This window comes from Sphingobacterium nematocida (genome assembly GCF_900168125.1).
Taxonomy (GTDB): Bacteria; Bacteroidota; Bacteroidia; order Sphingobacteriales; family Sphingobacteriaceae; genus Sphingobacterium; species Sphingobacterium nematocida.
This window is the reverse complement of sequence record NZ_FUZF01000017.1, coordinates 1-57,671: the sequence shown is the minus strand read 5'-3', so window position 1 is coordinate 57,671 and position 57,671 is coordinate 1. Positions and strand designations below refer to the sequence as shown.

Annotated in this window: 45 protein-coding genes and 1 pseudogene (1 of these 46 running past the window's edge); 23 read left to right on the top strand and 23 right to left on the bottom strand. The window is 40.3% G+C overall.

The genetic code is table 11. From position 1 onward, the window contains the following. The 4 genes in view from B5X76_RS16570 to pxpB are tightly spaced (each overlapping or abutting the next) and all read right to left on the bottom strand, a layout consistent with a single transcriptional unit that may run on beyond the window. Nucleotides 1-1,113: the 5' portion of an NRAMP family divalent metal transporter gene (locus tag B5X76_RS16570; protein ID WP_079644828.1), read on the bottom strand. Its footprint begins 60 nt before the window's first position; the window shows 1,113 of its 1,173 coding nt (coding positions 1-1,113); the start codon lies at nucleotides 1,111-1,113; its stop codon lies beyond the left edge, outside the window. Further along, nucleotides 1,110-1,868 (bottom strand): LamB/YcsF family protein, encoded by a 759-nt coding sequence (locus B5X76_RS16565; RefSeq protein WP_079644826.1) that lies wholly within the window; start codon nucleotides 1,866-1,868, stop codon nucleotides 1,110-1,112. Before B5X76_RS16565 ends, B5X76_RS16570 begins: the two co-directional genes overlap by 4 nt. Beyond that, the gene (locus B5X76_RS16560; protein WP_079644824.1) at nucleotides 1,858-2,817 is read right to left on the bottom strand and encodes a 5-oxoprolinase subunit C family protein; all 960 of its coding nucleotides are present in this window, start codon (nucleotides 2,815-2,817) and stop codon (nucleotides 1,858-1,860) included. Before B5X76_RS16560 ends, B5X76_RS16565 begins: the two co-directional genes overlap by 11 nt. Further along, complete coding sequence (gene pxpB / locus B5X76_RS16555; RefSeq protein WP_079644823.1) at nucleotides 2,807-3,493, bottom strand: 5-oxoprolinase subunit PxpB; 687 nt, start codon at nucleotides 3,491-3,493, stop codon at nucleotides 2,807-2,809. The genes B5X76_RS16560 and pxpB overlap by 11 nt, the downstream gene beginning before the upstream one ends. A gap of 1,026 nt (nucleotides 3,494-4,519) precedes the next feature. Here pxpB and B5X76_RS16550 point away from each other — a divergent pair. From B5X76_RS16550 to B5X76_RS16535, 4 genes are read left to right on the top strand one after another with little or no spacing between them, the layout of a single operon-like run. Beyond that, complete coding sequence (locus B5X76_RS16550) at nucleotides 4,520-5,065, top strand: sigma-70 family RNA polymerase sigma factor (protein WP_079644927.1); 546 nt, start codon at nucleotides 4,520-4,522, stop codon at nucleotides 5,063-5,065. A gap of 32 nt (nucleotides 5,066-5,097) precedes the next feature. Further along, entirely contained in the window at nucleotides 5,098-6,120 is a 1,023-nt protein-coding gene (locus B5X76_RS16545; protein ID WP_079644822.1) for a FecR family protein, read from the top strand. Nucleotides 6,121-6,142: 22 nt separating this feature from the next. Further along, nucleotides 6,143-9,493 carry a SusC/RagA family TonB-linked outer membrane protein gene (locus B5X76_RS16540; RefSeq protein ID WP_079644820.1) on the top strand — a complete coding sequence of 1,117 codons (3,351 nt, stop codon included), beginning with the start codon at nucleotides 6,143-6,145 and terminating at the stop codon, nucleotides 9,491-9,493. Nucleotides 9,494-9,513: 20 nt separating this feature from the next. Further along, a complete protein-coding gene (locus B5X76_RS16535; protein WP_079644925.1) occupies nucleotides 9,514-11,022 on the top strand; it encodes a SusD/RagB family nutrient-binding outer membrane lipoprotein in 1,509 nt (502 codons plus the stop codon). A gap of 106 nt (nucleotides 11,023-11,128) precedes the next feature. Here the strand turns inward: B5X76_RS16535 and B5X76_RS16530 are convergent, their stop codons facing one another. The 3 genes from B5X76_RS16530 to B5X76_RS21760 all read right to left on the bottom strand — a co-directional run bounded on the left by B5X76_RS16530 (nucleotide 11,129) and on the right by B5X76_RS21760 (nucleotide 12,839). Next, a complete protein-coding gene (locus B5X76_RS16530; protein ID WP_139375363.1) occupies nucleotides 11,129-11,962 on the bottom strand; it encodes a hypothetical protein in 834 nt (277 codons plus the stop codon). 309 nt (nucleotides 11,963-12,271) lie between these two features. Continuing rightward, a complete protein-coding gene (locus B5X76_RS16525) occupies nucleotides 12,272-12,565 on the bottom strand; it encodes a hypothetical protein (RefSeq protein ID WP_079644817.1) in 294 nt (97 codons plus the stop codon). Next, entirely contained in the window at nucleotides 12,540-12,839 is a 300-nt protein-coding gene (locus B5X76_RS21760) for a hypothetical protein (protein WP_139375362.1), read from the bottom strand. Before B5X76_RS21760 ends, B5X76_RS16525 begins: the two co-directional genes overlap by 26 nt. A 102-nt stretch (nucleotides 12,840-12,941) precedes the next feature. On the opposite strand from B5X76_RS21760, the gene B5X76_RS22050 reads away from it, so the two are divergent. From B5X76_RS22050 to B5X76_RS16515, 4 genes are all read left to right on the top strand, one after another. Then, the gene (locus B5X76_RS22050) at nucleotides 12,942-13,274 is read left to right on the top strand and encodes a hypothetical protein (protein WP_176141116.1); all 333 of its coding nucleotides are present in this window, start codon (nucleotides 12,942-12,944) and stop codon (nucleotides 13,272-13,274) included. Then, entirely contained in the window at nucleotides 13,198-14,172 is a 975-nt protein-coding gene (locus B5X76_RS16520) for a helix-turn-helix transcriptional regulator (RefSeq protein ID WP_176141115.1), read from the top strand. The genes B5X76_RS22050 and B5X76_RS16520 overlap by 77 nt, the downstream gene beginning before the upstream one ends. Nucleotides 14,173-14,279: 107 nt before the next feature. Further along, nucleotides 14,280-14,480, top strand: coding sequence for a hypothetical protein (locus B5X76_RS21755; RefSeq protein WP_139375361.1), 201 nt, complete (start codon nucleotides 14,280-14,282; stop codon nucleotides 14,478-14,480). 199 nt (nucleotides 14,481-14,679) lie between these two features. Then, the gene (locus B5X76_RS16515; RefSeq protein ID WP_079644814.1) at nucleotides 14,680-14,916 is read left to right on the top strand and encodes a hypothetical protein; all 237 of its coding nucleotides are present in this window, start codon (nucleotides 14,680-14,682) and stop codon (nucleotides 14,914-14,916) included. Between the two features lie 70 nt (nucleotides 14,917-14,986). Here B5X76_RS16515 and B5X76_RS16510 read toward each other — a convergent pair whose 3' ends face one another. From B5X76_RS16510 to B5X76_RS16500, 3 genes are read right to left on the bottom strand one after another with little or no spacing between them, the layout of a single operon-like run. Further along, a complete protein-coding gene (locus B5X76_RS16510) occupies nucleotides 14,987-16,246 on the bottom strand; it encodes a TlpA family protein disulfide reductase (protein WP_079644812.1) in 1,260 nt (419 codons plus the stop codon). A gap of 27 nt (nucleotides 16,247-16,273) precedes the next feature. After that, nucleotides 16,274-17,629: a RagB/SusD family nutrient uptake outer membrane protein gene (locus tag B5X76_RS16505; RefSeq protein ID WP_079644810.1), complete on the bottom strand. Its 1,356-nt coding sequence runs from the start codon at nucleotides 17,627-17,629 to the stop codon at nucleotides 16,274-16,276. Nucleotides 17,630-17,640: 11 nt separating this feature from the next. After that, nucleotides 17,641-21,186: a SusC/RagA family TonB-linked outer membrane protein gene (locus tag B5X76_RS16500; protein ID WP_176141114.1), complete on the bottom strand. Its 3,546-nt coding sequence runs from the start codon at nucleotides 21,184-21,186 to the stop codon at nucleotides 17,641-17,643. A gap of 631 nt (nucleotides 21,187-21,817) precedes the next feature. On the opposite strand from B5X76_RS16500, the gene B5X76_RS16490 reads away from it, so the two are divergent. Continuing rightward, nucleotides 21,818-22,327 carry a helix-turn-helix domain-containing protein gene (locus tag B5X76_RS16490; RefSeq protein ID WP_079644804.1) on the top strand — a complete coding sequence of 170 codons (510 nt, stop codon included), beginning with the start codon at nucleotides 21,818-21,820 and terminating at the stop codon, nucleotides 22,325-22,327. 413 nt (nucleotides 22,328-22,740) lie between these two features. Next, on the top strand, nucleotides 22,741-23,574 hold the full coding sequence (locus tag B5X76_RS16485) for a DUF1835 domain-containing protein (protein ID WP_079644803.1): 834 nt from the start codon (nucleotides 22,741-22,743) through the stop codon (nucleotides 23,572-23,574). Nucleotides 23,575-23,611: 37 nt separating this feature from the next. Here the strand turns inward: B5X76_RS16485 and B5X76_RS16480 are convergent, their stop codons facing one another. Continuing rightward, nucleotides 23,612-24,142, bottom strand: a complete 531-nt coding sequence (locus B5X76_RS16480; RefSeq protein ID WP_079644801.1) for an STM3941 family protein — start codon at nucleotides 24,140-24,142, stop codon at nucleotides 23,612-23,614. Between the two features lie 709 nt (nucleotides 24,143-24,851). Between B5X76_RS16480 and B5X76_RS16470 the strand changes: the two genes are divergently transcribed. From B5X76_RS16470 to B5X76_RS16440, 7 genes are all read left to right on the top strand, one after another. After that, the gene (locus B5X76_RS16470) at nucleotides 24,852-25,472 is read left to right on the top strand and encodes a hypothetical protein (RefSeq protein ID WP_079644797.1); all 621 of its coding nucleotides are present in this window, start codon (nucleotides 24,852-24,854) and stop codon (nucleotides 25,470-25,472) included. Between the two features lie 249 nt (nucleotides 25,473-25,721). Continuing rightward, complete coding sequence (locus B5X76_RS16465) at nucleotides 25,722-26,261, top strand: RNA polymerase sigma factor (protein WP_176141113.1); 540 nt, start codon at nucleotides 25,722-25,724, stop codon at nucleotides 26,259-26,261. A gap of 61 nt (nucleotides 26,262-26,322) precedes the next feature. Continuing rightward, nucleotides 26,323-27,417, top strand: a complete 1,095-nt coding sequence (locus tag B5X76_RS16460) for a FecR family protein (RefSeq protein ID WP_079644793.1) — start codon at nucleotides 26,323-26,325, stop codon at nucleotides 27,415-27,417. Nucleotides 27,418-27,597: 180 nt separating this feature from the next. Beyond that, a complete protein-coding gene (locus tag B5X76_RS16455) occupies nucleotides 27,598-30,885 on the top strand; it encodes a TonB-dependent receptor (protein WP_176141112.1) in 3,288 nt (1,095 codons plus the stop codon). A 16-nt stretch (nucleotides 30,886-30,901) separates the two neighbouring features. Further along, on the top strand, nucleotides 30,902-32,482 hold the full coding sequence (locus B5X76_RS16450; RefSeq protein ID WP_079644790.1) for a RagB/SusD family nutrient uptake outer membrane protein: 1,581 nt from the start codon (nucleotides 30,902-30,904) through the stop codon (nucleotides 32,480-32,482). 2 nt (nucleotides 32,483-32,484) lie between these two features. Then, entirely contained in the window at nucleotides 32,485-33,942 is a 1,458-nt protein-coding gene (locus tag B5X76_RS16445; RefSeq protein WP_245801074.1) for a sulfatase family protein, read from the top strand. A gap of 2 nt (nucleotides 33,943-33,944) precedes the next feature. Continuing rightward, nucleotides 33,945-35,435 carry an arylsulfatase gene (locus tag B5X76_RS16440; protein ID WP_079644788.1) on the top strand — a complete coding sequence of 497 codons (1,491 nt, stop codon included), beginning with the start codon at nucleotides 33,945-33,947 and terminating at the stop codon, nucleotides 35,433-35,435. Between the two features lie 177 nt (nucleotides 35,436-35,612). Here B5X76_RS16440 and B5X76_RS22290 read toward each other — a convergent pair. Further along, nucleotides 35,613-36,863, bottom strand: a pseudogene (locus B5X76_RS22290) (sialate O-acetylesterase). Nucleotides 36,864-38,021: 1,158 nt separating this feature from the next. Between B5X76_RS22290 and B5X76_RS16420 the strand changes: the two are divergent. Further along, nucleotides 38,022-38,372, top strand: a complete 351-nt coding sequence (locus B5X76_RS16420) for a DUF6799 domain-containing protein (RefSeq protein WP_079644780.1) — start codon at nucleotides 38,022-38,024, stop codon at nucleotides 38,370-38,372. 220 nt (nucleotides 38,373-38,592) lie between these two features. Here the strand turns inward: B5X76_RS16420 and B5X76_RS16415 are convergent, their stop codons facing one another. The 4 genes from B5X76_RS16415 to B5X76_RS16400 form a co-directional block, all read right to left on the bottom strand. After that, nucleotides 38,593-39,813 carry a hypothetical protein gene (locus B5X76_RS16415; protein ID WP_079644778.1) on the bottom strand — a complete coding sequence of 407 codons (1,221 nt, stop codon included), beginning with the start codon at nucleotides 39,811-39,813 and terminating at the stop codon, nucleotides 38,593-38,595. 32 nt (nucleotides 39,814-39,845) lie between these two features. Then, nucleotides 39,846-42,269 (bottom strand): TonB-dependent receptor, encoded by a 2,424-nt coding sequence (locus B5X76_RS16410; RefSeq protein WP_079644776.1) that lies wholly within the window; start codon nucleotides 42,267-42,269, stop codon nucleotides 39,846-39,848. A 267-nt stretch (nucleotides 42,270-42,536) separates the two neighbouring features. Then, nucleotides 42,537-43,037 (bottom strand): MepB family protein, encoded by a 501-nt coding sequence (locus tag B5X76_RS16405; protein WP_079644774.1) that lies wholly within the window; start codon nucleotides 43,035-43,037, stop codon nucleotides 42,537-42,539. A 215-nt stretch (nucleotides 43,038-43,252) separates the two neighbouring features. Continuing rightward, nucleotides 43,253-43,750 (bottom strand): GNAT family N-acetyltransferase, encoded by a 498-nt coding sequence (locus tag B5X76_RS16400; RefSeq protein ID WP_079644772.1) that lies wholly within the window; start codon nucleotides 43,748-43,750, stop codon nucleotides 43,253-43,255. A 153-nt stretch (nucleotides 43,751-43,903) separates the two neighbouring features. Here B5X76_RS16400 and B5X76_RS16395 point away from each other — a divergent pair, with 153 nt between their 5' ends. Further along, nucleotides 43,904-44,872: an AraC family transcriptional regulator gene (locus tag B5X76_RS16395; protein ID WP_079644770.1), complete on the top strand. Its 969-nt coding sequence runs from the start codon at nucleotides 43,904-43,906 to the stop codon at nucleotides 44,870-44,872. 79 nt (nucleotides 44,873-44,951) lie between these two features. On the opposite strand, the gene B5X76_RS16390 is transcribed toward B5X76_RS16395, so the two are convergent. Continuing rightward, nucleotides 44,952-45,938, bottom strand: coding sequence for an LLM class oxidoreductase (locus tag B5X76_RS16390; RefSeq protein WP_079644768.1), 987 nt, complete (start codon nucleotides 45,936-45,938; stop codon nucleotides 44,952-44,954). A 77-nt stretch (nucleotides 45,939-46,015) separates the two neighbouring features. Beyond that, nucleotides 46,016-46,315 carry an ArsR/SmtB family transcription factor gene (locus B5X76_RS16385; protein ID WP_079644766.1) on the bottom strand — a complete coding sequence of 100 codons (300 nt, stop codon included), beginning with the start codon at nucleotides 46,313-46,315 and terminating at the stop codon, nucleotides 46,016-46,018. Between the two features lie 132 nt (nucleotides 46,316-46,447). Between B5X76_RS16385 and B5X76_RS16380 the strand changes: the two genes are divergently transcribed. Then, nucleotides 46,448-47,479: a leucine-rich repeat domain-containing protein gene (locus B5X76_RS16380; protein WP_079644764.1), complete on the top strand. Its 1,032-nt coding sequence runs from the start codon at nucleotides 46,448-46,450 to the stop codon at nucleotides 47,477-47,479. A 158-nt stretch (nucleotides 47,480-47,637) separates the two neighbouring features. On the opposite strand, the gene B5X76_RS16375 is transcribed toward B5X76_RS16380, so the two are convergent. Genes B5X76_RS16375 through B5X76_RS16360 form a run of 4 tightly spaced genes read right to left on the bottom strand, consistent with a single transcriptional unit; the run spans nucleotide 47,638 to nucleotide 54,716 of the window. Further along, nucleotides 47,638-48,909 carry a glucose-1-phosphate adenylyltransferase gene (locus tag B5X76_RS16375; protein WP_079644762.1) on the bottom strand — a complete coding sequence of 424 codons (1,272 nt, stop codon included), beginning with the start codon at nucleotides 48,907-48,909 and terminating at the stop codon, nucleotides 47,638-47,640. A 1-nt stretch (nucleotide 48,910) separates the two neighbouring features. Beyond that, entirely contained in the window at nucleotides 48,911-50,323 is a 1,413-nt protein-coding gene (locus tag B5X76_RS16370) for a glycogen synthase (RefSeq protein WP_079644760.1), read from the bottom strand. Between the two features lie 22 nt (nucleotides 50,324-50,345). Then, nucleotides 50,346-52,256: a 1,4-alpha-glucan branching protein GlgB gene (gene glgB / locus B5X76_RS16365; RefSeq protein WP_079644758.1), complete on the bottom strand. Its 1,911-nt coding sequence runs from the start codon at nucleotides 52,254-52,256 to the stop codon at nucleotides 50,346-50,348. A 6-nt stretch (nucleotides 52,257-52,262) separates the two neighbouring features. Then, nucleotides 52,263-54,716, bottom strand: coding sequence for a glycoside hydrolase family 31 protein (locus B5X76_RS16360; RefSeq protein WP_079644756.1), 2,454 nt, complete (start codon nucleotides 54,714-54,716; stop codon nucleotides 52,263-52,265). Nucleotides 54,717-55,263: 547 nt separating this feature from the next. Here B5X76_RS16360 and B5X76_RS16355 point away from each other — a divergent pair. Beyond that, a complete protein-coding gene (locus tag B5X76_RS16355; RefSeq protein WP_217699677.1) occupies nucleotides 55,264-55,734 on the top strand; it encodes a hypothetical protein in 471 nt (156 codons plus the stop codon). Nucleotides 55,735-55,738: 4 nt separating this feature from the next. After that, entirely contained in the window at nucleotides 55,739-56,338 is a 600-nt protein-coding gene (locus B5X76_RS16350; RefSeq protein ID WP_079644754.1) for a hypothetical protein, read from the top strand. 38 nt (nucleotides 56,339-56,376) lie between these two features. Here the strand turns inward: B5X76_RS16350 and B5X76_RS16345 are convergent, their stop codons facing one another. Next, the gene (locus tag B5X76_RS16345; protein ID WP_079644753.1) at nucleotides 56,377-56,907 is read right to left on the bottom strand and encodes a YdeI/OmpD-associated family protein; all 531 of its coding nucleotides are present in this window, start codon (nucleotides 56,905-56,907) and stop codon (nucleotides 56,377-56,379) included. A 513-nt stretch (nucleotides 56,908-57,420) separates the two neighbouring features. Here B5X76_RS16345 and tnpA point away from each other — a divergent pair. After that, nucleotides 57,421-57,671 (top strand): IS66 family insertion sequence element accessory protein TnpA (tnpA, locus tag B5X76_RS16340; RefSeq protein ID WP_079644751.1); only part of this gene is annotated, 251 nt, incomplete at its 3' end.

Sequence of the window (57,671 nt, the reverse complement as noted above, 5' to 3'; positions counted from 1 at the left end):
TCCAATTACCGTCAGCGCAAGTGGTTGCTTATAGGTTCCGACGATCGCCGGCTTATAAGCCGCAATAAGCATCACCGAGAGCGAAATAGGCAATATGATCCCATTCACAGCCCCAGCAATGATTAGCAGACTGACAGGTTTGCCCAGTGCAACAAATACAATGGTCGAGATCAGAATGAATCCGATAATAATCCAATTTTCATTTTTAGCAATCTTCGCGCTGAATGATTTGATGAATGACACAGAGGTATACGCAGATCCGATAATGGAAGTCACGGCAGCAGCAAACATCACCAAGCCAAATAGGCGATAGCCAAAGTCTCCAGCTGCCAGTTGGAATACCGAAGCAGTAGGATTACTATCATCAATTGATAAACCACGAGCTATGATACCCAAAGAAGCCAAAAACAAGCAGATTCGCACCAAAGAAGCAGCAGAGATTCCCATCACAGCGCTTCTGCTCACTTCGGGTAGCGCCTCTTGCCCCTTTACACCGGCATCAATCAACCGATGACCACCGGCAAAGGTTATATAGCCACCTACGGTACCTCCAACCAAGGTAATAATAGCGACAAAGTCGATCTCCAAGGGCATTACCGTTCTGAGCGCTGCCTCTGCTACCGGAGGGGCAGCAATAACCGTGATATATATAATAGCAAGAATCATAATGCCCGCCATCACTTGGGTAAAACGGTCCATTGCCTTTCCGATCTGCCGGTTTACAAATACCGCAATCGCCATAAATGCCGACAATACAGCGCCGGTAGTAACCGGTATACCGAACAATGCCTCCAAGCCTAAACCAGCTCCTGCGACATTCCCGATATTGAAGGCCAATCCCCCGAGGATAATCAACAGCGAGAGAAGTCCCCCTAACCCTGGTAAGAGCCTATTCGCAATATCCTGGGCGCGCATTTCAGAAACCGCTATAACGCGCCAAATATTTAACTGCACGCCAATATCTATCAGGATAGATACCAATATGACAAAACCAAAACTAGCACCCAACGATTTCGTAAAAACCGTAGTCTGTGTCAAAAAACCTGGGCCAATAGCTGATGTCGCCATTAGCAATGCTGCTCCAATGAGCGCAGAAGTGTTCTTTTGTCTCATCGGATTTCTATTCCTTCAGCCTTTAATTTTTCATTTATTTCCTTAGCGAAGAAGATCGCATCCGCATTGTCTCCATGCAAACAGATCGTATCCGCCTGGATACCGACTTCGGTACCCTGTAACGATTGTACTTTTCCAGTCTTCACCATGCCAATCACCTGTTCAACAGCCTGTTTATGATCCCGAATCACCGCATCTACATTCGATCGCGGAGTCAATGTGCCATCCTCCTGGTAAGTTCGATCTGCGAAGACCTCGCTGTACACCGTCAGCCCTTTATCCCTCCCCGCCTTGATCGACTCGGTACCTGATAACCCAAATAAAATCAAGCTAGAGTCCACATCATAGATCGCCTGTGCAATAGCTTCCGCCAACTCTCGCTTGCGTGCAGCCATGTTATAGAGTGCGCCATGCGGTTTGACATGCTTTATGGATGTCCCTAGTGCCTTCGCACAGGCTCCAAGCGCACCAATCTGATAAACCATCAATCCATATATCTCCCGTGCCGTAGTCTGTATCTCCCGTCGTCCAAACCCCTGCAGATCCTGAAACCCTGGATGTGCACCAATATGTATAGGATATCTGGTTGCCAATTGTATGGTATCCATCATGGTAGAAGGATCTCCTGCGTGAAAACCACAGGCAATATTCACGGAAGACACATACGGCAATATCGCCTTATCATTCCCCATTGTCCAGGGGCCAAAACTTTCGCCCATGTCACAGTTTAGATCTACGGTATATTTACTGGTCATACTTAAATGCTATAGCTCTTTTTAATTGATTTAATCGTTTATTCTGATCGGCCAGCAGTTCGTACGCCTCGGCCAATGTAATCAAGTCAAATTCGATTTGATCCAACGGAGCCATCTGTGCCAACAACGGTCGGTCTATTGCGGCCACCTGACCTATAACAGGATAGCCTCCAGTAGTGGGGTGGTCGGCCATCAGTACGATTGCATTTCCCTGAGGCGGCACCTGAATCGTACCAAAAGTCACCGCAGAAGAAAGTAACTCCTCCTGATCCTTGATATGCAGCGGACTGGATTCCAACCTGTATCCCATTCGATCCGATGCTTGACTTATCGTAAAAGGATTAGACAGAAAATCCAAAAGAGCACTGTGATCAAAGCGTTCGAACTGAGGTCCCGCCATTACCCGGATAGTCCGATTAGAAAGATCCGTATATAATGACAGATCCATAGACCACCGGACTTCAGATTGTCTTCCCACATAAGGACTACAAAACCCAATCTGATCTTGCTTTTTCAAGGCACGCCCCTTCCATCCACCTATCCTCCCTTTGATATAGGTAGATTTACTACCCAATACCTCAGGCACCTGTAGTCCACGATAAAAACAGATATAACTGCGACAGCCCGATTTAGGCTTTCCAAAAGAAAGAACTCCTCCCTCTGGTATGAATATAGGTTTCCACATCGCTACAGGCACACCCTCCACGGTTGGAGACAGATCGGCACCCGTGATACAGATCAGCTGTCCCCGCTCAAAATAAAGCGTAGGCCCCAGGCTGGTACATTCCATTCCTGCTTCTCCCTCCCGATTGCCCAACAGGATATTCCCCAGCTGAAGCGCCAAAGTATCCATCGCACCACAAACCGCCATTCCGTATCGCTGGAACCCAAACCTTCCAAAATCCTGTATGCTGGTCAGCAAACCTGCTTTAACCACCCTAATGCCCATAGTGATACTCCTTCAAATGATCAAATTCCTCCTTATCAATCGGCACAAAACGTACCCGATCCCCGGCCTCTAGAAAGGATGGTTTGTCGCGATCCCTATCAAATAATTGTAGCGGTGTGTGTCCGATTATCTGCCAGCCTCCGGGAGTCTCTATAGGATATACCCCCGTCTGCTCGCCCGCTATCCCCACCGCCCCCGCTTCGATCTTCAATCGAGGTACTTGTTTACGTGCAGTCGCGATCCGACTATCCATGCCTCCCAAATAAGGAAATCCGGGTACAAAACCCATCATATATACCAGATATTCTCTTTTGCTATGTATTTGGATTACCTCAGCTTCGCTCAGTCCATTTTGCTGAGCCACATATGACAAATCAGGGCCATTATAGTAGACAGGGATTTCCTTCTCCGAAATAGGGAACGACTCTAGATCAGGTGTACTTTCTAACAGGTTTTGTAAAGTTTCGAACAACTCTTCATACCCCACAATCAAGGGATCATAGTAAATCGTGATCGTTGTATAGGCAGAAACATATTCCAGGATACCTGGCTTACTGTAGGTGTCGAGCGCAGCAGCAACCCTCCGGACCTGCGCATTAACCGCTTCCGAAATATTGTCACCAAAAGACAGCACAATAGCCAAATCTCCCAATGGATAATGTTTCACAATTACCATAATTCACACGTTATAATCTACACAAAGATAATCAAATAATAAAGCTAATCATGTATTGATCAAGTACAAAATAATCGACTCCTAACCCAAATCCAGGCCATAAGCTAAGTCTGAAAAAAGCATAACATAAAGTATTACTTTATATACATTTAAACATTATATAAAAAACACAAACACACTGATTAATAATACAATTTTACTTTAACGAAATATCAAAAATAGGGTTATTACAAAATTCGCAATGCTAAAAACAGAGGATTTCCTTTCATTTTCTACGGTTCAAAGCCGCTCTCGCTATCTCTCCTTTATAATTAATCTAGGCCACTTCCTCGCACAGCATTCACCTCACCTAAGCGTATTGTATATCCCGTTGGACAGCGGACAGCTGCTGGCGTTGGCAAGAGATCATAGCAACTCCCTACCAAGGTAATGTCCCAACTATCTGGCTGCGGTCATTTCCAAAAGTAAATGTTATCGTCTTTTCGCCGTGCCCCGATTATCTTCGTCAAGCTCCTAGCATCGGTTTATCGAGAACAGTAGTGAGCTCGCAAGCTCGGTTTATAAACTATGTTGTCATCGCGAGGCTACGACCGCCGAAGGCAGATGTGTAGCAAACCGATCTATAAGCTATATATCGTAAAGCCATTTTTAAGATTACTTCGTCTCCACCTACTGGCTGGATCCTCGCAAAGACGAATTACACCTATCGCGTAATCTAGCTATGGTAATCTGTCATACAACATCACTCTATTTAACATAATTAAATTTATTAACACAACACAACTCCTTTTCCCTCTTTTGATGGACACATGACTGAAAGAGATATGGGTAGCGAAAGATACTATGGTAGAAATGTGAGTTGAGCCTTTTCTATTCAGTTGAAATAAAATAAAATTTTAACCTTTTAACTTTTAATTACTAACTTAACATACCAATTCACACAAACTTCATATAAACTTAACAGGTGTGCGTCATCTAAAAACAGCTTTAATGGCTAATTTCGGCAAACATTCGATGTCTAAAAACATGAGTGAACACGACGCTATAACACCAGTTGCTTTTCAAGAACTATTTCTGGTCTGGAACAGGAAGATCTATCATTACGCCCTATCCAAAACCGCATCAACTTATATTGCAGAAGAAACCGTACAACGGGTATTTATAAAGCTGTGGAACAATCTCTATCACAAAAAGCTTGATATCAAAATTGAAACCCAGCTTTTTTGTATCGCCAAAAGTGTACTGCTGGACATTGTCAAAGAAGAACGCCGTCGGCGTACGCATACCCTTGAATCCGATTTACCGATCAGTTACGACCATACTCCATTAGAGGTATATCGGGTCAAAGAACTCGAACAACACTTAGAGCATGTTATCAATCGGATGCCTAAAGCAAGAAGAACAATATTCCGGATGAGTCGTTTTGAAAACCTGAGCTACAAAGAGATTGCGCAGCAACTCTCCATTTCGCCCAAGACGGTAGAAAACCATATTTCTCTTGCTCTTCAAACCCTAAGACGAGCTTTCTATCACTTTCTTACCCTACTCATTATTATTTTTATTTTCTTTTAGGGGTATTTGCTTTTTGCGTCGTATTCATTACGATGAAAATAACCAAACTACTCGTAGATCGCTATTTAAAGGGGGAATGTACCACTGCCGAAGCTTCAGCTATCGAAAGTCTGTTGGAGCAGGATCCCACAGCACTCGACGATTTTTTCCCCGAAGAGGAATGGGAAAATAGTCCGATAGACAACTCCTACGAAGGTCAAGATGATGCCTATGAACGCTTAGCACGACAGATTCGTCCAAAGGCCGGAATTCCGATGTTATATATTCGTGTAGCGGCCAGTATGGCAGCTATATTCCTAATTGTCTTCGGTATCTACAAATACCAATATACGCCAGCTACGCCTCAGTCTGAACCTACATTATTAACCGTCCAAAATAATCCAGAGTTATCGACGGCCAATCTTTACTATATCAACTCAGGCTATGAAAACATGGTCCTCACGGCTAGCGATGGCACCACAATCACCCTGTATCCGCAGTCAGAAGTTCGCTATGCCGAAGACTTCAATCTACTCTCTGAACGAACAATACACCTAAAGGGTCGTGCCAAATTTGAAGTCGCCAAAGACAAAACCAAGCCTTTCCGCGTCCTATCCAAGGGCATTGTAACCACTGCATTAGGCACTATATTTATTGTAGATGAATTCACCTCCGCCGAAACCCGTGTTCAGTTGCTCGAGGGTGTAATCCAGGTAACGTCCAAACGCAAAGTAGATTCCAGTGCTGTCGTAAAAACTTTTAAACCGATGGAAGAAGTCACTATCAATCATCAGCAGGGTCAGATCATTCAAGAGAAAAAAATAAACAATTCTAAAGAAAATCGTGAAGCCTATTTTGTTCGGCAATCACATCGTCTACAATTTAAGAATCTTGCGTTACAAGATGTCGTCAGCATATTGAATCAAAACTATGGCATAGACCTACAATACCCTACCCAGAGTCTCGATGGCAAGTATTACAGTGGTACATTTCGAGAATCTAATGACGTATACCAAGATATTATCAAAGAAATAAACTACTTACACCATACTAACATTACGTACACCAAAAAGTAATAAACATTAAAAACAACTAAATATGAACAAGTATTTACCAAACAAGAAGCAACTACTTACCCTGCTTCACCTCCAGTTAAAAAGCCCTGGTCTCCATTGGAAACTCCGATTAGGCCTATTGGGAATGGTCAGTGTCTGCAGTCACGTGACGATGGCCCAATCGACAGCAACTGTCAGCGGTGTGGTCCGCGATAGCAAAGGCGCAAGTTTGGCTTCGGTTACCGTAACCATAGAAAACCCCTCCACCTCATTCCGTCAAGCTACCACCACCAAAGAAGACGGTACATTTAGCTTTGACCGTATCCCTGAGGGACAGGGGTACAATATCAAGCTCAATTCGCTAGGTTTCAAACCCAAAACATTGAGCAATTATAACATTAGTGCCAAAGATAAAGTTGCCATTTCCATCACACTTGATCAAGAAGCAGAAGATCTTGAAGAGGTAGTGGTTACTGCTCTTGGTATCAAACGAGACAAAAAAGCATTAGGTTATACCGTTGCCGAGTTAAAGGGAGACGAACTAACCCAAGGTAAAGAAAGCAACGTTGCCAATGCATTATCCGGAAAAGTAGCAGGTGTACAGGTAAGCCGCGCGGCATCGGGAGCAGGAGGATCAGCCAAAGTGGTCATTCGTGGCAATAACTCATTGATCGGCAATAGCCAGCCCTTATACGTGGTTGATGGGGTACCTATTGACAATCAGAACAATTCTGCCCCGAGTCAATCCGGAGGAACCGACTATGGCGATGGTATCGGCAATATCAATCCTGACGATATCGAGAGTATGTCTGTGTTAAAAGGACCCAACGCAGCTGCATTATACGGCCAGCGCGGTAGCAATGGTGTAATACTAATCACAACAAAATCAGGAAAAGCAGGTAAGACTTCTTTTCAGTTCAACAGCGATTACGCTATTGGAAATGCATTGGTTCTTCCAGATTTTCAAAACGAATATGGTCAGGGGCTCAATGGTACATTTACCCATTTTCGAAAAGACGACGGTACCATCGTGCCGATGAGCCAGGCAATAGCCAATAATTTTGCAGGTACGCCCAAGATGTCGGCCGGACGTGACCGCACCACTCGAGCGAGCTGGGGAGCACGTATGGAAGGCCAAACTTACGAAGACATGTATGGCAATATTCTACAGCTCAACCCAGAACCGGACACCTACCAAACATTTTTTCAGACCGAAAAACAACGGGTCAACAACCTCAGTGTAGATGGCGGCAATGAAAAACTAAATTACCGTTTCTCTTTTGCCAACACCAATGTAGATGGCTATATACCGACCAATACCTTGAATCGCAACAATTTTGGTCTACGTACCCAAGGTAAGATTACAGATAAATTTCATATCGACATCAAAGCCAACTACATTATGCAACAAGCTGAAAATAGACCCACACTATCGGATGCATCCGATAACCCGGCGTATCTATTTATCAGTCAACCCCGTAGTTTAGGAAACAACATCGCATCGCAGTACAAATGGACGGCCAATGAGGTAACCCGTCAACTTGGGTTTTCAGGCATATACGAAGGCTTAGAAAAAACCTACGCGACCAACAGCTCTACAGCCAATCCTTTTTGGACGATCAACGAAAACCACAACGAAGACCGCAGAGACCGTATTATCGGTATGCTCCGTCTCAGTTACGATTTCTATCCTTGGCTTAAACTTTCTGCTACTGGAGGTACCGACTTCTATACCGATCAGCGTTTTCGCTACCGTCCGATTAACACCTATCAAAGTTTGAATAAGAAGGGTGATATGCGCGAAGAAGTATTACGCTCGCGCGAAGACAATTACGATATCTTGGCGAGCTCAAATTTCTCGGCCACAGATGATATCAAGTTAAGCTTTAACCTCGGAGCCAGTCATCAAAGTCGCTATTTCCGTATGACGGGCAATACGGGTAATCAATTTGTCGTACCCGACCTATTCGTTATAAACAACACCACTACAAATTCCTATTTATTTGATCTGGTCGAGTCTCAGATCAACTCCGCATACCTTTCGGGCCAATTTGGCTTCCGAGACTACTGGTTTGTTGACTTCTCGGCGCGCAATGACTGGTCTTCAACATTATCCAAAGACAACAATTCTTTTTTCTACCCATCGGTGAGCAGTAGTTTAGTTCTTACTGATGCCTTTAAGTGGCGTTCGTCTGTTTTATCTTACGCCAAGATCCGTGGATCGTGGGCACAGGCCGGCAGCTCAGGAAATCCCTACCAGTTGACAGGCGCCTACTCCCTTAATCAATTCACACACGGTGGTATCCCTATGGCCTCCTATACCGAGATTATACCAGATCCAAATCTTAAAAATGAGCTTACGACCTCTATCGAAGCCGGTTTAGACCTACGTATGCTGCAGAACAGATTGTCATTCTCCTTTACTTACTATCAAGCACGTACCAAAAACCAAATTTTGGATGTGCCGATTTCACCTTCCAGTTTATATATTAAAAACCGTATAAATGCAGGTGAAATATCCAATAAGGGTTTTGAGTTTGTCATTAGTGGTACACCTATCAAAACAGCTGATTTTGAATGGACAAGCCAGTTCAACTTTAATCGCAACCGCAATAAAGTAGAGTCGCTGTATCCAGGTGTAGATGTATTCCTATTGGGGACCGATAGAGGTATCAATGTGGTTGCTGAGGTTGGCAAGCCCTTTGGCCAGCTAAAAGGCACTCAGTTTGCCTGGATCAAAGACGATCAGGGCAATCGTCTAATCGATCCAAACACAGGATTACCATTGCGTACCACAGGACGGGTAGAAACAGACCTAGGCAATGCACAACCGGATTGGATCGGCGGATTTGGCAATACATTCAACTATAAAGGGATCAGTCTATATGCCCTTGTAGATATCCGTCAAGGTGGGATTATCTTCTCCCAATCAAACCGCGAACAGATAATATATGGTACCAGCAAAAAGACTCTTGAAGGGCGGGATGGCACATACGTAGCTGACGGAATGGTAGCAGTAGCCGACGGAAACGGACAATGGAGCAGTACCGGAGTTAAGAATAGCAAACAGGTTACGGCGCAGGATTACTGGAATATGGTAGCTAGCGACAAAGAAGTAATGGTTTCTGAAGAGATGATCAATGATATGAGTTATATCGCTATGCGTGAGATTGCGCTATCCTATAGCCTCCCAAAGAAATGGATGCCACATCATGTAGTACGCAATATCAAAGTCGGATTTTACGGTCGTAACCTCTTCTATTTCCAACGCAAGACAGATGGCTTCTCGCCCGAATCTGCTGCATTTAATGTACATAACTCATCTATCGGTATCGAGTCAACCTCACTACCTATGATGCGTAATTTCGGTATTAATCTTAACATCGGTCTATAATCCATAAAATGATAATCAAAATGAAAACACATATCATCAAAAATATTCTTTTTTTCGGTATAGGCTCCTCCATCATCCTGAGCAACAGTTCCTGTACCAAAGATTTCGAGCGTATTAATACGCCACCTACCTCGGTCACTACCGTGGATCCAGCGTTGTTATTGTCCCGTATCCTCCGCGATGGCACCTTCCAAGAGTCGGGCGAACTTCCAAACAACAAGTTTGGATCTTGGGTACAGCATTGGGCCGGCGGTCCCGTAGTCCCTGTATCGCGTTACTTTGAAGGACCAGAAAACCTGATATGGAGCCAGCACTTCCAATTGCTGCGCAACATTATCCAGATCAAGCAAGAGCTCAAAGGCTTAGAAAATGATCCGGCAGGTCGCAGCAAGCTAGCTATTGCCGAGATATACGAAGTTTACCTCTACCAACGCCTTACCGATCTTTTCGGTGACGTTCCGTTCTCCGAGGTTACACAAAACAGTAGTGCGATAAACCGTACACCAAAATTTGACAAGCAAGAAGATATCTATCCCGCATTAGTGCAACGGTTGGATCAATCATTAGCCAAGTTAACGGCTGCTGACGCCAGCTACGGTACAGCAGACTTTTTCTATGGAGGCAATATCGATAAGTGGAAAAAATTTGGTAATTCACTTAAACTACGTATTGGTATGCGCATGAGATACGCCAACGCAGGCCTAGCTCAAGAAACTGTAGTCTCTGCCCTATCATCCAGTTACGGGTTGCTGTCGAGCAATGCCGATAATGCCGCAGTAGCTACTTTCAACAACGCGCAGGCCGAAAATCAAAACCCGATTTTACGACAGTTTACGACTGGTAGTGCCGATCTCCGCTATTTAGCTAATACCCTGGTCGACAAGCTCAAGGCCTACGACGACGCTCGTCTTCCTATATTAGCCCACCCCGTTACTGTTGGTGGAACCACCACCTATCAGGGCATCGGTGTCGCTCTTACAGATAATCAGCTCTCACAGCTGATCCGTGCAAACTACTCTACAGCCAATCGAAATACTTGGTTTAGTCTGACCTTTGCTCCCATTCCAAGCTATGCGCTGACCTATTCAGACATCTGCTTTTACAAAGCTGAAGCAGCACTCTTGGGCTGGGGCGCGACCAATAGTCAGGCCCATGGTTTATTTGTTGATGGGGTGAAGGCAGCCTTTGCATTGCCTCCTTACAACCTTACGACACTATCTACTGCCTATGAGCAAAATACATTGAGCTTCACCAATCTCAATGATACGCAAAAGATGGAAAAGATAGGCACACAAAAGTGGATACATTTATTTGGGCGCAATATGGAGGCATTTGCAGAATGGCGTAGAACAGGTTATCCTCAACTTACCCCTGGACCGAATCCTGGATCTACCAATGGGCAAATCCCGAGACGCGGCATCTACTCCAGCGAAGAAGCCGAGTTGAACCAAACAAATTACAAAGAAGCCGTAAGTCGTATGAGCAACGGCGACTCATTCCTATCCAAAGTATGGTGGGATAAAAGATAAAAGACAGTATAACTATAACAAAGCGCTTCCGAAATGTGGAAGCGCTTTAAAAGTACTAGATCCATCTATCCTAAAATTAGACTAAATGGATCTATTTTTTTTACTCTTATTTCAAAGTAATTCTCTTAGCCAAAGTCTTTAATGCCCCTTTATATGAATCTAAACTACCCATAAACGGTTTTCGAGTATCGGAGAATAGCTGTCTTCCATTAGAGTCATAGATCGACAGTTGTACTTTTGTATCATATGAAGTAGTCGTGTAAGAATTATTGGAATTCACTACTGTTCCTTTAGTTTTATTATCCTTATTTTTATCGTTATAGGTTCCAACAGAAGACCCGAAACTGGAAGTTCCTTTATTTTCTATATCATACATACCAAAAACAACATACCCCACCCCGAGTAATTTTGCCAACTCCGCGGGGGTATGGTTAGCTATATCAACCATAGCAATTCCGGCCTTCGCTAATAATGAATTGGTAGTCCGCAGATCCTGTATCTGGAACGAAAAAGGTCTTGAGGCCAAGGCCTCTACACAGGATTGTTGGATTTCACGACGCATTCCATCTGTAGTAAGCGACTGATCGTTACTTACGATCTCAAATGGTACGACAGCTAGTAAATTATTTGTTGAGATACTCGCATTGTTAACGGAAGATGCGGTCATTACCCCCTCTCCACTGGCAGCAACATTATTGAAGACTTCTTCTCTACCATTGGCAAATTGTATTTTGCTTATACCCTGTTTCTTTAATTCATATTGCACTTCCTCACCAGGGTAGGAAAACTTCACAATATCATCCCCGACAGAGATTACCTTTCCCTTTTTTTGACTTCCGTCCAAAAGATAGATTACATCTTGTTTTTCTTGTGCAAATGAGGGTGATATCACAACAAAAACCAACATTAGACAAGTCACTATTTTAAATAAAGTTTTCATTTTCGTTATCTTGTTTTATTAAATCTATTAACCGCATATTTCGTATACCTAGACTTGCAGTCACTGTCGAATCCAATAATTATACAAATAATCACAAAAAATTGTTTTCGTAAGAATCTGTAAAACTGCATTTCTATGTTAAAAATCTTGCCATTTCTTTGTTTTTTTTAAACGGTTAAACCATCGTATGCATACAAACTATTTCGTGATATCAACAGCTAAACTAGGCACATATCCTAAAAAATATAAAGTAATGGAAAAACATGGAACGGAATGGAACTAAACGGAACAGCCCGTTCCAACGATAGGTTATAAAAAGCCATTTTGTTCCTGAATATTGCAGTCGGCTTCGGTAAGTGATGTGCTTCGCTTGCAGATTGCATCGGGACATAGTATCCCCTGCCTATCCCCTTGTTCGACTGGGCTTCGACAACCCTTCGAGTCGGCTTCGACTCCCAGTCGAACAACAGTCGAAGCCGACTCGAACAGCACCCGAACACCTCCCGAAGCTGTCCCGAACCAGTCCCGAAGCAGTCCCGAAGCAGTGTCGAAGCAGTGTCGAATAACAGCCGAAGAACTATCGAATAACAGTCGAACAAGCATTTTCCCATAGCGATGGTAAGAAAACACCAAGGAGAAAACAGTGGAGTCTATGATGGAAATCGCACAGTCCATGGATAAGTCCGACTTCTCCACGCTCGACAAATCCGCGGAGATAAGCTACCAGTCCATTGAGTTTGCGCGCGACCCTGTGCGCAAATAACACACGTCCAGGGCGCTTCGTCTCCTCCAGTGCACGTAATAGGCCAAAACGGAGGTACATTTTCGTGTACCTCGGCACTTTTGCTCCTTCAAACCCATTATAATCGAAAGACACAGTTTTTAATTTTGAACGAACAAATTACACATATAAAAATCAAACCGAGTGCCACGATCTCATCCACATCAGAACAAATACCCATAAATAAACAAAACTCATATGAAGCAGAATTTTAACAATCCAGAATTTGCCAACACGCAGGCCAATGTACTGAACCTACTGCCTGCCGTGAGGCTGCTCGGACCCAATCGCATACGCACCGCTATAGACGGATGGATACTGGACACCCAATTCATCCCTATTCCGCCGGCGTTCATCCCTAAAAAGCACCTTTTCATCCCACAATTAGTCGCCAAAAGCTCCCTAAATTATATTCGTATCTGGGATGAGGTATTTCCTTATTCCAACAACAGTTATGATACGAAGCCTCATTGTCCAGCCCCAGCGCTACTACCCCCATGCCCGCGAGAGTCGCGAACTACCGCGAGGTAGCAGCTATCGTATGGCCTATGGCGAGGCCAAGAGCTGGTATATCGATGACAGCTGGTGCTGTATCCAATGGTACAAGAGCAAGTACATCCTGCCCTACTGCATTGAGGTCGAGGCCAAGGAGCCCCTGTACCTACCGGTATCGATCAGGCATCCCGATATACACTGGCAGTATATGCTACAGGGCGGTTACGGCATTGATGAAGTAGCAGATCAAGGACTCCTGCTGCCCGAGGACTATCAGCATCAGGTCTATGCCGCTTGTGGAGACTTCTTGAGCTATGTCCCCCCAGGTCGCCACCTTATCGTGGGGTACAATATCGTGACCGACTGGCTCGACAAACATCGTGATACCCAGATACCCTCGGCAACGGATATGTCCCAGATCCTGCTACCAAATCGCCTATACCGTAGTACGCCAGCGCCCATCACGCCCGAGATGCTTACCGAGCTCTATTACATATTAGAGCAGCCCAATATAAAAGGCATCCAACAGGATACCAATATCTATGGGGCTGTGGGGCGCTTGCAGAGCGCCCACGATCGACAAAAAGCAGGCATGAACCCAGCTCCGCGAGGTATAGAAGAAACAATAAAAGCGGTACGTCAATATATCAATGGCTTAGTGGACAATGAGAAGGAAATCCCTTCAATAGCTCGAATCGCCGATCTATACCATATCGACAAAGATCATTTGAGTAAAATGCATAAAAAGTTCTATCAGCAGCAAAGCCTACAAGGATACATTAACGACAAAAGACTAGAACGTGCCGCCCTACTCCTCCGAGCTGGTATACCCGTTGTGACAGTGACTTACCGACTACGCTATCATGACATCCCAGCGTTTAGCAATGCGTTTCTAAAAAAATACGGCCTACGTCCCAGCGAGTACCCTATATGAATGTACATCTGCCCTGCACACGGATTTTTACAACCTATTTTCCGGACTCTTACAACAATCACCCTCCACATCGTCTCTATCTTTGCTAAAGACAATAACAGAAAAAAATGACAGCAGTAGCGACATATCATCCATCAGGTACAGCACAAGCAGGCAGACACAGCGCCTTGCGGATAGCCTCCGTAGCTATAGGCCATCCCTCATGGGGGCAGACCTACCCTATGCCGTGCTTAGGTGGTAGAAATCGAAGCTTTTGCTACCGGCCACTATTCAAACGGATACGGCGTAGATTCGCGGTATACCCGTGAGGCGGTAAGACATTAACGAGATGACCAATAAGGAGTCCTGACGTCATCTTTGGCAAAGTCCTCGGGAGAGGCAAAGAAAGGGCCTATGACTGATCCGAAAAATTGGACGCAATGAGATCGGTTATAACTGTGAGATCTTAAGTTAACAGCCAGTGGATACGGAGCAATTCATAAATTTAAGTAACGTAATTTCAATATTATGGCACTAAAATGGTTTCACTATACAGGTTCTGATCCAGCTAGCCCGAGCGATTACACGCTCTATGGATCATCTGCACCTTCGGATTGTTCGACTCCGCGTCAGCAACTTTGCGCAATCCAGGCAGAAGAAGATAGCAATTCAGAACCTGTTCTCGATACTGCTATTGCATTAGAAATGGTGCAGGCATTGCAGAATCAGACGAATACCGCGAACGTGTTTTTAAAACGACGTTAAGCGGTTTGGCATCTTGTCAAATCAAATAAAATTAAAGGGTATGGTGATGAGCCATACCCTTCTGCTGTTATCAATCCACCTCTTCAATTAAAAGAACTTCTATTTCCCTTTCTTCAACATCACCTCTTATACCATAGACGGCCAATTGCTTATTCAGATCATCCAAAGTTTCGTAGGTACCGAGACGTATTTTTATATCCTTATTTACCTCATCCACCGCAGGTGGGAACTTGTTTACGTAATCCAGAAAACTAACTAGCACCGTAGTCCCCATATATGTCATTTTACCCCCAGCGTCTTTTTCAATGTAATTCACTACAGGACAGTTTTTTAACACTAAACAGGGCATCCGTTTCGTACTTTTATAAGCCCTTACACCGTAGAGATTTACAAAATCGTTCAAGATAATACGGGCCTGTATAGAATCAGGGCGATTTTTTTTATCATAACGTTCATAAGAAACTGCATTGTCCAAAAGCCATACATCACTAGGTTGTTCCGAAAAATTCTCATACTTGGTGGAATCTTTTACCTTCCAAATCACGCGATCAAATCTTGGGACATAACTTTCTTTAATTTTAGCTTTAGATGCTAAGCTTAACAGTGCTCCATACATACTGGCATTATATAGCGAACTCTTATACAATCCCGTCAACGTATCCTGATCGAATTGCCACGGTTGATAATCAACCCCCTCTTGATATCCCGAAAATATCACCCCGGCAGTCAGTCCTATATTTCCGTCACCTAGTTTTGCCAACATCTCGCCCTTTCCAAAGTCATCTTTAAGCGGCAGTGTAATCTGCCCTTGACGATGGAGTTTGAGTATATTCTCTTTATTAACGAACCCATCTTTGGTGATAGCCTGTACCTTTCCTTTATATAATAGTACGGAATGAGGAATCGTTAAGTGAGGAAATAAGTCTTTTAGATAATCGTCACTATGTATAACCGGAAGATTGACATTATGCTCCTTAAGGTAACCGTTCTTTTTAAAAAAATCGATCATCGTTCGCTTATCCTGTACTGTAACCACCAGCACCTTAAATTTGCCTTCAAGCTCTTTTTCCAGTTCCTGCAGATGTGGCATGATCTGTATACAGGTACCACAGGTTGTGGCAAAAAAATCCAGCAACACAACTTTGTCTTCCAATGCATTCCAGTCTATCTTACTTTCACTGCCACGTATGAGCTTCACCGATTTTGGGGGTACAAAAGTATCACCAACCTGCAAAGCTTTAGACAGATCTACAGCACTACTCTTCTGTGCATAGGCTAAAAAGCAGCACATACTATAAACCCAGATTATAAAAATTTTAAAATACTTCATTTTCTATCATTTATTATTAAGATTCAATTATCGTTTATTTTGCGCTAAGCTACTTAGCTCCAGCACCGTTTCGGATATCCGGTAAGCGTATCGGAGGTCATTCGGAGGAAGTGTATATATTTTGTCTGCAACGATGCGCTTTAAGGTAGTTTGAAAACTAGTATCAGTGTTCAATCGCTTTAAATCAGTCCATCGTCTGCCGCGAAATACCAATTCTTTACGCCTTTCGTCCAGTATAAGCCGTAGTAACTTATTACCATCAGACTCTGATACCGGCACATATGCCACATTTTTATCCCATCTGGATTTAAGAAGCGTATTAATAGCGTCTCGTGCTTCAGCTAATTTACCTAAGCGACTGGCGGTCTCCGCCTTAATCAGGTATAACTCACTGGTCGTAATCCCGAAAAATAAGGTATTGCTCTGATCGTAGCTTCCCTTATAATATTGAGAATTTACAGGGTTGTTATTGGATTTAAAAAACGCCTTCTTACGTAAATCGTCATTGGCGTATGCTCGATACAACAAGGTATCTATTAATGCCGTAGTGGCGGCCATGGGGGTTGCTACTGTAGCCAGAGCAGGAAATAAGACCTCCGTATTGAATCGGGGAATTGGAAAATTGGACGAGACGGAAAGCGTGTTAAAATTCAAGAGATCCGGCCTTAAGACCAGACACGAATCTGCATAACGATATCCCTGTTCGTAATTTCCCATATCCAGATAAACGCGGGCAAGTGCTGCATAGGCTGAAGCTTTGTGCGGTCTTCCCTTTGCGATTTCTACGATGGGGAGATTGGCGATGGCTATATTTAAATCGGCAATTATCTGATCATAGCTTTCCTTTAGCGACGCACGTTTTGACGTTTCGTCCACATCCGGTGTCAACCTTAAGGGGATACCAAGCTCCTTTGATGCTTTATCGGACTCGTAAGCGGGGCAGTGTACACCCAGCAATTGATGAAAAGCAAATGCACGATAAAAGTGTGCACCTCCTAGGATGCGCCTGAACTCATCCGATGTCTTGTCCTGCAACTGCTGATTCAGGACATCCAGTACCTGATTAGCGATGTACACCACTTTGTACGGACGCTGCCATTGTATAGCATCTGTATAAGGTTCGTCTGCCCATACATAAGCCATACGTTGCTCATAGTTGGACACTGCTTCCCATCGCTGCACAGTAAGGTAGTAATCATCTGCCCCGATCTCTCCCAATACGGGATAACCTGTATTCATGGTGGCATAGTCATTGAGCAACAGATCAGCATCCATCAGTGTCTTGGGCACCACCAGTTTTATATCAGGCTTCTTATCTAAAAATTCAGCACACGAACTGCATAGCAGAACGATAAATATATGGAGTATGTTTACGTATCTCATATCAATTGTTATTAGAAGTTAAAACTAAGACCAAAGGACGTCATCAACGGGTCTGGATACCATTTGCCAAACTCTGGGTCGATACCATGCTTATTGGCTTTCCAGATGGTTCCTAAATTCTGCAAGTAAGCGTATACACGCAGATCCTTCATTCCATAGCGGGCCATTTGCGGAACCCGAAGGTTCATCTGTATATCGCGTAATTTAATATGGCCTGCATTCTCGACCAATGCAGACGAACTTCTGTAAAAATCGCTTCCCATACTATTATTTGGATAGGTAAAAGCCGGAACCACGGTCGTCAGCTCATCCCCTGGCATCTGCCAGCGGTACTGGTAATCCCTATGTCCAAATTTGAGATCCAAAAATTCGGAATTAATAAATGAAGATCTTATCATTTTATGTCCTAATTGATAGGAAATATTCCATGAAAGTTCCAACAATTTGTAACGCACACTATTGCGCCAAGACCCGAAATAAACGGGTATCTGCGAACCGTGATTTACCAAAGTTTCAACCTTGCCACCCGTAATGGCCGAATAGTTTTTTGAAACTTCGCCATTCAGGTATCCCATAGGGGTTCCCTCCTCCGGATCAAGCCCAGCCCAACTATAGCTTAGCAAGCTGAAAAGGTTCATTCCTTCGATAGGTGTTTGAAGAACAGATAAGGGTTTGCTCACATTGTTGCGTGCTATATTATTCGCTAAAAATGCCTTTGTCACCATGGTCTTTGATGTAGAAAAAACTAGATTCGAGTTCCACAGCCAATTACTATTGGACACTGGCTTCGCATGGAGCGATACATCCCATCCTCTGGTATCCAGATTTGCCGTATTGATCCGCATAGAGAGAAAACCTGTCGTGGGGTCGATGCGCCCCGCAGCAATTAAATCTGTGGGTGTTTTCCGATAGTATTCAACACTCCCACTCAGCACATTATTCTTTATTCCGAAATCTAGTCCTAGATTAAGATTACCTACGCGTTCCCATCTCAGCTGTGGATTGGGCGGGGTACTCATTTCTGCATAGTTCTCACCCGTGATCGTATTCGGCCGTGGCGAAAGGTAAATAATCGGATAAGCGGACACTCCAGTATTTACATTTCCGTTATATCCGTAGGTGATTCTCAATTTTAACAATGAAAAAAGGTTTTCATCGATAAAAGATTCTTTGGACAATACCCATGCACCACCTACAGACCAAAAAGGTTGCCCCTTGTCATTGGTCTTGACACCAAATAAATTGGAAGCATCTTTACGAGCGGAGCCACTGATAATATATCGCTTATTGTGTGTATAAGCACCATTAATATAATAAGACACAAAACGATTGTGTAAATCCTGATAAAAATTATTGTCAGGGAGTTTATCTGTTCCGAAGAGACCATTCAAGACCGGGACCGTTTTGCCGTGTGCCATAGACTGGAAAGAACCTGTCTCGGGATCAAACCCTTCATATTGTACCGTACGGAAATCTTTCTCCATAGCACGAATGTCAAAACCTCCAAATAAACTTAGGTCATGTATGTCCCATTGCCTTTCAAAGGTGGAAGTTAGCCTGCTATGGTGCACGCGACTATTCCAGAGACGCTCTCCATAGTAATCTCCCTTTGGTATGTTCCAGGTTACTTCCTCCAGATTCCAACTGGCGAAGTCATTCAATCTACTCCGCTGTACATTACTCGCTATGCCGTACCAGTCCTCTATAGGGTTGAGATTGCGCTGATACGCATACAGTCCCGTAATACTCAAGCCAAAGGGTAAAATATACGTCGCCGAAAAATTCGCCATCATGTCCCTATTGAGCTGCGTTTGTCTTGTCTGATGAATCTCCTCGAGTGGTATATAATCCCAGCTCATCAAACGACCAGCTGCCACGGTATCCCTAAATGCATGGCTAAACCCAGGCATATCGACCGTTATAGGCCTGCCCTCTGGATCTGCGAACTGCATGTAAGGCCAGTTGGAAACACCATTTGCTAGCCCATTGTATGCTGCTGACCTGAAGCTAGAGTTTTTCTTGGACTCTGTATACGTAATCCCAAAATTGATCGACAACCTATCGGTGGCCTTTATCTGTGTATTGGACTGTAGGTTCCACCTGTTGTACCTAGAGTTAACCAACTCTTCTAGGTTTTTGTCAAAACCAATTCCTATAGATGTATTTACCTTATCCCCACCCGCATTCAGTCGAAGGCTATATTGTTGATTTACACTTTCGCGATAGATATACTTTAAAAAATCATCCCGTATGTCGAGACCTCTCAACTGATCGAGCTGTGCATCGAGCTCCCCTTTTGTAATAATATGTTTGCGCTCTTGGTCCATCATCTTGATAATAGGTTCGGGATTACTCGCCCAGTCATCTAGATCCCAATCGAATCTTCCTGCGTTAAAGAGTTCCTGTATCAAATCTATGTAATCCGTCGTACGCATCTGTGGCATGTAATAGAGATCAGGTTTTTGTTTTATGCTGATGTTGCTATTTACCGATAGATTGGCTCTCTCATTAAACTTTGCTCGCTTTGTTGTAATCACAATCACACCATTACCGGCACGGGCTCCCCATATGGATGCCGCGGCTGCGTCTTTTAGCACAGTCACATTCTCAATATCATTCGGATTAATATTATTAAAAGTACCATAGCCGAGATCCCCAAATCTATTTTCGTAGGGAATACCATCTATTACTACCAATGGCCATGCTTCAGACATCAATGTACTCTGACCTCTGATATTCATATTGAGAAGGTCTCCCCTATTGTTGGGCCTATATTTTATAGTAGCCAGCCCCGGCACCACATCTTCTAACCGGCTTAAAAAGTCCGTAGACACCTTTCTGTTAAATAATGCAGAGTCTATAAACTCAAAGCTCCCCGTAGCTCTTTCTTTCGGTATCTTCTGGTATCCTGTAGATACCACTTCCACCTCTTCGATAAGCTTTTCATTAGCTTGTAGCGCGATATTCAGTAATGTAGACGTATTCTCATAGGCAACCCGTTGCTCTTTGTATCCGATGTGTTTTATAATTAATACTCCAGTAGGCTTATCTACGCTGATCGTAAACCTCCCCTCCTTATCCGTGCGCGCATGGCTCTTATCTACAGAAACCGAAGCCCCTTCTATCGGCTTACCGTCTTGAAGAGATGAAACCACACCTCTTAGTGCATTCTGGCTTAGGCCTTTGGTCCCGAGTTGACCACCGAAGTCAATTCGGGACAAATCTCGGGAACCTTGAGCCACCGCTTGCGCGTACGCAAGCGAACTAAACAACACACAGAAAATCATTAATAAAGTCGTAGGCTTAAATCTTTGGGTTAACATGGCCTTTGGATGCACAGCCGTTAAGAATTTTGAATCAGGCGACGTATAAAATCTCAAACTGTCTGATCCCGATTTATCGGGAGAGTTTTTGAGATTTAGACGACTGGTTCTAAATTTAGGCGAGTGTTCAACGCCTTGATTTTTTGTATCCTTTTTCATCAAGTAAAAAGGAGAAGCCTCTCGCGGCTCGAGCGAGAAAGACATACCTCTCCCACCCCTAAAAATTTCTCTCATTTTTAAGTTCATTAGATGTGACCTAATGAGGGCGGGTCAAAGCGTTTTTTCTATCAACAACCTACACGTACCTAATCCTCGATCAGGCCACACTGTTTTAAATAAAAAATTAACTGAATGAAATCGAGGAAATGCCTTTGCGGTTTACAATTGGGATTATTAGGTTATCTAATTGGCACATACAACGATCTAAGTCATAAATAATAACTTTTAAATCCTTTGGAATTAAGGAGGGCGTTTAATCTTTCTTTTGCTTTTTTTCTTTATCATAACTCACTTTCATTTGGGTATCAAAGCGAGTCTCCTAGAGAAAAACAGGGACAGTCCTGTGTTCCATGGCCGATTCCAGAAAATTTTGAGCCCAGAGCAGCACATGAAACAGCAAGACCCGTCCCTGAAAATGTAAAAATATACATTTTTTTAAAAAGTTCTGGGTTTACCTTGCCGTCTTCATCCCTGGGCTCAATCATGGAATCTGAAGACTCTTATATATAACTTGGACTACATTATCCTACCTTCCTGTTTTACATATCATTAAATAATTGATTTCCATCACAAATATAAACAAACAATTTCAAAATGAATAATATTTTATACAAAATGTCACCATTTAAGTTTTTCCATTTGTATTATGGAATTAACAATAGAAGTTTTACAACCGAATATTATAGAAATCCGAGATGCAACAGGATTAAGTCAAGAGAGTTTCGCTCTACTTTGTGAATTTTCAAGGGCTACTTTAACCAACATCGAGAATGGTAAATTTCTTCCTTCAACTACTACGTTAAATAAAATATCAAGTTTCACCACCATTGGTCTAGAGAAAATAACAAAAAGAGACTTTATCCCACCTATTAACTTACGAGAGAAACTACAAAAGAAATACTCCAACGACCCAACAAAATCGGTATTGTTGGAACATGCGCCATCTGTCCCTTATATAATTAAATACAGATTACTTAAAACTACTTTTCTAGACTCTTTTCGGGAAAGATTAGAGATCTTAACATATATTAAGACCAAGTATGGATGGGAAGTAAATCCTAACACATTAACTACTAACTTAAAAAGGTTAAATAACGAATTGATAATAAAACCAAATCCTAAGCACGATAAAGGGTATGTATATAAAAAGTTATAAGTTTGCTAAAGTCCTAGAAATAGGAACAAAAGACTATGACCATATATAAGCAAATATTGCCTCCCTTCGTAATATTAAGAAAATGTCATTAGAGTTATTAGCAACTGAACTCAATATGTCATTAGAAGAATTACAAGAGATTGAGCTAGGAAAGTGACAGATATTTCGTTAAGTAAGCTAACTAAAATTGCTAATTATTTTAATTGTCCATTGCAGCAACTATTAGACTTACAAACTGTCAGATTAAATTTTAACTACTTCAACTAAAGAATCGCATCAAATCTCCGATAAAGATATTTGTTACTGGAATTGTTTTCCTCTCTCTTAAGGCATTAGAGTTGTCCTAAAACGGGGAAATCCACAAAACGGGGAACGATTCAAACGAAGTAAATCAAACAAGAGAAAGAAGAATAATGAAAAAAGACATCCATATTGTATTTGGTTTTATCGGAAGGGCTATATTATCTGGGAGTAATTATATAGATACTGAAAAAGATGAAATCCTATGTTTTGCCGATCCGCTAAATATTGGTCCTCTCTGTGATCTCAATCGGCCCCTCCATCTAACCCAAAGAAAGAAATGGCTGGACAAAGTAATAGGCCCTTTCTACCTGGATGACAACGTACATTTTATAGATGATAGCATCAATAGCTTAAAGAAGTTGATAAAATCAATAGATAGCTATAATAGTATATACCTATGGCTTGGAAATGTAGATAATGAAAAGCTTACCGCCGCATGGCTACTGTATCATCTACAACTGTCCGACATACCTGTTTTTAAAGTAAATTTTGATCGAATCGTATATAAAAATAAGACTGGAAATATGGTCAAAGGTTCTAGTTTGAGTATGATCGACCAGGCTGTTATATCTAAAATCGACTGGCCTATTGAGCTTATGAGTGAAGAAGCCAGGCGGGATATGGTTTTATTGTGGGAACAAATACGTGATGACGGATATGTGATCCATACATTGGACAAAGATGGCAAACTCATAAACTCGGAAGAATCCTATTTTGACAACTATTTATTAGACGAGTGTTCTAGAGAACCCGTGCGCTCTTCATGGATAGTGGCCCATGTACTTTGTAAAATTTGGGATGATCATGGAGTGAACTGTACTATCGGGGATGGATTTCTTTTTCACAGATTGAACCAGCTAGGTAAAGAGGGTTTGATCGAAATAACCGAAAGAAATGATGAACCAAATAGGGCCAATAATATATTTACGGTCCGAAAGGTATAATAGCTAAGAAGTATGAGGGTGAAACATGAGGGAAGTGTTAAAGTAGTTTATCTGATATTTTCTTATTCTTCTTGTACCCTTCTCTTATCCAGTTTTCCAGTTCATCGAAACTACACTCTAATAAACCAGCTGATATTGAAATTGGCGTACCAAAAGAGCCAGCATTAACTTTTAACCACCAAGATTTTAGCTTCCCAAAACGGGACAAATATTCTTCAGGATTTTTCACATCAATGAGTAAAAAACGTGTAGCATTAATTTTGCCTGTTCTAATACTGGTAATATCGTCCCATTCAATCAATCCTACACTAACTAAACTAGAATTGTCTAATAAACCTTTGCTATCTATTGAAACTCCTTCACCTTTGAAGAAAATTTGAATTAATGCGACCGTAAAGACAAAAGAAAGGACAAGAGTTAATGCCCCAATGGCCATAGCTAATCGAGGACTTTTAAAAAAATTCGATACTTCCTCCGGATGTAGCAATGTAAATACCCCTAGGAAACATAAAAAAAATGTTGTCAAAAAATATAATACTATCTTCTTCTTCGATAAACTTATTTTCATATCATTTCATTAAACCAAAGTTGTGAACTGTAGTCCTCCTCTGCTAGTCCTGCTTTATAAACAGGACTATAAAAATACAGAAAACTCTCTTGTGTCTTTTATTCTTTCTAATCATTTCCCCGTGCTAGTCCTGCTTTGTAAGTCGGACTAAAAAATCGGCGATAGGGAGTAGTATCTACTTCACATCTTTCCAAAGATATCACGCTTTCAAATCCAGCTAGGGATGCCATAGAAACTTTAACCCTTAGCAGGACTTGAATTCATAGATGGCTCTTTTTCTCTGTCTCTAAACCAAATAAAAAAGTAACATATACAAAGCATCGCTATTAGAGCTACGGAAAGCACTAATAATCGGTCGTTAATATATACTTTGCTTCTAAAAAAAGGGAAAAGTAACGGTATAAGGCCTGATAAAGAAGAGAATAGCTTGGGCTGCAATTGCCAAAACCCAAAGATGACATATCCTATTATAAAAAAGAATAGGCCGAATATTAGAAAAGCTATTTGGGATAGCAGCAAATATATCGTATCAGTACCAATGAATACATACCAAATCGGAAAGAGAATTATCCAAAAAATAACACACTGGGTTATAAATAGTTTCAATGCTGCTATAAACATACTAATACCTGTTTGTTGTTAATGCCTATCAGTAACAAAGGTAACCTCAAGAAATTTTAATTATATTAGTTACATAATTATAGCATTTATGAAAAATATCTTTCTCCTTCTAATTGTATTTACCTCGACACATGCATTTGCCCAAACGGTAAATGAAAGCTGGTCAAGGAAATTTACACCTGTTAAAGTAAGTCAGAGCAGAGACAGTTCCTTAAAGGTAGTTATGATTAAGAACGACAACCAAGAACGGCAGCCTGCCTGCTTTATTAATGGTATGTTTATAAAAAATATAGGGCTTATTAAACCTGAACAAATAGAAAGTATCAACGTAGTAAAGAGAGATACCTTAATCGGATCGCAAAAATACTTGGGCCAAATTTATATAACGACGAAGGGTGACTATACACCTAAATTTATATCGCTAGCAGAACTGAAATATAAATATACAAGCTTTAAAGAAATACCTGTGGTATTTACTATAGACGCAGATGTAATAAATTCTGATGAAGAGAGCTATCTTGTTGATGAAAACAATTTGTTAACGATAATTGTCGACACACTGAAAACCAATAAAGATACAGTAAAGATAGGGCTGATAAAATTATTGACAAAAACAAAAAAGAATATAGATAGCAGAAATAATATTATGATCCGGGGCGAAGATATTGAACTAGGGAGCGCGGGCTTTTTAATGGAAACTTCGAAATGAATGATTTTTGAACGGTTGATCCAAAGAATCTTCGTTAATAATAAACGCTTCGGTTTGTACTAGTTCTATATGCATATTCAAGTCTCCTTCAAGATAATTGAGATCTAATAGTGAATCAAATATATTGTACGTACCATGATAAAAGAATCATCCTTTTGCAAATCTAGAACAACACAGTATTAATGATAATTTATGTATGTTTGCTATGTATACCGATTAAAATCAAAAAGCAAACAAAATCTGCGTCTAATGAAGAATCATGATGTTTTGGACTTCTCAACACTCTATAAGGAGCATTGGGAACGTTTATTTAAACAAATCATCCGTATCCTCCCTGATGAAGAGGATGCTTGTGATGTCGTTCAACAGACCTTCGTCGATTTATGGGAAATACGAGACAAAATTCATGAAATTAAATCGGTACAGTCGTTTTTGTTTATCATGGCGCGAAACATTGCATTCAAACGATTGAAACGATCGCTCCGAGACGAGGCTTATTTTGACCATTACCTGAATAGAAAAAGTGAATTGACAGAGGTGGTAGATGAATGGCTATTTTATAAAGAGATGAACTCGATGCTCAATCATGAGATAGAACAACTACCGTCTAAAATGAAAGAAATGTTTGTGCTAAGTAGGTTGGAAGGTCTTAGTTACGTAGAAATTGCCGAACGACTGGGTAAATCTGATAAAACGGTAAAGAAGCAGATTAGTAATGCTATAAAAATTCTAAAACTAAAATTAGGTCTCAAATACTCCCTCCCTTTTTTAGCTATTCTGCTATTTTAATTTTTTTCTACTACCAAATGGTTTTTAGATGCTCTTATTAATATAGCACAATTAGAACCTTATGAGTAAAAGAGATAAAATCAGAAAAATCCTTGAAGACTATTCTAATGATAGACTTACGGAAAGTGAGCAGAGAAAAATTGAACATCTGATCATCAAACATGCTGATAAATCTGGTTGGAAATGGCGCGATGAGGCTCATAGGCTGCAACTGGAAGAGCGAATCATAGATGGTATCGAACAGCAAATAGGCGGCTCAAAATCAAAAAAGATACGCTGGTCATTTTACATCGGTAGTGCAGCTGCAATTCTCTTACTTTCCTTTGCCTCATTGTGGATGTACAAAGCTGGATCTACGGAGGAGAACATGATCATACTGGCAAAAGCCAAGGACTTACCTTCCGAACAGATACTCATTAAAGAGTCTAACGGTTCGTCTTTTGAACTAGCGACTGAAATAACGGAGTTGGATTTGCGAACCAAAGCGCAGCGCAACATACAACAATCAAAAGAGAATGTCGTAACCAGCATACAAATACCACAACAAAAGCAATTGAATCTGACACTGATAGATGGAACTAAGGTGTGGCTAAATGCCGGTGCACGATTAGAGTTTTCTTCGAAATTCGACAAGCAGCCAACCAGGGTTGTAAAACTAGAGGGAGAAGCTTTTTTTGATGTAGTATCTAACAGTAAGCAACCTTTTGTGGTGGAGGTTTACAATTCGAACATCTTGGTCACTGGCACTCAGTTTAACCTCAGATCTTATGAAAAAGAAGCTTTAGTAGAAACTGCACTTGTAGAAGGACAAATCGCATTCAATGCTAACAATAGATCCCACAAATTGCTACCGGGGCGAAAGATAAGCGCACAGTTAAACAAAAATACGATCGAGGAAGTAGATTTTGATATTGCCAGTGAGACATCTTGGAAAGAAGGGTATTTTACATTCAACCAAACGGATCTGTATGATGTAATGACACAGGTATCTAAGTGGTACAATATCACCGTAAAAGCCAATAGGTATATTAATAAAGTTAAAATCGGGGGTACTTTCCCGAGAGATCTTCCACTTACTGAGTTGCTAAAAGACCTGTCTATGCTGAGCGGGGTAGAATTTAAAACTGAAGGAAAGGAGGTGATTTTAATAAGATAAACCAATTATCAATTATGGAAAAATCAGGAATGCTACCAACATTCCTGATCGCATGCCAGTAATAGCATGGGTCTAAACATAAGCTATTTCGATCTTAAATTTTTAAACCTAAAACAAATGTATAAAAATTATATTGCAAATGAGGGCGCCATAACCCGTCCTCTCTTTAAAGTGTTTATTATGCTTAAATTCATAATAGTGCTCCTTATCTTGTGCAGTACGCAGCTTAACGCCAATATAAAAGCACAAAATATTAACCTGAACATGAAGTCTGCTTATTTAAAGGAAGCTATAACAATAATCGGCAAACAGAGTGGCTATCATTTTCTTTATCTCGAAGATGATCTAAAAGTAATAGGCAAAGTCTCCATAAAACTGAAGAACTCTGATATAAAAACTGCACTGTATGAAGTATTGCTGAAAAATGGACTGGAATACTCAGTTTCAGGAAATAGAATATTGATAGAGAAAAGCAAGCATTCAAAAAGCCGCATGTCCAACACTAAAGATATCATAGAACAACAGAAGAAGGTTCAAGGAAAAGTAATGGATAAAAATGGACAGCCTTTGGCTGGGGTTACGATACGCTCCTCGAGCGGTGAATCTACCTCTAGCAACGGTCTGGGAGAGTTTTCCATTTCATGTCGTAAAGCGGACAAATTGACACTAGAATTCTTGGGATATGAGAACTATTCGCTCGTAGTAGGTGATGGAAATAACTACCAAGTTACCATGGTGGAAACTATCGATCAACTAGACGAGGTGGTCGTCGTAGGATATGGGACTCAAAAGCGATCCAGTCTTTCTGGGGCAATCACTGAAGTAAAAGGAGAAGAGCTAACCCGAAGACCGGTGTCCAGTGTACAACAGGCACTACAAGGTCAGACCAGTGGGCTCACGGTATTGGATATCGGTGGTGCACCTGGAAAAAATAATCCTACAATGCGGGTCCGTGGTGTAACTACTATTGGTAACAATAACCCACTGGTAATCGTAGACGGAATTGAACAATCAATGAACTATCTAAATCCGAACGATATAGAAACGATTTCTTTACTGAAAGATGCAGCTTCTACTGCGATATATGGTTCAAGAGCTGCTAATGGTGTATTGCTAGTAACGACCAAAAGAGCGAAAGATAGCGGCAAGATTGATTTTCAGTACGACGGTTTCTATGCATTGCAAAGCGCTATAAATAAGCCTGAACATATGGATGTGCGCAAATACATGGAAATGCAAAATCAAGCATATATAAACGTAGGATCTAAAGCTAAATATACTACTGAGGATATAGACAACTATGTAAATACTACCGATAGACTAAAATATCCCCTACCTAACACTTGGTTTGACACTATGTTTAAGTCCGCTCCTCAGATAAACAACAACATAGCTGTGAGTGGTGGTAATGAGCAATTGAGAGGTAGATTTAGTTTTAGGCAACAAGATCAACAAGGAATCATAAAAAATATGGATGCTCAATTGTACGATTTTCGGACTAATATAGATTTTAACATACTCGAGAACATTAAGCTATCTTCTGACCTCAACTATAGATATTCTAAAAATCGTGGACCAGCAGATCAATTTAATGTATTTAACATCATGCTACACGCCTCGCAATGGACGGTACCTCAATATCCCGACGGCACCTATGGTGTGAGTCCGCAAGGCAGAAGCCCCATGGTAGAGAATGAACTAGGAGGCTACAATAGGCAAGCAGAAGATTTTATCTTGGGTAACTTTAAAGCTGAATGGAAAATCATTGATGGGCTGACGGCAACTGGACAATTTGGGATGAGAAATATGTTGGCTGCAAGTAAAAATTACCTAAATAAATACGAAGTAAGGGATTATTATGATCCTACATTAATACGCGTAAATGTACCTATCAATAACCTTACAGAAACAAGAGGAAGCATAAAGGAATATACATTCAATGGATTAGTGAACTATCAAAAGAAACTGGGAGATATACATGATATAAATGCGTTATTGGGCTACTCACAGATTCAAAATAAGACAAACAATATCAATGCCTTCAGACAGGTCTTTTATAATAATGATATTCAGTCAATAGGTCAAGGTGCTAACGACGCGACCAAGAATAATGGAGGAGGCGATACGGAATGGGCTCTCCAATCCTACTTTGGACGAGTAAACTATGGATATGCTAATAAATACCTCTTTGAAGCAAACGGAAGATTTGATGGTTCTTCAAGATTTACAGGCGATAAGACGTATAGTTTCTTTCCTTCGTTTTCTGCTGCTTGGAGACTTTCTCAAGAGAATTTCTGGGCTAGCTTGAGCGACGCTGTTCAAGAGTTCAAAATAAGAGGTTCGTGGGGTAAAGTAGGTAATCAAGCGGTAGATTTGTACAGCTACTATACGACTCTGAATGTAGTCAACTACGCATTTGGGGACAAACCAGCCGCTGGCTATACACAGTCGAAAATCGCTGACCCAAACATCACATGGGAAACAACGATACAATCTAATATCGGTTTTGAAAGTTCTTTCTGGAGGAATAGACTAACACTGGGGATCGATTATTACAAAAAAAGAACAGAAGGGATTTTATTGGTACTACCGATACCCGGGGTAATGGGTTTAACGCCTTCTGCTCAAAATGCTGGCGTCGTAGAGAATAAGGGATTTGAATTTGTAGTGGGCTATAGACAGGAGGTAAACGATTGGCGGTATAATGGTAATTTGAACTTTAATATCAACAAAAATAAGGTTGTTAACCTTGCTGGTACAGGGCCATATATATCAGGAAGTAACGTAGAACCTATGTTTATCACTGGAGAAGGCTATCCTATCAGCGGCTTTTGGGGATACCAAACTGCCGGTCTATTTCAATCGGCTGAGGAATTAGGATCGTATCCTAAAATCGGTACTTCCACACAAATGGGAGATGTTAAATATATTGACAGTGATGGTAATGGAACAATAAACGCAGATGATATGACCTTCTTGGGCAACTCATTCCCTACTTACACCTACGGTGCTTCGCTATCTGTTGGATACAAAAACTTTGACCTTAATGTATTATTCCAAGGAGCCGCAGATGTATCCACAAGGTTATCGGGCGCATTGGCTGAAATGGGAAATCAAGAAGGATTCACGCATAAGATATATACGGACAATTATTGGACCCCCGAAAATACAAACGCTCGTTTTCCTAGACCAACAAAATTTAATCTCCTAAACATCCAATCCTCGGATAGAATGCTTATCGACGGTTCTTACCTCCGGATGAAAAATATTCAGTTGCAATATAGTATTCCGAATAGCTGGCTTGGCAACAGCAAGTTGAAAAACATTAAGTGTTATGTATCGGGAACAAACCTACTCACCTTCTCAAAACTAAATGAATGGAACCTGGATCCAGAAACACCTCCCGGCAGGGCAAACTATTATCCGCAAACCGCATTGTACACTTTTGGAGTGAAACTAGGTCTTTAATAAAATCGAATCAGACATGAAAACTTACATAAATAGACTTATTATCGGTATCATATCAGTGTTTATTATAACTTCTTGTAGCTCGGACATTTTGGAAACAGTCCCTAACGACCGTATATCTAATACTATATTCTGGAAAACTGAAAGTGATGCACAAATGGCTGCTAATGCTGTATACAACTATTTGGACACCGTAAATCATTATTTCTCTTGGGATGGAATAACTGACATAGGCCATACAAACATCCCTTTTAATGAATACGCGATTATTGAGCTGGGACAGCATGATGCATTGAATAGTACTATTTTAAACTTTTGGAACTACTCTTATCGGGGTATACATGCGGCCAACTTTTATCTCGATAATGTTTCCAAAATTCAGGTTGCCGACCCCAGTAAAATTAATATTCTAACTGGTGAAGTAAGAGCTTTACGGGCTTATTACTATATAAAATTATTGGCTTTATTTGGTGATCTGCCACTGGTAACCAAGGACCTAACATTGGCTGAAGCCCGTGAAATCAAAAGGACTCCAGCTAAGGATGTTGGAGAATTTATCGTATCAGAACTGGAAGAAGCTGCTAAAATCCTGCCTATCAACCAATCGGATATCGGTAGAGTCACTAAAGGTGCTGCATACGGACTTCAGGCCAGGGCTTACTTATACCAAGGTAAATATGAGCTCGCAGCACAAGCGGCAAAGAAAGTAATAGACCAAAACACTTATGAAATCCATAGTAGTTACGAGAAGTTATTCGGTTACGCAGGTGAAAACAGCAAAGAGATCGTATTCACCAAGCAGTTTATAAAGGATGTGTATCGAAACAACATTTTTGCGTACATGGGTCCTTATAGTCAACGATCAAGCAATAGCCAATTTGTACCTACCAAGGCATTAGTGGATAGTTATCAAATGGCTAATGGTATGGCGATCGACGATGCAGGAAGTGGATACAATCCTGAAAATCCAACCGTAAACAGAGATCCTAGGTTGAAATACACTGTTTTTACCAAGGGGGATCTATTACCTGATGGAAAAATTTACAATCCTACTCCCGGTAGCGGAACAAACGATGCTATTGACTTCACTTACCTAACTACTTCCACAGGATTCAACGTTAAAAAATATATAGACCCATTGGATCTACCTCAACCTGCTAACGGTGGAATAAATTTGATATTGATGCGATATGCGGAAATATTACTAACTTATGCCGAAGCCAAAATAGAAATTAATCAGATAGACCAATCGGTGATAGATGCCATAAATAAAGTGAGAAAGAGACCTGACGTTGGACTTCCGGCTATTGCACCGTCAAATCAATCTAAAATGAGAGATATTGTAAGGCATGAACGAAAAGTTGAGCTGGCGTTTGAAGGCTTACGATATTTTGATTTAATAAGATGGCGATTGGCTGAACAACTAATGGCTGGAAATGTATATGGCATGACCTATAAAGATAAAAACAATCAAACTGTCACTTTAGAAGTGCCCTCGTTTACCAAAGTGTTCAGAAAAGATAGAGATTATTTATGGCCTATACCACAAAAGGAAAGAGATCTGAATCCTGGCCTGACTAAAAACCCTAATTGGTAGTGATGATGCGTAAATATCTAATAATTTTATTGTTTTGCTTTGCGAATCATCTGATAGCTCAGCAAAAACGACCTAATATCATTATCGTTTTTATGGATGATATGGGATATGGCGATGTCTCGGTAAATGGAGCTCTCTCTTACCAAACCCCAGTGCTTGATAAAATGGCATCTACAGGGTTACGATTCACCAATTTTCTAACTCCACAAGCGACATGTACAGCTTCCCGAGCGGCCTTATTGACGGGAAACTACCCAAATAGGATGAACATGTTCGGTGCTTTTGGGCCCAACTCGGGTATAGGTCTACACGAGGATGAGGTAACGATTGCTGAAATGCTGAAAAGTATGGGATATAGTACACATATGATCGGCAAATGGCACCTGGGCAATGAACCTCAATTTCTACCCACAAGACAGGGGTTCGACAGTTACTTGGGGCTCCCCTATTCTAATGACATGTGGCCTGTTGAATATGACGGCTCGCCGGCTAGACCCGGTGGCCGTGTAGCGCATTATCCGGTATTGCCTCTACTTACGATAACGAAAGAAAAGATGATCCCAGATACTGTTCAGAAAATCGAAACACTTGCGGATCAGGCTGAGCTGACCAAATTATATACGGAGGATGCAATCAAATATATACGTTCAAACAAAAACAAACCGTTTTTCTTGTATATGGCACATAGTATGACGCATGTGCCCATAGCTGCTTCTAAAGCTTTTGCTGGCAAATCCAAACAGGGACTCTTTGGTGATGTAATGATGGAAATAGATTGGTCTATGCAACAGCTTTTTGAAACACTTAAATCCGCCAAGATAGATGATAATACGATTGTAATTTTCACTAGTGATAATGGACCATGGTTAAATTTTGGAAATCATAACGGCAATGCAGCTGGATTTAAAGAAGGGAAAGGCACGAGTTGGGAAGGTGGCGTACGGGTACCTTGTTTTGTATCATGGCCTAGCGTAATTAAGGAAGGAAAAGTCGTCAATCACCTAACTAGCTCCATCGATATATTTGCCACGATAGCCGATGTCGTTAAGTATAGTGAACATCCCTATAAAATTGATGGGGTAAGTTTTTTACCTTACTTTAATGGGAGTCTAGAGGAAAGTATTCGGAAGGAGTTTTACTACTATTACAATAGAAATGATCTAGAAGCGGTACGTAAGGATAATTGGAAGTTAGTATTGCCTCATAAATACAGATCGTATGAAAATATAAACCCCGCTGATGATGGGTTTGGAGGAAAGTACGCACAGGGTGAGACTAAGGGAATGGAACTTTATGATCTTAGAAGAGATCCGGGAGAGCGTTATAATGTGATAGAAATGTACCCGGAGACCGTACAGGAGCTCCTGCAGGTTGCTGAAAAAGCGAGAATGGACCTTGGTGATAACCTAACTAACCGTGAGGGACGCAATAGACGTCCAATCGGCGTCAAAGAAAAATAATCATGATTAACAAAAAAATTGCGGTAGTATTCTGGCTCTCTTTACTTTTATTAGCTGATGTTTTCGGTCAGGGTCGACCTAACATTATATATATCTATGCGGATGATCTAGGCTATGGTGAATTGGGTAGCTATGGTCAAAAGATTATAAAAACCCCAAATCTAGATCGGATGGCAACAGAGGGAATGCTATTTACACAACACTATACGTCTACCCCTGTCTGTGCACCTGCCAGAGCAATGTTGCTGACGGGGAGGCATGGGGGGCATAGTTATATTCGTGGGAACTACGAAATGGGAGGATTTAGTGACCGTGAAGAAGGGGGGCAAATGCCGTTGCCGGAAGGCACATTTACAGTCGCCCATATGCTAAAGAACCAAGGCTACAAGACCGGTATTATTGGAAAATGGGGGCTCGGAATGCATTTTACGAGTGGAAACCCTAATAAACATGGCTTTGACTATGCTTATGGATATTTGGATCAAAAGCAGGCACACAACTACTACCCTACGCACTTGTGGGAAAATGGCAAAAGGGATAACCTAACAAATAAGGAGACTTTCGTGCACGCTAAATTATCTGAAGCTGAAGCTACTGATGAGAATTTCAATCGCTTTACGGGTAATGAAAATGCTATCGATAAAATGACAGAAAAGGCAGTATCGTTTATAAAGTCCAACAAAAGTACACCATTCTTCTTATACCTTCCCTATACCTTGCCTCACGTAGCATTGCAGGCTCCTGATCGCTGGATCAAATATTATAACTCGTATTTCAAAAATGAGAAACCGTATCTGGGTGGACAGGGTTATAACCCACAAAAGTATCCGCTGGCAACTTATGCGGCGATGATTAGCTATCTGGATGAACAGGTAGGAATAATCCTATCTAATATCAAAGAACTCGGGCTGGATGAGAATACGATAATCATGTTTTCAAGTGATAATGGCCCAACTTTTAATGGTGGTGTTAACGCGGAATTGTTCAATAGCACAGCTAATCTCAGGGGATTAAAAATGGACGTGTATGAAGGGGGGATTCGTGTGCCATTCATCGCGCGTTGGCCTAAACACATTCCGTCGGGTGTGAAGTCTGATCTTCCTAGTGTACAATATGATCTGATGGCAACTCTTGCTGAATTAACCGGAACAGAGGTACCTACTACGGACGGCATATCGTTCTTGCCTACGCTACTGGGAAAACCAAACAAACAGTCTGGACGTGATTTTATATATTTTGAGTATCCCGAAAAAGGGGGGCAACTTGCTATCAGAATGGGGGATTGGAAAGGTGTCAAAATCGATGTAAGAACTAATCCTAATGCTAGTTGGTCTTTGTTTAACCTCAAGCTAGATCCTAAAGAACAAAATGACGTAGCGCACCATAATCTAGATGTGTTGAGAAAACTTGATGAAATCGTACTTAGCGAACATCAGAACGCTCATATCAGGGAATGGGAATTTATAAATAGTAAAATGCCAATCAGCAAATAATACTATTAGAGATCTATTAAGATTTTATCAATCGATAGAATCTTAATAGATAGTTCTATAAACCGTTCTCGCTATTTTTTCGCTATGTTTTTCAGTATCCAAATAATTAAAAAATCATAAGCATTTTACAACATAGCCCTCGCAGACAGCAAGGGCTATGTTAACTAACTCTTTCAACTATTTTGTGGTAACGACAGGCCAATTATCTGTTCTGAAAGGCGCTAGTGGTAATCCTGCTTTATTAAACACATTACTCATCCCCTCGTTGCTAAATGAAAACCGAACAGCCACCGGTTGTTTGATTTCTCTGTGTTGTAAGATTACTCTATCACGAAATAAAGTGACCTCAGCTGGTTTAAAGATACGGTCTTCGCCCGCGATATAAAATTCCTTGGCAAATCTGCCTTCTTCAATTTGTAGCCCTCCCTCTGCATATTTAAAATGTAAGACTAATTTTCCTTTGTCCATGACCATACTTTCATAGGTTGGACTTTGGTATTCCTCATCTGTTTTGCGGTAATAGTCTCCAAGAGCTAGTGCCGCCAAGCGATTACCAACACCTCGCTTATCCTTAGGGTGGATATCCTTTATATTATCTACCAGATCTGTAATCACTACGCGTCCTGTCTTGGGCAAGTCTAATGCTAGCTCTTGCTGCTCTCGTAGTAATGCCCCCACAAATGGATTGTCGTATGCATAAGGTGCTATCTGTACGTAATAAAATGGGAAATCTACCTTCCATTGTTTTCTCCATTCGGTGATTAATGCTTTAAAAAGATCAGCATACGTCGAATAACTCAGTGTATTACTTTCGCCTTGATACCAAATCGCTCCGGCAATTTTAAAGTTGATGAGTGGTGCGATCATGGCATTGTATGCCTTTCCAGACTCTACGGGCCACCAGGGATTTTCTTTTTGTATAGTTGCTGCATTTTTTTAAGCAGCATTCTCCATTATTATTGGTTTTGGAACCCAGGTTTCAGCAGGTGTACCACCCCAAGATGCGTTAATAATTCCAACAGGAACACCAAGTCTCTCTTGCAATCTTTTTGCATAAAAATAACCCACCGCACTAAAACCTGCTAAGGATTCGGGGCCGCAGGGCTTCCACTGCGATTCCAGATCAAACTGTGGATAATCGGCTGTCCGCTTGGGTATATGATAGAGACGGAGTTGACTATTGGTGCTTTTAGGCAACTCTTCTATCATCTGTGGCAGGTTTTGAGCACTCCCCCACTCCATATTCGACTGTCCGGAACAAATCCAGACCTCACCGATCAGCACATCACTTAACACGATCTTATTACTGCCTTGTATATTTATTTCGTAAGGTCCGCCTGCTGTGGGGGTCGTAATATCTAATGACCAGTCTCCATTACCACTAGCTGTTACAGTCGTTGCTTTATTGCTCCATGATGGGCTCACCATTACGCTCTCGCCTGGGTCAGCCCAGCCCCATATCTTGACTGTAGTTTCTCGTTGTAATATCATATGATCGCCAAAAATACTTGGCAAACGAACTTCCCCCCTCGCATATACACAGGAAAAAAGGAAAGCGCAAATCAAGAAACGGGATCTCTTAAACGTTGTCATATTTATCATATTTAATTTAGTTCTTATAATCAAGGCCGTTAATTAGCTTATTCACTTCCACCAATCAACTCTATAATCTATCAAAAATTGCTTATCTACAGATCTCTTTTCTAAACCAATGAACGAACCAAACAAGATAATATAAAAAGTTGAACAACGCTACATATTACAAGTAGACTCTGCTAGCCATGAGGGCGCTAGCATGAAACTCTTGTCTACACATAATTTTGACGATTATGGTTAAATTGGATTATCTGATGTATTTATTTGATGAAATATTGCTTCTTTAAGCTCTTTATAATTTCTAATACTAAAATCCGAAAAGCCTATCGAATATTTTTTGTTTTGAAAACTTAATCTATGAAACCTTACATTGGGCAACTTTGTAAACTCTGAATCCTCGGTAACAACCGTCTGTCCATTTAAAGAAAAAGAATACGTCTTAAAGAGATTTCTTATGATCAACGTATCTCCTTGCAACGAAATAAAAAATGGTGTTTTTAGAGCTAGATAATAAGCATACAGCCCCGGGAACATAAACAAAAAATAAACACTTTTTAACGAACTGAAAAACTCCCAATCATTTAAATAATCGCGATATATTATAACTCCGGTCAACACTGTTGCCAGACAAACACATGTCATGATAAAAATAAATCCAAACGATATTTTAGAATTAATCATTTCTGCTGTTTATTGGCGTTCAACAATCATTACGCGCAAAGATATAGCCCTGAAGTGTAAATTAAACTTTATAATTATAGAAAATATGCAGTGTATAACTAAAGCTATAAATTTTACAATTACCCAAGCCCCATTCGATACGTTTACGGATAAACTCACCAACACTTTTACCTTCGTCCATCGTCCGTATTTTACAGTTCGATTTGTGCCACTCGAAAAAAGTTTATCATTTCTCAAAACTTTATCTGTATCCACCTGTTATTACCGACCTAATAAATTCATTATTAGGAATTAACAATGTTTTAAAACATGAAAAAGTTAGTTTTATCAGTAGCATTGATCTCCTGGATCGGATTTAATGCTTCGGCTCAAGAACAAAAAAAGGAACACAAAAAAGAGGAACACCACATGCAAAAAGAACACAGTATGCAACGTTGGTTCTGGAAAGATGGAAAAATAATGGAAATGAAAGATGGTAAGTCGATGCACATGACCAAAGAAACCAAAGTTGGCGATGTTTGGATACGCCCCAACGGAGAGGTAGTGATGAAAGATAAGAAAGTAGTACAGCTGAAAGCTGACCAGTATCTCGACCATACTGGAGCAATCCATCAGATGATGAAACCCAAAGAAATGAAAATGGATCCTTCCGAGAAATAGAAAAAAATAAGATCTGTTGGAAATCATGATGGAGTAACAAACGCTTACTCCATCATTAATCTTCAAAACTTTGACTTTCTACTTTTTCTTTTTTAGACACTTCAGCATAATATTTACCTTTCCATTCTGGCACAAAACGGATCTTTCTTTTAAAACTTACAAACAAGTAAAGCGCTTCTAAGAGACTCGCTTTACCTGTCTGCTATCTTACGCTATAAGTTTATTTCAACTTGTTGACGTGATATACATGTGTAACACCTGGATCAATCTCTGCACCGCGTTTTACACTATTCGTGGCAGGATCATATTCAAACACAAACCATTTTGAAGCATCGGTTTTGAATACATCATACAACTTTCCATTCTCCATAAAGTTCATCGTAGTTTTTGACTCACCACCCCCTACTAAAATTCTTAAATCTGCAATAACTTTCTTATTTGCTGGATCGATCACATAAGGACTGAGGTAAGCTTTACCATTTCCAAGTTTTTGAACTTGAGCTGTACTATTTTTAAATACGTTATAATCTTTCAAATCAAAGAAATAATCTTTATCAATCTCGGTTTGACCAGACTTAATACGGATCAATCCATAGGTAGAGGCTATTCTATTCTTAGTGACGATATATAAGTCATTATTATCATCCATAAAGGTCAGCGTCTGTACTTCCCAGTGACCAGCAGCAAAGCCACCCCTGGCATCTTTCAGCATCTTACCATTAGTTAAACCAGGATAATCACAGACGTAAACATAGGTCGTGTCCGATATATCCATACTTCCTGACACATCTGTACCTCTATATTTATGACCGACAAATAACTTATCACCTCTTACCGTGATACTTGTTGGTACCATATATGGATTAGTATAAGGCGTTTTATCTGGTTTAAGAGGGGCATACTTCAAAAATGGGATATCGACATTTAATGTTTTATTAAGTGTCATATCTTTAAGATTCATAAAATATATAGGCTGCTCTAATGCATTTTTAGTTCCATTAAAAGTACCTGCGGTTTTAGTCATAACCAACTCATCCTTTGTACTTACATCTTTCAATACCTTTCCTAAAAAGAAGTTCGAGGGGAAAGCATAATTATCGGTTTCTTTGATTGTTGCATTACTCTGAACCTCAAGTTGACTGAAGCGAGCTCCATTATTAGACACATAGAATTTACCTTCATGGTTGTAAGCATATACTGCGTAAAAAGCTGCGGGAAGGTACGCCGCAAGATCTATTCCTTTGTTTCCAACTGGAGTTAACAAAGTATCTTTCATTAAGTTATCCGTGGTCAACAGGTACGATCCTGTAGCGGAAGTTACCCATACTGAATATTCTGTACTGATTTTTTCTATTGTCTCTGGTGCGTCAGGGCTGTCTTTGCAAGATGCTAACAATGCTACTGCTAATGCGCCGCAAGCTAAAATACGATTGTGTTTCATTTTTATTTTATTATGTATTTTGTTTTAATTTATTACATTAATGATACCCTCAGTTTGAGGTAAAAAGCTCTACCGGGCTTTTGTAAACGAAAATTGTCATAGGCTCTTTCATTGGTTAGATTACGCGCTTCGCCTGATATATTGTATTTATTTCGACTCCAGGAATAGCTCAGAATAAGGGAGTGAACAGTCTGACTTGGAATATGATTCTTAGATGCCAATGATCCTAAATGCGAGTCACTCAAATAGTACCATCGCGTAAAGTGTGTGGTCCATGACAACTGTGTACGACTACCTTTTTCGAACCAATCATTTTGTGCTACTCCAATATCCAGATTTCCATATACCCAAGGTCTATTCGGAATCTGGTACCCATAGGTCAAACTCACTTCCTGGTTGGTATCATCTGTATATTTAACGTTATCTAGAGCCTTATCATAAGTCGCATTGACAGCCGCAGTGATAATATCCTTATAGCCGTAGCGAATTTCGGTTTCGGCACCGTAGAGCTTTACACCTGGCATATTATAGGCTTGAAACTTAGATTGACCATCGACCGTGACGATACGTGTATTGATATAATCTTTTGCTAAGCGGTAGAATCCCGAAATATCAAAATTGATAAACTGGTTGTCGTTCAAAAAAGTATTGTAGTAAAATCCACCATTCAGGTTATCGCTTCGCTCGGGTTTCAAATCCCAATTGGCTAGTTGATTTTGTCCGTCGCCGTACAACGCATTCATACTAGGCAGATTGTATGCCCGCTCGGTAGAGAACTTCACACCTCCGTCTTTAAAAATTCTGTATCTCGATGCAAAACTGTATCCCTGATAATCAAAGAAATTATTGTACGAAACTATTCCTCCACTTATCAGCTGATTGTTCGTATCATACTTACGTTCGTCGACTTGTTTATAGGTATCCAGTCCATAATATTTGATTGCTAAATTATTAACCAAACGCTTACTAAACCATTGATTTTGCCAAGACAAGCCTATGATATGTCTTGTCATTCGACTTGGCAATCCGGTCGTATTGTAATCCAATATTCTATCGTACGTTTTTCTATTGTTGGTATTTACATTATAATTCAGATTTAAACTATGGTTACGTTGCTCATCAAAATCGTAGTTAAAATTAGATCTGGCTAATAGATTAGTTGCTTTTTGCTCTTCATGTTTTTGTTGGTTTATGTTTGAACCGCTATGATTTTCAACCCAAGAACCCGTCCAGTTGTAATTGTATTGCGCCGTATCGCGAATATTGGAAACATCATAACTCGAACTAGCGTAGATGTCTGCAAACAAGCGGTCAACCAGAAAATTTTGCTTCTTATAACTTATAGTAGGCATCAGATACTTCGATTCTCGCCAGTCGCCACCATTTACATCGCTTATAGTCGCTCCTAATTGATTCTGTTTGTTATTCGCAGAATATGTTAAACCTACAAAAAACTGATCGGCCCAACTTTTATCACGTAAACCAATCTCCACCTGTCCCATAGCAGAATAGTACCTATCCTTAAATCTTTTTACTTTATCAAGAGGTACAAATTTGTTATCAACGGTCGTTTCATAAACTACCCCGTATTTCGGCTCGCTGTACATCGTATAATTGTTGTCCGAATAGTTATAGAAAGCATTCGTCCGTACCGAGAGCTTATTCTTCGGGTTGGTATACATCCCTACCAAAGCTGCCTGATGGGTATTGAAAGAGCCATAGCTGTAACTTAAATCCAAATAGTGTCTTGACCGCTGTTTTGTAATGATATTTACGGCTCCGCCCAAAGCGTCTGAACCTAAGAAAGCTGGGACGACACCCTTGTAGATTTCAATACGATCAACTAGATTGACAGGAATGTTGTTGAGTGACATGGAGGATCCAAAATTATCCATAGGTACCCCGTCTATGTATATTTTAGCATCCAATCCATTAATGCGAAATACAAAATTAGAACCCAAACCACCGTCTTCACGGAAAGTTACCCCTGGAGCAGTACGCAATATCTGATTGATATTTGCGGTTTGATTGGCATACAGGTTCATATCGATCACACTTACATTAAAACCAGAGCGTTTGATCTCTTCGACTTTCCGCTGATTATCGGATTTGCCCTGTCCAGAGACGGTCACCTCATCGATAACGTTATGATCTTCCCTTAAAATAAAATCCTGAACCCATTTACCATCTACTAGGTGTTGCTCTGGGTAGAATCCTACTGCCGTTATCTGAATAGTTGAACTATTGGAAAACTGAGTCGCTGTAAGTTTATAAAAGCCATCCACATCCGAAGTGCTCGTTACATTCTCCGTTTTGACATGAATCGTAGCACCCGCTATCGGTCGACCAAAATTGTCCTTGATATATCCTGAAATAGTGTGTTTGCTTGAAGTTTGTGCTGTAACAAGTACATGTAAAAATAGAAATAGTATAATAACAGATGTTGACCTCAACATTTTTATTTAGATTAAGTATATATAAGTAGAGTAGCATATACTTAATTTTACCGAAGGTCGGTAAGGCTATTATTTTAAAGAAAATAAATAAAAACCTGATTTACAACTACATAAATCATAAAAATAATATTTACCCTTCCCTATTTGCGGGGTTCTGGTTTTGATTTTACTATTATAGTACTTTGAATCTAGATCTAGGGATATCCTGACAACACCGTGTCGCAATATCAGTATCGTGACAAAAAAGGTTCATGATTGAAACATTATTTATTGTTTCATCAGTTTTTGCAGTGTTTCAACGGATATTTTTCTGTTTCCTATTAAGTCGAGAAAATAAACAATCTGCCAACTTTTCGTGCTAATTGCCTGTTTGTTTTCAGGACTATCCCATATTGGATAAACACGGAAGCCACGTTTTCCCTCTTTCCCGTTTACCGACAAAACTCGCTTCTCTGAAAGAATACCTTTAGGAAACAGAAAACATCCCCAGTTATCTTGGTACTCCGTTTCAACAAAATAAAAATCGAAATTATCATCAATATGATATGGTTCTGTTTTCCCTTCGGGGTTCCTTTTCCATAGAGCGACAAATTGACCTATCTTCTTAGGGGTAACTTTCGCTTTTCTATATTTTATATGAAAACTGCCAAGCTGAAAATTGCATCCGCAATAATCTCCTGTTTCCTCGTCTTTATATGCATTTGAGATATGCATACCAAAAGTATCGAATAAAGTGCTGTCTAAATGGGTAAGTTCTTTTTCATACATAATATTAACCAAATGGATATATGCAAATGTACGCCGCTAGCACCTCTTTCCCAAGAGGGCATGTGAGTGCTTTTTATCAATACAGTAACTTATAATTCTTAAACAGTCTAAACTACCGAAAAGGAGACTGTATTTTAATACCGTATAAGCAATTGTAAGCGATCAGATTCTGGACGACCCCGCATAAAATGAGAGAACTCAAGAAATGAATGTTACTAAACGATTCGCTTTCCCAAAATTTTCAAACTACGTTCTACGCCATCGAGTAAAGCTATATCAGGTAGTGTAGCCCATTCTTCAAAACCTAGATATTTAAACAACTTAATACTTGGTTCATTGTGTGCAAAGATAAAACCAAGCACTGTCGTGACACCAAAATCTTGTGCTCTTTCTAAACTGTATTGAAGAATTTCTTTACCTAAGCCCCTTCCTCTTTGTGATTCGTCTATATAAATACTGATTTCTACGGTTGCGTCGTAGGCAGGGCGTCCGTAAAATGACTGAAAACTTACCCAACCGATTATTTTTGCAGAATCATCTTCTATAACCCAAAGCGGTCTATTCGTCGGGTTATGCTGATCGAACCACACTAGTCTACTCTCGACCGAAACTGGTATCGTATCGGCAGTAACCATCCTTGAATGGATAGTAGAGTTATAGATATTTACAATTTCTTTTAGATCTGTTTTGTTTGCATCTCTATACGTTAACATAATTGTACTTGTTATAAATCGTTTGTCCTGGATTGTAAAGCTATAATCGGTCAGCCCCTATATACCCTACTCGCGAAGATAATCATTTGATCCTAAACGATCTCTTGAAAAAAGCTTAAAGTCTAATCAGCAAGATTTGCAAAGAACTGCCAAATGAAGTTAACTATATTTGCTGCAATGGACTCAAAAGACTTAAGCAGAAAGGAATATATAAACCGTATTATTCGGGTAATGGAATATATCGACCAACATCTTGATCAAGCTATCGATCTGTCAAAAATGGCTGATATCGCTTCGTTCTCCCCTTTTCATTTTCACCGAATATTCACATTAATGACGGGCGAAACACCCAACACCTACGTCTCGCGCATACGTCTGGAAAAAGTGGGACGCTTGCTACAGAGCGAGACGAAACTATCTATTGCAACGATAGCATTTGACTGTGGTTTTGAAAATCTGTCATCCTTTAGTAGAGCGTTCAAAAAGCAGTTTAACATCAGCGCCAAAGAATTCAGACAAGAAGCGAAAGGAATTTTTAGTAAAGAAGGTATCCGATATAGCAAGAATGGCAATGCGGTGAGCAAGATCGGCAAAAATATCCAACAGATAGATGCCCAATTTTGTAGTGTCGAATTAAAACAATTAATACTTATGGACATTAAAATTGAAATCAAACAGATGCCTGCGCTGAAGCTAATCTGTTATCGCCGCACAGGAGCTTTTAATCAGATCGGGCAGGCCTACGAAGAGCTCTTTAAATGGGCTGCACCAAGAGGTTTGCTAAACGCAAACACAAAAGCTTTATCGATGTATCACGATGATCCTTCCATAACCGAGATAGCAAAGATGCGCAACGACGCTTGTCTCGTAGTCGATAGAGATGTAGATGTAGAAGGTGAGATCCGAAAATCACAGACTCAGGAGGGTAAGTACGCAGTAGGTTATTTTGAGATTGGTATCAAGGATTTTGAAAAAGCTTGGAATACTATGTATGCATGGCTATCTGAAAGTGGCTATCAACCCAAGGAATCCAGTCCTTATGAAATCTATCATAATGACAATAATCAACATCCAGAGAAGAAATTTATTGTCGAAATCTGTATCCCTGTAAAACAATTATAAACATGTTACTGTATTAGAGAGCCAAGGAGGCTCTCTAATTTTTGGCAAGATTTAATCAAACACCTATCAGATGCTATCATTACATTATCAGAGAAGGGAAATGTGGCAGTATTTCTTCTGCTAGCTCGTCTATTACTTCTTCCAATGGTCTCGTACTAAACTGAAGCCCTAATGCAGCATGATTGACTCCGGCGTCCTGCCATTCGCCCAATAAATCAATCAGCCCATTCCTTCCTGTCTTCAGAACAAAACCGCCCCTAAGAGGTGTCCTTGGAAAATAGGGGTCATCTGACAATTCGATCCATTCGTTGGTCATATGGGGTTTAAATTGACCGTCTGGGATAAGATCACGCCACGCACTGATCTTAGCTTCCAACCGTGTTGTATCACTCTTATTTGTAGTTGCTCCTGGATAAGTAATCCATCCGTCTCCATTTCTCGCTATCCAATCGAGTGACTGTTGACTAGCTCCCGTGATCAATACGGGGATCTTTCCAGACATAGGTTTGGGGATGACATCGACTCCATGGAGATACGTTAAATCTGTCTGAAGGTTAGGAAATGATTCGTGAGTAATGTGACGGAACTCTTCCAGCACTTGTCTAAACCGCTCTCCTCGCTGATCAAAGGGAACTCTAAAGGCGGGGAATTCTACGCCCCGATCCCCAGACCCCACTCCCATGATCAATCGATTGGCCGACAAGTGATCTAGAGAACTGCTAGTTTTAGCGAGAGATATCGGATTCCAAAACGGCAAAACAATACTCCCGGTGCCCAGTGCAATATTATTGGTAATACCTGCTAGGTAAGATAAATAGGTAAATGGATCATAAACCTGTCCGGCATCTCCGAAGTTCGGGTCAAACAATGGAATATCCCGTACCCATAATGCTCCAAAATTATTCTGGTCGATCTGTCGTATGTACTTTGTATGATCCTTGTAAACATTAAGATCCCCGTTATATAAATCAAGGGGAAGGAAAATCCCTAAGGTAAGTTTATCGCGAGCGAATAAACGATTGAACCCAATGTGGTTTTTGAAGTTGGAATGAGATTCTGTTGTCATGAGTTTTAGTTAAACATTCAGCTATTCTATTTATTTAGATATTCAGAATTATAGATATAATAGGCAAAAAAAAAGGTTTATAAAACCTCCTTTATGTAAGACGCTAGTTCCTGAATCCGTTCTTCATTACGTTTGTAATAGGTCCACTGCCCTTCTCGTATAGATTTCAGAAGGCCACAGTTGACCATGGAGCTCAGATAAGTAGAAGTTGTGGATTGGGAAATCCCTGCCTTCTTTTGTATAACACTCATACATACCCCATAATCTGTTACTTCTGGCTCGATGTCTTCCACAGCAAAATGAGCATGAGGATCCTTTAGCCAAGTAAGGATTTGAACACGATGTTCATTGGATAAAATCTTAAATAACTCCTGCATATCTATATATCTAAAAATATCGATACAAAGAAACAAATAATTCAAGAGATTTCAATGATCTTTTTTGTGATCTATAATTTTCAAAATAGGTATCTGAATACGCATCTTTGCGTTAATAAAAAGCCAGTCATCATGAAAAAATATATCTTTGTTTTCAGTCTCAGCCTGCTCACCCTTGCAGCAGCTGCACAGAAAAAGAAGAAAACTCAAATACCGCCACCAAAGGAGGCAATCCCCGAAGTGCTACCAGTACAGCAATCAATACCTACTACAGAAACTATTGGCATAATCGCGCCAATGCCCGCAAGCAGCGCTACCCATATTAAAGGCATTACGACAAACGGAAAGGAAATTAGCTTTAAAGATATCGACGTATTAGCCAATTCAGAGCTATCCAAGCTAAAAATGCTCTCATTTAGCACCGTCATATCAGGCAAAAGACTCGATAGCAGCATACTACAAAAAATCATAGACGAGAGCCATCAATTGGAAATGTTAGAAATAAACAATTTCGAGCTGGACGGCTTTCCTGAAATCAAAACGCCTAACCAGCGGCTGAAAAAACTGATATTGAGTCAAAATAAATTAAAAACACTTCCCTCCAGTATTTCTAATCTTAACACACTGGAGGGTTTTGATTGCAATAATCCCTTGACGGATTTACCCGCCTCATTTGCCCAGCTTAAAAGGCTACAGCAACTCGGACTGAACAACCACCTATTTACGGCCTTTCCAAATGCAATCTTTAGCCTAAGCAAACTATCCGTGTTGTATATGTCAGGTAATTATAAAAGTGAAACAAAACTGAACGAGCTGCCCGACTTATTCCAACAGTTGCCCGAATTGAAGGAGCTGGGTATAGAAAATGCAGGACTATCTTCCCTGCCGAAATCTATATCTACTCTTAAAAAATTAGAAAAAGCTGATTTTTCCTACAACCATTTTACGTCCTTTCCTCAAGTATTGGCAGAAAACCCTAAGCTGACGTATGTACCTTTTACCAATAATCCGCTGCGATGGGAACCATTTTTGGCCTCCGTCAAAACTATAAAATGGAGTGGACTGTTCTTCATAAACGAGACCGGATTTACAAAAAAACAATACGAGCAAATTCAAGATATCCTAACCAAAACAGATGTGTATTACGATGGTATGAACGATTAAAATTCATAGATACCTTGAACGGTTAGAAAGCGTAAAAAGCCGTTCCGAATTAACTTCGGAACGGCTTTCGTTATAATGTATACAAAAAAGTATATAGCTGCTTCTATAGAAGGCTAAGCTTACTAAAGCAAACCGAACTTCTCATCGTTTAAGTAAGCTTACCGACCAATTGTCATACCGTGTGGTATGACCGCATTCTTCTTGATCACAACTATACTGTCGCATACTGTATAGGTTTCAAAATCTCCATCCTTTAAGTGTTTTCCACCCATAATGCGAACGTCATTACCAATGCGGCAATTTTTGTCCAAAATAGCATTTTCTATATAACATCGCTCGCCTACCCCAATAGGTGGCGGTTGCTGACTGTTATAGAGTTCTACGACTTCATCTAGATCTTCATAATAATCAGAACCCATCATGTAAGTGGCTTTAATAACGGTACCTTTCCCTATCCTAGAGCGAATACCAATCACTGCTCGTTCTATCTTATCGGCCAGGATAATGCAACCATCGGCTATAATAGCATGATTCAATGTTGTACCTAATATTTTTGAGGGAGGCAACATCCGAGCTCGTGTAAAGACAGGCTCTCCGAACAGGTTAAAAGATGGGATATCGTCTGTAAGCTGTATATTCGCTTCGAAGAATGAAGATATCGTACCAATATCTGTCCAGTAACCATCAAATTGATAGCTCAAAACTTTATGGTTACCAATTGCTTCGGGAATAATCTCTTTTCCGAAATCCATTCCGGGATTTTCAGCTAACAATTTCCGTATTACTCCTTTCGAGAAAACATATATTCCCATGGACGCCAAGTAAGTCCTACCGGATTTCTCTAAATGTTCTGGAACCTCGGAAGCCCAATCGGGTAATAATTCTTTGGTAGGTTTTTCTATAAAAGCAGTAATTTCGTTGCTCTCGTCAGATTTGAGAATTCCAAAACCAGTGGCTTCTTTGCCCGTAACAGGAATCGTAGCAATAGTTATTTCACCACCATTCTTGACATGAAAATCCACTAGGTCGTCATAGTTCATCTGATACAATTGATCTCCCGAAAGAATCAACACATAATCGTAATCTACATTCGCGAGGTTTTTTTGAGTACGGCGTACAGCATCAGCTGTGCCTTCAAACCAGCGATCTCCTTCGCTGGTCTGTTCTGCTGCTAGAATATCGACAAATCCCTTACTGAATACGCTAAAGTTATAGGAATTTTTAATATGCTTATTCAACGACGCCGAATTGTACTGTGTCAATACAAAGATTTTATTAAAACCCGAATTCAAACAGTTTGAAATTGGAATATCAACTAAGCGGTATTTTCCGGCAATAGGAACCGCAGGCTTGGACCGCTGATCGGTCAAAGGATAAAGTCGAGTCCCACGACCTCCTCCTAATACAATAGAAACAACTTTATGCGCCATTTTATTTAAGTAATTGGTAATACAAATCAATATATTTTTTAGCCGATTTATCCCAAGAGAAATCGAGCTGCATAGCCCGCTGTGTTATTAATTGCCAGTCGCTACTGTCAAATTGATCTAAAGCACGACCTATGGTGTTCACAATTTCCTGCGTATTGATGTTATTAAAGACAAAGCCATACCCTTCATCTTGGGAAATATCCTTAACCGTATCTCGTAATCCTCCTATTGCACGTACGATCGGAATCGTTCCGTATTTTAAAGCATATAATTGATTCAGCCCGCAAGGTTCTACCCGTGAAGGCATAAGGAGCATATCCGAAGCTGCATACACCTCATGGGCCAATGCTTCATTATAACCAAAGTAAACGGCTAATCTGTCGGCATGTTTAATTGCTAATTCAGCTAATCTGCTTTGTAGATCTGAATCTCCTGAACCTAATACATAAACCGCGACCTCACTTGAAGTGGCAAAGAGCTTTTCAATAACAACGGGTAACAGATCGGCCCCTTTTTCTAACGCAAATCGTCCTATATACGATACAAGTGGAAGTTCTGCAGGTAGGCCTACTCGCTGACAAAATGCTTCTTTATTTAAAAGCTTACCCTGTTGGGCGTCGTCAATACAATATTTATTAGGAATCAATGTATCTAATGCAGGATTCCAATATGTAGCATCAATTCCGTTTACTATACCATAGCCTTTTGCTGCTTCGTGACGGAATAGCGATTCAAGACCATTTGCTTCAATAAATAGTTCTTGTAAATAGCCTTCTGAAACTGTGGTAAATGCATTGGTACATTTCACTGCTGCTGCCAGCGAATTAATCATGCCATCCCAGTCCAATAAACCCCATTTCCAGGTGTCAAATGCCGGTAGTAATATTCCTTTGTTCCAATTCATTTTTCCCTGATACTGACCATTATGAACAGTAAACACGGTTTTGACCTTTGATATCTTTTTAAAATCATTGCCATACTGGATTAAAAATGGAATAAGCCCGGTATGATGATCGTGACAATGAATAATATCGAGTTGAATATCGCTGCTACAAAGCCAATCTAAAAAAGCATGTTGAAATGCAATCCACTGCTCACCTTCATCGGCGTATCCGTACACCTCATTTCGATCGAGCTTACCTTCTATTTTTAGGGTGTACAGCGGAAAACCCAAGCTATCTACGGATTCTTTGTATACGTTGTAAGTTATCAGTTCTGATCCTTGATATATAGAGCCTGTACCGACTAGCTCCCATTTATGATCTTTGGTAAAAGGAAGGTCATACCAAGGCATCACAACAGAAGAATCTACACCTAGTTGACGCTGATATCTAGGCAGTGCTCCAACCACATCAGCGAGACCGCCAACCTTTGCTACCGGAAAACACTCGACACTCAAATGAAAAACCTTCATAAATAAACAAAAATTATATTACTTAACTTGTTAACTTAAGTACAAGCCCTCCCAAGGGAGGTAAACTTATACTAATTGATTCCTGTTGACCCACCCAAGGTATGGGCTCTGACTTTTTATTGGATGTCTCTAAACCCGAACCAAAATAACTTAAATCATCTGAATTGAATATAATCTCCCAGTTACCTTTTTGAGGAACACCTAGACGATAGTTTTCTCGAACAATAGGCGTCAGATTTAAGACGACCATCAAGTCGTTGCTTAAGTCATGTCCTCTACGAAGGAATGCAAATACACTATTTTCTACATCTCCTACTTCAATCCAATGAAAGCCTTCGTGACTGAATGCTTTCTCGTATAACGCTGGTTCGGATCTATAGAGTTGATTTAACTCTTTAATAAATGTCTGCATACCACGATGTGGCGCAAAATTAAGCAGATGCCAATCTAACGATTGATTGACGTTCCATTCAGAAGTCTGACCGAACTCGCCTCCCATAAATAAAAGTTTGGTTCCTGAAAAGGTATACATAAACAAGTATAATGCCCTAAGATTAGCGAACTTTTGCCATTCATCACCTGGCATTTTATAAATGAGCGATTGTTTGCCGTGTACCACTTCATCGTGTGACAATGGAAGCATAAAATGTTCGCTGAAAGCGTACACAGATGAAAAGGTAAAATTACCGTGGTAATACTTTCGATTAATAGGATCTTCTTTAAAATAGTTTAGTGTATCGTGCATCCAGCCCATCATCCACTTCATACCAAACCCTAATCCACCATTGTAAGTGGGTTGACTCACGCCTGGCCAAGAGGTAGATTCTTCGGCAATAGTCTGTACGTCTGGGTAGTTGCTATACACCGCCTCATTAAATTCTTTTAAAAAGGAAACTGCTTCTAAATTTTCTCGTCCACCAAATTCATTAGGCAACCATTCGCCTTCATCCCGAGAATAATCGAGGTACAACATTGAAGCAACTGCGTCAACTCGTAGGCCATCGATATGGTACCTATCCAGCCAAAATAAAGCATTGCTGATAAGAAAGGATCTTACTTCGTTTCGCCCGTAATTAAAAATATATGACTTCCAGTCAGGGTGAAAGCCTTTTCGATAATCCTCATGTTCGTACAAAGCTGTTCCATCAAATCGATACAAGCCATGGGCATCTCCTGGAAAATGAGAAGGAACCCAGTCCAAAATGACTGCTACATCACTCTTATGAAGCTGCTCAATCAGATACATGAGCTCCTGGGAGCTACCGTATCTAGAACTTGCTGCATAATACCCTGAAATCTGATACCCCCAAGATGGATAATAAGGATGTTCCATTATCGGCATAAACTCAACATGGGTGAAGCCCATATTCTTGATATATGGCACTAATTTTTCCGCTATCTCACGATAAGTAAGAAATTTGTCAGGCTCATTAGCATCTCTCATCCAAGAACCTAAGTGCAGTTCATAAACCGACCACGGCCTATCTAGTCGATTCTTGTCGGATCGGTTTCTCATCCATGATTCATCATTCCACTGATACCAGGTTGTGCTAACGACTGATGCTGTCTGAGGGGGAAGTTCCATTGATAAGGAGAAAGGGTCTGCTTTTTCTAATCGTTCACCCGACTCGGTAACAATTTGGTATTTGTAAACTTCTCCCAGTCCAATATCAAAAATAGCTCCCTCCCAAATGCCACTACCATCCCACCGTACGTAGAGCTTGTGACTATGAGGGTTCCATCCGTTGAAATCACCAATTACGGATATACTTTGAGCATTTGGTGCCCAAACAGCAAAATATACACCCTGTCTTCCATTCAAAAAAACAGTTTGAGACCCCAGCTTTTCGTATAAACGAAAATGTTTCCCTGATTTAAAGAGTGTGATATCAAAATCAGTAAAAAGCGAAAAAACTTCAACAGGACTATCCATAATACATTATTCTATAATTAGTTTCTTAAAATCGTTGTCGACCGTAATGTACGGCTGTCCGGTATCATCGGTCGATATAGGGACAGTAACCCCGTCTACCATCGCTTTTGTCCAATCAAATGGGAGTCCAACAAAATAAATACTATAGGTATCATAACGCTCGGTATATAAGCCGTCCCGTTGCTGTACTAACGTGACGCTATTGGCAGTTCCGATCTGTTTAAACCGCTTCTCTAGGTAGATATCCTGCTCATAAGCAAAAGTATCTCCGTGATCGGCATAGCCATAGCTCTTATGCTCCCCATCACTATAGTAAGTGATCAGCTTTAATGTCTCAATTTTCTTTTCGTCGGTGTATTGCATCACAGGATACTCGGGTATTATGGCTCCTGCCGACACAAAAATTGGCATTTCATCGAGAGGTGTGCTTATCCTGATCTCCTGACCGCCCTCGTACAGATTATTATTAAAATAATAGTACCAATTTCCTCGGGGAAGATACACAACTTTGTATTCTTGACCAGGATTTAAAACCGGAGAAACTAATATTTTATCACCAAAGGCAAACTCTTCTTCGCGTAATAAATTTTTATAAACATCCTGTTCCAACATCGACACCGGCCTCAAAATAGGTACGCCATATTTATGCTGTTGCCAAAATACGGAATAAATGTAAGGCAAGAGCTTATACCGAAGTTCAATGAATTTTTTGCATATAGCCTCCCACTGCGGACCGAAACTCCATGGTTCTCGATCTACGGTATCTCCTGCCGAATGAACCCGCATAAAAGGGGAGAATACTCCAAACTGCATCCATCGGGTATATAGCTCTCCGTCGGGATTGCCTGTAAAACCACCTATGTCTGTACCACAAAACGACAGTCCGGATATCGATAAGCGCTGGAGCTGTAAAATCCCGATACGTAGATGTTCCCAAGTGGCTATATTATCACCTGTCCACACGGATGCGTAACGCTGTGTACCCGAATATGCGGCGCGAGTAATAGTAAAGGGCCTCTTATTTTTATATAATTTCTGAAGCCCCTCATAAGTAGCGCGAACCATCTGCATACCATATATGTTATGCGCCTTACGGTGTGAACCGCGCTGTCCGTCGTAATCGTGCCTTACGTCGTCGGGGAAAGTACCTCGACCAAAAACGGCAGGTTCGTTCATATCATTCCAGAATCCCGCAACACCATCTTCAACCAGCCCCTTGTATAGCGTACCCCACCATTGGCGTACCTCAGGGTCTGTATAATCGGGGAATTGGCACCGTCCCGGCCAAACAAAACCTTCCATAAAATAATCATCTCCTCTCCTACAGAAATATTTATTATCATGACCTTCTTTAAACACCCAATAATCTTCATCTACTTTAATACCAGGATCTATCATGACCACAGTCTTAAATCCATTAGCAGAAAGGTCTTTTATCATTTGTTTTGGATCTGGAAAATATTTTTTATTCCAGGTAAAACATCTGTATCCATCCATGTAATCGATATCTAGGTATAAAGCATCACAAGGAATCTCGCGTTTCCTAAATTCGGCTGCTACATCCAGCACTTTCTTTTCTGGATAATAGCTCCAACGGCATTGATGATATCCGATGGCCCACATCGGGGGCATAAAATGGGTACCCGTCAACTGATGATACCGCATCACCACATCCATCATTTTAGGTCCATGGATATAATAATATTGAAGTTCGCCACCTTCAGACCAAAAGCTAGTCTGGTCGTTATGCTCTGCCGCGAAATCGAAATGTGTTTTAAAGGTGTTGTCAAAGAAGATCCCATAGGAATCGCCGCTGGTAACACCTATATAAAAGGGAATGGTCTTATACAGCGGATCTTGATTAAAACCAAACGAATAGGTATCTGAATTCCAATTACGTATTCTTCTTCCGCGCAGATTAAGATTCGAAGCTTTATCACCACAACCAAAAAAGACTTCATCATTAAATGCTTTTTTCGTACAATACACATAATAACCACCAAAATCAGGGCTTTCCTCCCAATGCATCGGCGCATAATCGGAGTTCATCAACTTTCCTTCGACATCGGAAAAAGATACAAGAAAATCCTTTTTACTAACTCTACAGATTACTGTCGCGGTATATATGCTATAATACGTATCGTCCTCCATAAAATTATGACCATGAGCAGAATGTTCCTGAGCAACTACTGCGTAAGAAAAGTCCTCTAGAAAAGCTCCTTGCGGTGCTAATCTGACACGAATAATATCATCAGTTAATACTTTAATTTCTACGCGCGCTTTTCCATCAGTTAGAATATAACTATTACCTTCTTTGTGATATGCGGCTACGGCCCGTAAATATTTTTTTTCGATTGTGGGTAAATCCAATACCGGATTATTCACATGTTGTATGTTTCCATCTAAAGATTCCTCTGCTATCATCTCTGATGCGATGCCTTCTTTCTTTGTTTCAGTCATAATATTAAGGTTGCTCTTTCTCTATAGTTTTAAGTTGCAATTAAATTACATAAAAATTACAACTTTTAGGTAAAAAAAATAATCTAACTTCAAGGTGCTAAGGGAAGGCAGATCGGATCTCGCACTACCTCTTCTTTTCTAGCAATGAAGCTGTATTAAAACATTTCATTGCTAAGGATACTGTACAAATGAACGTCGATAGGCTTAACTATAATTCGAATAGGTGTATTCATACCGATACTACATATAATTTAAAATGTGATTTGACCTCTTTACACATAATTCTGATCTGGGAACGATGCAAATATGTCATTCAAGAATCAACTCCAAGTTAAGTATGTGTTATTGTTTTACACAGAGGTACTACATAGGATTTGATAGTCGATAAGCTCTATTTCGGTCCCAAATAGGGTTTGATTTAATCAATAGTTTTTTTTCTCTTTGTCTCTAGACCAAAGAAAGAAACAGCATATGCCAATCGTACTGGGGAATATATATATTTGTAATGTAACAATACGACGAAGAAATACTATCCAAACCGACTACAATGAGAACCATTGAAATAAACAAAAGTGAAATCCCACAGACCGCTCCTAAGCTTAGCGCGGCTTTGGGCGCATTTGAACAATTCATCAACGAGTTGAATGATAAAAACCTGCCGGATAAAACTATTGAGTTTATAAATCAAAACATCGAAAGACTCAATTCTTTCCCCTCGTCGGATAAGAAATTTAAAGCGCTGCTAATCAAGACCCAAAGTCAAATCACTAAATTTCTTGAAAAGGAACATAAGTATGTGCCTAAAAACTATTATAGAAATCTATGGATACCACTAGGAATGACTGGTTTTGGTTTACCTATCGGCGTAGCCTTTGCACTGAGTGTAGGTAATATGGGATTGTTGGGTATTGGTCTTCCTATTGGACTACTCTTGGGAGCGCTCGTGGGTACGAGACTAGATAAAAAGGCTCTTGTAGAAGGTCGACAATTTGGTGTTGAACTTAAAAATACATTTTAGTAAAATGAAAGCAAAAATTAAAAATTATTCTGTTCAATTCATCAAAGAGATTATCCCAGTTATTGCAGGTATTCTTATCGCGCTTTTTATCGACAACTGGAATTCTCAACAAAAGGATAAAGCTTATATCCACCAAGTGTTTTCCACGATAGATAGTGAGCTGAAGGAATCTAAAGAGGAACTTGCTAACAAGATGCCTAAACAGCAGGCCTTAATTGATTCGCTGAATCGGTATGCCAACAACAATAATATCAGCTTTCAAGATATTATCTTAAAATCAGATGGGGTACATATTCCTCAGATTAGAATCAATGCCTGGAAATCTATCGCTAATACTAAAATAGATCTGATTGATTATAGAAAAATAGCGTTACTTTCTAATATTGAAGAATTGAAAGAAACTTTAAATAACAAAAGTGATTTCTTGATGAATTTCATGTATTCAAATTTCAATACAACGGATAAAAATGTAAAAGCCACCGCTAAATTGATTCTTATGGATATAATCACAACGGAAAAAACTATACAAGAAACGATCGACTATTTTGAGGAGAGTGATATTCGAAAACAGCATCCTGATTCTCGACAGAATCTATCTTTTTGAAAAACATTAACCTGTTAGGATGCCAGGTTTAGTTCGATTTAAGTGGGTGTTGATTTTGCTTTGTTATCCATTCTTATTTTTTTTATACCATCTCTTCCTATAAAGCGTCCTTTGCCCAATAGGAAGTCAATGGCTTTCTTTACATTGTGATCAATGCTTTTTTCTGTTTTCAAAAAAGAAATATAACGAATGATTTCTTTTTGTAAGGAGATCTGCAAGGAATCGAAAACCTGTTTGGCCTCTGGATACGCCAACAAAGCTCTAAGCAATGCTGGATGTGCCGTTACAGATCTTTCAGTAGGGTCGAAAGCTATGGTAACTTCTATTAACTCTCCAATCCTGCTGGGAGAACGATCCAGCATCTTTAGATTAATATACAGCCGCCACGCACCTGCATATTTTACCAATGTTTGTCGGTAAGGCTTCATGTTTATTGTTCCTTGCACTGGTATCGGGCTTTTAGATTTGTCCGCCTGTTTAAAAACGGCCTGTAATATTTCTTCCGGCAGATACACAAAAGGATTGATCCCAATCAATTCAATTACAGCAGAAAATGTGAATACATTCATTTATTGATAATTTCGTAACCACAAGGTTTATATATTTTAGTTACCCTAAAGATATATTTTTTTCTTGACGAGGAATCTAGAAATATCTGTACCGAAGATGATTAAAAGTCGAAACATCGATGTAAAATATTTGACAAACATGAAATCAGAAAATGACAGTGCATAATGAATCTCAAGTGACTTATGTAAATTAATCTCTTCGAATAAACCAATAAATAACTGTAATTTAACGTTGTAGTAATTGAATGACAGTTACCTGTCCAATTTTAAGAAAAAAACTTCCATATTTTTATCCGGTATGGAATAATTGTTTGTATTAGCTTTTATTAAAATATTTTAACATGCAAAAGAGAATCAATTTTTACAACAAGGGGCAAGAAGCGGTTAAACACCTATTTGCCACAGGGCAATATCTGGAAAAGTCCAGTATAGAGAAAAACATTCAGGAATTGATTATGTAATCTTCCCTTAAAATAGCTACGATTATTAATGTAGTTTTATAATTTAGGGACAATGAAAAAAAGTAAGTTTAGCGAATCACAAATCATCAAGATTTTATCACAGCAGGAAGCTGGGCAATCGGTTTCGGATATCTGCCGAGAGCATGGTATTAGCCAAGGGACTTTCTATTCTTGGAAGAGCAAATATTCGGGTATGGAGGTTTCGCAGCTTAAGCAGTTGCGGGAAATGGAAAAAGAGTTGGCGCAATACAAAAGGATTGTTGCCGAGCAGACTTTACAGATTACGGTTTTAAAAGACGTTAT

Excerpts from the sequence above, each read along its gene's own strand:
- B5X76_RS16545 (WP_079644822.1), top strand. The coding sequence starts at position 5,098 with ATGAAAATAACCAAACTACTCGTAGATCGCTATTTAAAGGGGGAATGT.
- B5X76_RS16490 (WP_079644804.1), top strand. The coding sequence starts at position 21,818 with ATGGAATTAACAATAGAAGTTTTACAACCGAATATTATAGAAATCCGA.
- B5X76_RS16530 (WP_139375363.1), bottom strand. The coding sequence starts at position 11,962 with ATGAAAACTTTATTTAAAATAGTGACTTGTCTAATGTTGGTTTTTGTT.
- B5X76_RS16355 (WP_217699677.1), top strand. The coding sequence starts at position 55,264 with ATGAGAACCATTGAAATAAACAAAAGTGAAATCCCACAGACCGCTCCT.
- B5X76_RS16480 (WP_079644801.1), bottom strand. The coding sequence starts at position 24,142 with ATGAAAATAAGTTTATCGAAGAAGAAGATAGTATTATATTTTTTGACA.
- B5X76_RS16400 (WP_079644772.1), bottom strand. The coding sequence starts at position 43,750 with ATGTTAACGTATAGAGATGCAAACAAAACAGATCTAAAAGAAATTGTA.
- B5X76_RS16445 (WP_245801074.1), top strand. The coding sequence starts at position 32,485 with ATGATGCGTAAATATCTAATAATTTTATTGTTTTGCTTTGCGAATCAT.
- B5X76_RS16440 (WP_079644788.1), top strand. The coding sequence starts at position 33,945 with ATGATTAACAAAAAAATTGCGGTAGTATTCTGGCTCTCTTTACTTTTA.
- B5X76_RS16520 (WP_176141115.1), top strand. The coding sequence starts at position 13,198 with ATGATACGAAGCCTCATTGTCCAGCCCCAGCGCTACTACCCCCATGCC.
- B5X76_RS16450 (WP_079644790.1), top strand. The coding sequence starts at position 30,902 with ATGAAAACTTACATAAATAGACTTATTATCGGTATCATATCAGTGTTT.
- B5X76_RS22050 (WP_176141116.1), top strand. The coding sequence starts at position 12,942 with ATGAAGCAGAATTTTAACAATCCAGAATTTGCCAACACGCAGGCCAAT.
- B5X76_RS16550 (WP_079644927.1), top strand. The coding sequence starts at position 4,520 with ATGAGTGAACACGACGCTATAACACCAGTTGCTTTTCAAGAACTATTT.
- B5X76_RS16470 (WP_079644797.1), top strand. The coding sequence starts at position 24,852 with ATGAAAAATATCTTTCTCCTTCTAATTGTATTTACCTCGACACATGCA.
- B5X76_RS16505 (WP_079644810.1), bottom strand. The coding sequence starts at position 17,629 with ATGAGATACGTAAACATACTCCATATATTTATCGTTCTGCTATGCAGT.
- B5X76_RS16415 (WP_079644778.1), bottom strand. The coding sequence starts at position 39,813 with ATGAAACACAATCGTATTTTAGCTTGCGGCGCATTAGCAGTAGCATTG.
- B5X76_RS16350 (WP_079644754.1), top strand. The coding sequence starts at position 55,739 with ATGAAAGCAAAAATTAAAAATTATTCTGTTCAATTCATCAAAGAGATT.
- B5X76_RS16540 (WP_079644820.1), top strand. The coding sequence starts at position 6,143 with ATGAACAAGTATTTACCAAACAAGAAGCAACTACTTACCCTGCTTCAC.
- B5X76_RS16420 (WP_079644780.1), top strand. The coding sequence starts at position 38,022 with ATGAAAAAGTTAGTTTTATCAGTAGCATTGATCTCCTGGATCGGATTT.
- B5X76_RS16375 (WP_079644762.1), bottom strand. The coding sequence starts at position 48,909 with ATGGCGCATAAAGTTGTTTCTATTGTATTAGGAGGAGGTCGTGGGACT.
- B5X76_RS16515 (WP_079644814.1), top strand. The coding sequence starts at position 14,680 with ATGGCACTAAAATGGTTTCACTATACAGGTTCTGATCCAGCTAGCCCG.
- B5X76_RS16500 (WP_176141114.1), bottom strand. The coding sequence starts at position 21,186 with ATGAGAGAAATTTTTAGGGGTGGGAGAGGTATGTCTTTCTCGCTCGAG.
- B5X76_RS16390 (WP_079644768.1), bottom strand. The coding sequence starts at position 45,938 with ATGACAACAGAATCTCATTCCAACTTCAAAAACCACATTGGGTTCAAT.
- glgB (WP_079644758.1), bottom strand. The coding sequence starts at position 52,256 with ATGGATAGTCCTGTTGAAGTTTTTTCGCTTTTTACTGATTTTGATATC.
- B5X76_RS16535 (WP_079644925.1), top strand. The coding sequence starts at position 9,514 with ATGAAAACACATATCATCAAAAATATTCTTTTTTTCGGTATAGGCTCC.
- B5X76_RS16360 (WP_079644756.1), bottom strand. The coding sequence starts at position 54,716 with ATGACTGAAACAAAGAAAGAAGGCATCGCATCAGAGATGATAGCAGAG.
- B5X76_RS16380 (WP_079644764.1), top strand. The coding sequence starts at position 46,448 with ATGAAAAAATATATCTTTGTTTTCAGTCTCAGCCTGCTCACCCTTGCA.
- B5X76_RS16465 (WP_176141113.1), top strand. The coding sequence starts at position 25,722 with ATGAAGAATCATGATGTTTTGGACTTCTCAACACTCTATAAGGAGCAT.
- pxpB (WP_079644823.1), bottom strand. The coding sequence starts at position 3,493 with ATGGTAATTGTGAAACATTATCCATTGGGAGATTTGGCTATTGTGCTG.
- B5X76_RS21755 (WP_139375361.1), top strand. The coding sequence starts at position 14,280 with ATGACAGCAGTAGCGACATATCATCCATCAGGTACAGCACAAGCAGGC.
- B5X76_RS16455 (WP_176141112.1), top strand. The coding sequence starts at position 27,598 with ATGCTTAAATTCATAATAGTGCTCCTTATCTTGTGCAGTACGCAGCTT.
- B5X76_RS16460 (WP_079644793.1), top strand. The coding sequence starts at position 26,323 with ATGAGTAAAAGAGATAAAATCAGAAAAATCCTTGAAGACTATTCTAAT.
- B5X76_RS16410 (WP_079644776.1), bottom strand. The coding sequence starts at position 42,269 with ATGTTGAGGTCAACATCTGTTATTATACTATTTCTATTTTTACATGTA.
- B5X76_RS16485 (WP_079644803.1), top strand. The coding sequence starts at position 22,741 with ATGAAAAAAGACATCCATATTGTATTTGGTTTTATCGGAAGGGCTATA.
- B5X76_RS16395 (WP_079644770.1), top strand. The coding sequence starts at position 43,904 with ATGAAGTTAACTATATTTGCTGCAATGGACTCAAAAGACTTAAGCAGA.
- B5X76_RS16370 (WP_079644760.1), bottom strand. The coding sequence starts at position 50,323 with ATGAAGGTTTTTCATTTGAGTGTCGAGTGTTTTCCGGTAGCAAAGGTT.
- B5X76_RS16385 (WP_079644766.1), bottom strand. The coding sequence starts at position 46,315 with ATGCAGGAGTTATTTAAGATTTTATCCAATGAACATCGTGTTCAAATC.
- B5X76_RS16345 (WP_079644753.1), bottom strand. The coding sequence starts at position 56,907 with ATGAATGTATTCACATTTTCTGCTGTAATTGAATTGATTGGGATCAAT.
- B5X76_RS16405 (WP_079644774.1), bottom strand. The coding sequence starts at position 43,037 with ATGTATGAAAAAGAACTTACCCATTTAGACAGCACTTTATTCGATACT.
- B5X76_RS16525 (WP_079644817.1), bottom strand. The coding sequence starts at position 12,565 with ATGCTTGTTCGACTGTTATTCGATAGTTCTTCGGCTGTTATTCGACAC.
- B5X76_RS16510 (WP_079644812.1), bottom strand. The coding sequence starts at position 16,246 with ATGAAGTATTTTAAAATTTTTATAATCTGGGTTTATAGTATGTGCTGC.
- B5X76_RS16560 (WP_079644824.1), bottom strand. The coding sequence starts at position 2,817 with ATGGGCATTAGGGTGGTTAAAGCAGGTTTGCTGACCAGCATACAGGAT.
- B5X76_RS16565 (WP_079644826.1), bottom strand. The coding sequence starts at position 1,868 with ATGACCAGTAAATATACCGTAGATCTAAACTGTGACATGGGCGAAAGT.